Raw genomic sequence first — 57671 nt, forward strand, 5'->3', positions numbered from 1 at the left:
GGGCTCGATGATATTGGCCTTACGCTGCGTCATGCTGACGCGATCGCCGATTTCGAGAGTCAGCGTCCAGCATGGAAACCAAAAACCCTTCCGGCGCGCGCGGAAAATTAATTCCCGCAATAGGGACTAATTTCTGCGAACTCCGCACACGAGATTTGCCGTGGCACATAGACTCTTGAGGAACACGGGTAAACCGTGAGACTTTGGCCGGTCCGAATGGGGCCACATTGTGCGGAGGCTATCCATGAACAAAGCGGATCTCGTCGATGCCCTCACCCAAAAACTGGGGACAGATCGGCGCAGTGCATCGCAGGCAGTTGAGACGTTCGTCGACTTGATCGTGCGAGCAGTACATGCGGGAAAAAGCGTGACAATCACCGGATTTGGTGTGTTCGAGCAGCGGAAGCGTGCCGCCCGTGTGGCACGAAATCCGCGCACCGGAGACACCGTCCGTGTTGAACCGACGAGTGTGCCGTCCTTCCGGCCGGGCGCTCAGTTCAAGGCGCTGGTGTCCGGCACCGCTGAACTGCCGGCCGAGGGGCCGGCAGTGAAGCGGGGAGCAGGTGCGTCGGCGGACGAGGAAAAGGCGCCGCTGCCGCGGGCCGCCCGGAGCACCGTCGCGAAAGCGCCCCGCCGTGCGGCATCGGCAAAGGCGGTGAGCGCCAAGGCCGACTCATCGGGTGCAGCGGCGAAGGCTCCCGCAAAGAAGGCCGCCGCCAAGAAGAGCACCGCTGCGAAGTCGACCCCCGCTAAGAAGTCGACAGCGGCGAAGTCCACGGCAGCGAAGTCGACCGCGGCGAAGTCCACGGCTACGAAGTCGACCGCGGCTAAGTCAACGGCGGCGAAGAAGACTACGCCTGCGAAGTCGACGGCTACGAAGTCAACGGCGGCGAAGTCGACAGCGGCGAAGAAGACTACGCCTGCGAAGTCGACGGCTACGAAGTCGACCGCGGCTAAGTCGACGGCAGCGAAGAAGACTACGCCTGCGAAGTCGGCGGCTACGAAGTCGACGGCAGCGAAGAAGACTACGCCTGCGAAGTCGACGGCTACGAAGTCAACGGCGGCGAAGTCACCCGCAGCAAAGAAAACCACGGCGGCGAAGAAGACCACCGCTAAGAAGACGACCGCGGCCAAGAAAACGACTACGGCCAAGAAGACGACGCGCGCCCGCAAGAGCGCAGCACCGAGCGAGGGCAGCGGGTCAGAGACGTAGTCGCTGACTCGGTTTGCTGGACCAGGCGAGAGTCGAAGCACGGGTTACGGGCAATCGCGCCACTCATCGTGACGCATCTCCCCGCGGCCCGTGCTTTTGCGTGTCGTGTGCAGCGGTTGACGACTCGCCTCGGAGACTTCAGTCCCCGAGTGGAGAGTCCAGGTAGTCGGCGCTCAGCAACCGTCCGTCGAGCATGGTGAGCGCCCAGAGGCTCCCTTTGCGGTTCTTCGCGGGCGGCAGGGTTATCGAACTCCGCTCCGCGAGCCAATCGAGTAGCCCGGGGATGACACCACCCTGACTGCACACCGCGTGTACGCCAGGGAGACGTGAGATCTCGAGCAGGCGCTCGTTGCTGGCCTTCGGTTTACGAACGTATTCCTCTTCTGACATGGTCGGCTCAATGATGACCGCGTTGCCTAGCTCATCCGCGGTGGGAGCCATCGTCTGGATGCAGCGCGTTCGGTCTGCCGAATGGACGTCAGTGACACCGTAGGCGAGAAGATGCGGCACCAGAGCTTCAGCTTGTGCTCGGCCAGCGGCGTCGAGGGGACGCAGGTTGTCATCCTCAGGGAAGTCGCCCCGGCGACCGGCCTTGCCGTGACGGATGACGATCAGGGTGGTGACGTCAGCGGACAACTCAGCGAACTTCTTGAGAACGCGCCGGTCAAGGTTGTACGTCACGGTTTTGGGAGCTTTCGCCAATGGCACCCAGAGGAGTTCGTCGACCTCACCGTTGGGAGTGAACTCACCCGAGAGCGCCTCAGCCGACCAATAGTCAACTTCCTTCCGGCGCGCATCCGTAAGTGGGTAAGACACTCTGATGAGGTGACGGCCAAGCCTCGGGGTGAAGCCTGTTTCTTCCGCGATTTCGCGCGCCGCGGCGACAACCGGCGTTTCACCGGCGTCGAGTTTTCCTTTCGGCAGCGACCAATCGTCGTACCTCGGTCGGTGGATCACCGCGATTTCTACGCCTCCGCGCACCGTGGGATTGCGCCGCCAGAGGACGGCACCAGCGGCGAGGACACTCGATTTGCTGCGCTTCGTGGACACTACGCTCATAGGGGCAAGCGACCTCACTGCGCCTTATGGCGACGAATGAGTTCGTCTTGATGGTCCCGGACTTGTTCACCGTCAGCAGGGGCCGCGATCCAGTTGCTGTCAGCCTGCAAAATCCAGCACCGTGTTGTGGGATCGAGAGCGGATTCGAACAGCTCATCAAGCTGCGTGGTGCTCTTGGGGTCGCGGACCCGCACGAGTACTTCAACCCGACGGTCAAGATTGCGGTGCATCATGTCCGCGCTGCCAATCCAGAACTCATCGCAGCCCTGAAAATGCATGATGCGCGAGTGCTCGAGGAAGCGCCCGATAATTGAACGCACATGAATGGTCTCGCTCAATCCAGGTACGCCAGGCTTGAGCGCACAGATGCCGCGGACGACGATTTCCACTGGCACGCCGGCCTGAGAAGCTTTGTAGAGGCCGTCGATGATTTGTTCATCGACGAGAGCGTTCGCTTTCAGCCGGATCCGCGCTGGACGCCCGGCGCGGTGGTGCGCGATCTCATCGTCGATCCGCTGAAGAATGCCAGACCGGACGCCTGTCGGCGCGACCAGCAAGTTGCGGTACTGCTCGACCCGGGAATACCCGGTCAGCGAGTTGAACAGATCGGTCAGGTCCGCACCGATGTCGGGCGCTGCCGTCAACAGGCCCACGTCCTCGTAGAGGCGAGCGGTCTTGGGGTTGTAGTTGCCGGTGCCAATGTGGCAGTAGCGGCGGATCGTCGAGCCTTCGCGACGAACCACGAGGCACGTCTTGCAGTGCGTCTTCAGGCCCACCAGCCCGTAGACGACGTGCACGCCTGCCTGCTCTAGTTTGCGTGCCCACTTGATGTTCGCTTGCTCGTCGAATCGCGCCTTGATCTCGACGAGCGCGACAACCTGTTTGCCCGCTTCCGCGGCATCGATGAGCGCGTTGATGATCGGGGAGTCGCCCGACGTGCGGTACAGCGTCTGCTTGATCGCGAGAACGTTGGGATCCGCAGCAGCCTGCTCGACAAAACGCTGAACGCTGGTAGAGAACGAGTCATACGGATGATGAACGAGCACGTCGCCCTCCCGAAGCGTGGAGAACACACTCTTCGGGGTTTCGCGCTCGCCGAACGCGGGGTGAGTGGCGGGCACGAACGGCTTGTCTTTCAGGTTTGCCCGGTCCACGCTGTACACTTGCCAGAGACTCGACAGGTCGAGTAGGCCCGGGACATGGACGACGTCTGCGGGATCCACGTCGAGTTCGCGGAGGAGGAGGTCCAGCATGTGCTCGGTCATATCGTCGGAGACCTCGAGCCGGACCGGTGACCCGAAACGGCGACGGGCAAGCTCGCGTTCGAGCGCCTGCAACAGGTCTTCGTCGCGGTCCTCTTCAACTTCGAAATCAGCGTTGCGGGTGATGCGGAACGCGTGATGCTCGACGACTTCCATGCCGTGGAACAACACGTCAAGGTGCGCCGCGATCAGTTCCTCGAGGGGGAGAAACGCGACACCTTCACGATCCTCGAGGCTCACCTTCACGAAACGGGCGACGTTATCGGGCACCTTCACGCGCGCGAAGTGCGTGCCAGCTGCGCTGTCACGCACCGTAACAGCCAGGTTCAGGCTGAGACCGCTGATGTAGGGGAAGGGATGTGCCGGGTCGACAGCGAGCGGGGTCAGTACCGGAAAGACATGCTCGTGGAAGTATTTCGACAGATCTACGCGGTCGCGTTCACTGAGGTCTGCCCAGGCGATGATGGAGATCCCGTTTTCGGCGAGCGCGGGCCGGACCTGATCGAGGAAAACACGGGCGTGCTTTTCTGCGAGCTCTTGGGTGCGTTTCGCGACGAGCGAGAGCTGCTCCCGCGGTGAAAGGCCGTCAGCTGACCGCACTGAAAGGCCTGTCTCGTCGCGCCGTTTCAGGCCCGCGACTCGAACCATGTAGAACTCGTCGAGGTTCGATGAGAAGATCGCGAGGAACTTCGCCCGCTCCAGCAGCGGAATGGAACTGTCCTCCGCGAGGCTGAGAACGCGTGAGTTGAAGTCGAGCCAGCTCAACTCACGGTTGAGGTACCTATCGGGTGGCAGCGCTTCGGCGGCCGCCTCATCGGACGTCGCAGCGGGCGGAGCTGACGGGATAACGTGGACGGGCTCGCCAGCACCTCCGGCCCCATTGCCCGCAACCTCAACAGCTTCTGAGGCGAACGAACCCGCGGACGCGGAATCGGGTTCCTGGGACGTATCTGTCACTGCCACGGAGCCGCTTTTCGGCTCGGTGGTTCGTTCGCTACGGTTCACTCTTCGATCATTTCAAATTGTGGCAGGACAGCAAGCCAGAGCGGCAACTCCGTCCTAAACTTTTCGTGTCTCGCAGGTAAAGGTTCCGGTGCACATCGCGCGTGTTACCGCCGCGCGTGTCCACTTTCCGGCACCAGCATCGAGTGCTGCTTCGAGGTCTTCTGGGGTGTCAACGTCGCAGCGCAGCCCGGCTAGTTCGCCGGCCGCGGCGGCGGCCCCCGCCTGCAGATGGCGTATCGCGGAGCTTTCTCCGAACTGTGGGGCGAACATCACACCCTGTGGCATAAAGAGTCCGGTGGTGCCGTAGCCGTGCCGATCCGCCACGAAGATCGGAGACGGCGAACGGCGCATGTCGCCGATGACTGCCGTGATGTCGTGAGCACCGAGCGCGGGCAGATCCGCGTGCAGCACGCCGATCGCGTAATTCGCTGCCTCCCTGCGGATTGTGTCGGCCGCGCCAGCGATGACCGCGTTGAGGCGGGAATCAGCGATGGTGCCGGTAGGGATCCGTTTCGTTGCGCTGCCGAGAAGTTCTGCGTCATCGAGCACTGAGACGCCGTATTCGCTGGCAATATCGGCAATCTCGGACCGGTGGCCGATGAGAGTCACTCCGTTGACGTCGGCGCACGACCTCACTGCGGACAGGGTGTCACGCAACATCGCCTCAGCGATGCGGCCGCGGTCTTCTGGGCCGAGGGCAGAGCTGAGACGCGACTTGGCATGGGCGAAGGGCTTCACCGGGATGAGGATCCATGTGGCGCTCACAGCACCACCATAGGCGTTAGCCGGCAGCGCCGGTGTCTTACTTACCCCGCGATGCGCGTTGCCGACTGGCAGAATGCGTGAGCAGAGGTGAAACAACCCCAGAGTGACATGCCGCGGGCAGCCACGAACATCGGAGGTAGATCACGTGACTAAAGCAGCAGTGATGGGTTCGGGCTCATGGGGGACCGCGTATGCGAAGGTGCTCGCTGATGCGGGTACCGATGTCATGATGTGGGCCCGTCGCGCGGAACTCGCCCAATGCATCGAGGAACGTAACGAGAATCGTGACTACCTCCGCGGGATCATCCTGCCGGAACGTCTGCACGCCACCGCTGATCCTGCTGCTGCTCTCGAAGGCGCCGACATCGTCGTGCTTGCGGTGCCGTCTCAGACGCTGCGCACCAACCTTGTGGCCTGGAAGGAAATGCTTCCGCCGGACGCGACGCTGATGAGCCTCGCGAAAGGTATCGAGATGGACACTCTGCTGCGGATGAGCCAGGTCATCACGCAGGTCACCAAAGCTGATCAGTCACGCGTCGCGGTGCTTTCCGGGCCCAACCTTGCGCGCGAGATTGCCGAAAGTCAGCCAGCCGCGACCGTGATCGCCTGTCCCGATTCGTCACGGGCAATTGCGCTGCAAAAGGCCTGCCACACAATGTATTTCCGTCCATACACCAACGCGGATGTCATCGGATGCGAAATTGGCGGGGCATGCAAGAACGTGATTGCGCTCGCATGCGGCATGGCAGCGGGTGTGGGCCTCGGCGTGAACACGGTCGCATCGATCATCACGCGGGGTCTCGCGGAGATAACACGGCTCGGTGTCGCGCTCGGCGCCAATCCGGCGACGCTGGCGGGCCTCGCGGGCGTCGGCGATCTCGTCGCCACCTGTACATCATCGCTTTCCCGCAACCGGAGTTTCGGGGAGGCGCTCGGCCGCGGAGGATCGATGGCAGAGGCGCAGGCTGCGACGCATGGACAGGTAGCTGAGGGCGTGAAATCGTGCACCTCGGTGCAGGCGCTCGCAAACAGCTATGGCGTCGAAATGCCCCTGACGAATGCGGTGCACCAGGTGTGCCATGAGGAACAAGAGGTGCTCGATGCGGTCCAGCAACTTCTTGGGCGCAGAATGAAGCCTGAGTAACACCTTGCAGGTGCCCGCGCGCCGTGGGGGCGGTCCCAGGTAGCGTCTCAAGAGTGACGAGTGAACGAATCCGTGTAGCCGTAGTGTTCGGTGGCCGCAGCAGTGAGCATTCCGTTTCCTGTGTTTCAGCGGGAAGTGTTTTGCGCCATATCGATCGGGATCGTTTCGATGTTGTTCCGATCGGAATCACTCCGGAGGGTGCCTGGGTGAACGGCGGCACCGACCCCGACACGCTCGTCATCACATCAGGCTCGCTTCCCGAGGTATCCGCGGGAGGCGGCGAACTTGCGTTGTCGGCGTCGCCGGCCCGGCGCGGAGCGGTGATCTCACTTGACGGAGACCAGGCTGGTGGTGAACTCGCTGCAGTTGACGTGGTTTTCCCGGTTCTGCACGGTCCTTATGGTGAGGACGGCACTATTCAGGGTTTGCTGGAGCTGGCGGGCGTTCCCTACGTGGGTGCGGGCGTTCTGGCGAGCGCGGGCGGGATGGACAAGGAATTCACCAAGAAGCTCCTTGCTGCCGAAGGCCTTCCCGTCGGGCGCCAGATTGTGCTGCGGCCGGGGGTCAAGACACTCACCGATGACCAGCGTGGCTACTTGGGCCTGCCAGCTTTCGTTAAGCCCGCGCGCGGGGGCTCGTCCATCGGCATCTCGCGAATCACGACGTGGGACGATCTCGACGCTGCCGTAGATGAGGCGCGCCGCTACGACCCCAAGGTGATCATTGAGGCGGGCGTCGTCGGACGAGAAGTCGAATGTGGAGTGCTCGAGTTCCCGGATGGCAGGGTAGAAGCAAGCGTCGTGGCGGAGATCAGACTGCCCGACACCCACGGTGGTGACGCTGCGGGCGGGGCGTTCTATGACTTCGAAACGAAGTACATCAACGACGTCACGGAATTCGACGTACCGGCGAATCTCGACGACGCGATGACCAGGGAGATCCAGCGCCTCAGCGTGGCTGCATTCACCGCTCTTGACTGTCAGGGCATTGCGCGTGTCGATTTCTTCATCACCGATGACGGTCCACTCATCAACGAAGTCAACACGATGCCCGGGTTTACGTCGATCTCGCTTTACCCGCGTGTCTGGGCAGCATCCGGTGTCGAGTACCAGGAGCTGATTTCAACCCTGATCGATACCGCGATTGCCCGGGGTATCGGTCTGCGATAGCAGTCAGCCGATCGGTGCGGGGTCGAGTTCCTGCTGGGAGAGATGCTCGCTGATGACCTCTGAAATGACCTGAACAGGCGTCGGGCCGGTGCCGGTCGGCAGCGTCAGAGCGATGTATTCGCCCCGGTCGACGGCGTACCAGGTGCTTGAATCGAGTCCCATTTCCGCGCCGGACACCTCGAACCACTGCACTTCATTCACGAGCTGGAGCGCCGCGGCCTGGTCGAACTCCAAGGGGCGCTCAAGGCCACATCGCAGGACGACAGGGTCGTCGAGCAGGCCTGGCTCTCGCCAGGCTGCCGTCGCCGCCGGTGCTGGGTCGACGATCTCGGCACGTTCCAGACTTCCGAGTTCATCTGGCAGCTGATCGAGCAGCGTGACGCACTCGTCCGAATCGGCACCCGGCGCGGGAAACTCAGCGAGGATTACCGGCTCTGCTTCAAGGTCGCGCTGCATCACAACCGCAGCGACGATGAGTCCGGTGATCAAAGCTAGCGGCAGGGCAATCGCGGTCGCGATAAGAGCAGGGGAACGGCGTTCCGGCTTGGTCTCGCTCACAACACCTCATCACGGGGTCAGCACGTCAGTTCGGCTGTCACCGTACTCTAGTCGGGTGATTGCTGAGTCGCGTGACGATCTCCCTGCTCCGTCAGACGGCGCTCGAGCCGAAGGCGCAACTGTCCGCGACGCCGGGGAGTTTGGTGTCATACGGCGCATCACCGCAGGCAGGGTACAGCCAGCGGCCACGCTTATCGGCCCCGGCGATGATGCCGCCGTGGTGTCTCTCACGCACGGCACTGTGGTCGCATCAGTGGACATGCTCGTTGAAGGGCGGCATTTCCGGACCGACTGGTCGTCGCCCCATGACATAGGACGCAAATCGATAGCGCAAAACGCCGCCGACATGGCCGCGATGGGTGCGCGTCCCCTGACGTTTCTCGTCGGTCTGGGTTGTCCCGCAGACACCCCGCTGGCAGTGACGGACGCGCTGAACGAAGGGCTGTGGGAGGAGGCGTCAGCGGTGGGTGCGGGAATCGGCGGGGGAGACCTCGTTCAATCGCCGCACATCACAGTATCCGTGACGGCCCTCGGCGATCTCGACGGCCGCAGGGCGGTTCTGCGCAGTGGCGCGCGCCCCGGTGATCTCATTGCGATGGCTGGCGAAACTGGTTATTCGGCTGCTGGCCTTGAACTCCTGACCCGCGGGATCGCACCCGGCGATGCGGCAACCCGCGAGTGCGTAGCGATCCACCGAACACCGCGGCCGCCCTACCGTGAGGGCGTAGCAGCCGCCGAGGCGGGTGCTCACGCAATGATCGACACCTCAGACGGCCTGCTGTCAGATCTGGGCCATATCGCGAGGGCTTCGGGTGTCCGGATCGATATTGACACTGCGGCGTTGGGATGTCCGGAACCGGTGCGTGCTGTCGCCGCAATCTGCGGAACTGACGCGATGGCTTGGGTACTGGATGGTGGCGAAGATCATGCTCTCGTCGCAGCCTTCGCACCGCAAAGTGCGATACCGGAGAATTGGCGCCTCATCGGGTCGGTATCCGAGGGTGAAGGTGTCACAGTGGACCACACCACGCGTTCAGCCGACGGTTGGACGAGTTGGTAGGGGTGTACCGCTCGATTCCGCCGACGTGTCCTACCCGGTGGTGCCCCGATGCGGGTAAAGTTACGAAGAGGGGCTAAGAGCGGTCGCTGACGGCTCTCCGCCCTCGCATCGCACTGGCGCTTTGCGGAAATTTTGATGCAGCTGCCAGGGCTGCGTTGCGAAGGGATGCAATGGCAATCAAGGACATCGCTGAGTACTCACATCTCAGCGAAGCGGATATTGAGTCGCTTGGACGCGAACTCGACACCATTCGTCGCGATATCGAGGACTCGCTCGGTTCGCGTGATGCGCGCTATATCCTCCGGACTATCGCTGCGCAGCGGATCCTTGATGCGGCGGGGCGATACATGATCTTCGCCAGCCGCGGCAAAGCTGGCTGGCTCGCGGGTACGGCGGCCCTCGCGGTGGCGAAAATCATTGAGAACATGGAGATCAGCCACAACGTGCTGCACGGACAGTGGGACTGGATGAACGATCCGGAAATCCACTCCACCACCTGGGAATGGGACATGCCAGGGCCGTCAGTCCAGTGGAAGTACGCGCACAACGTCGTTCACCACAAGTACACGAATATCGTCGGCATGGACGAGGACGTGGGATTCGGGATCATTCGGGTCACCCGCGATCAAGAGTGGAAGCCGATCCATCTCCTTCAGCCGCTTCAGAATCTCTTGCTGGCTGCGGGGTTCGAGTGGGGCATCGCCTTACACGATCTCCAGTTTGACGGGCGGAAGCCCTCTCCTGAAGACATTGCGACCTTCCGCCGCAAAATCGTGCGCCAGGTCGGTAAGGACTATGTGTTCTTCCCCGCACTGAGTGGCCGTCGCTGGAAGCAGACCCTCGCAGCCAACGGGACCGCGAACCTCGCCCGCAATATCTGGGCGCACCTAGTGATCTCCTGCGGCCACTTCCCCGACGGAGCGGAAAAATTCGTCCTGTCGGACCTCGAGAACGAGACGCAAGCAGAGTGGTATCTCCGGCAGATGCTGGGGAGCGCCAATTTCGAAGCTGGCCCCGCGATGGCATTCATGAGCGGGAACCTCTGCTACCAGATCGAGCATCACCTTTTTCCAGATCTTCCCAGCAACAGGGCCGCGGAGATCGCAGAACGAGTGCGACAGCTGTGCGAAAAGTACGACCTGCCGTACACGACCGGCTCGTTGATGAAGCAGGCGATGCTGACGCAGCGCACCGTCTTCAAACTCGCGCTTCCAGACCGAATGCTGCGCGCCACGTCCGACGATGCGCCTGAAACTGCTTCGGAGTTGAGGTTCAAGGCATTACAGGCACTCGAATGGGTTGCTACGGACCCAGCGACAGGCCGCCGCCGGGGACTGAGCACTGCCCTTGCAGAGTTAAAGGTGCAGCGTAAACGCATGATGACCGAACTGAAAGCGCAGCGAAAGCGCATCAAGCGGGAACGGCGTCAGCGGAAAGCAGGAAGTCCAGTCACCGCCTGACCGATTACCAGTTGATGCACCTCTGATGTCCCTTCGTACGTGAGCACCGATTCGAGGTTGTTGGCGTGACGCAAGACCGGGTACTCGAGGGTGATTCCGTTCGCTCCGAGGAGGGTCCGGCACTCGCGGGCGATCGCGAGCGATTCGCGCACATTGTTCAGCTTCCCGAGGCTCACCTGCTCGGCACGGAGCTGCCCAGCATCCTTGAGTGTGCCCAGGTGCAGCGCCAGCAGCATGCCCTTACCGAGCTCGAGGGTCATATTGGCTAGCTTCAGCTGTGTCGCCTGATACCCGGCGAGCGGTTTGCCGAACACGTCGCGGTCCTTCGTGTAGGAAATCGCGGTTTCCAGACAGTCGCGGGCGGCGCCGAGCGCGCCGAACACGATGCCGTAGCGGGCTTCGTTCAGGCAGGACAGCGGGCCTGCGAGCCCCTTTGCTCCGGGCAGTATCGCCGATGCCGGGAGCCGCACATTATCGAGGACCAGTTCGCTTGTGACAGAAGCACGCAGGGAAAGCTTCCTCGTGATCTCTGGCGCCGAGAAACCCGGAGTCTCGGTGGGTACAATGAAGCCGCGGATCTTGTCGTCGGTCTGTGCCCACACGACCGCGACATCGGCAATCGAGCCATTCGTGATCCACATCTTCGTGCCGTTGAGGATCCAGTCGTCACCCTCGCGTTTTGCCCTGGTGCGCATGCCGCTGGGATCGGAACCGAAGTCAGGCTCGGTTAGTCCGAAGCAGCCGATCGCTTCACCTGCCGCCATCTGCGGCAGCCACTCCTGCTTTTGCTCCTCCGAGCCGTGCTTCCAGATCGCGAACATCGCGAGCGACCCCTGCACTGAGACGAGACTGCGCAGTCCGGAATCGGCTGCTTCGAGTTCCATACACGCCAGGCCGTACGCGGTCGCGCTGGTTCCTGAACAGCCATAGCCCTCGAGGTGCATACCGAGGACTCCGAGTTTGCCGAGTTCCTGGGCCACCTCACGTGCGGGCAATGCGCCAGCCTCGAACCACTCCTCGAGATGCGGGCGGATACGTTCATCGGTGAATGCACGCACGGTGTCGCGGATCGCGCGGTCTTCGTCGTTGATTATCGCGTCGGTACCGAACAAGCCGAGCGGTGTTTGCGGATTCATGAATGCTGGTCCTTTCAGAGGAAGGCACTCACGCCGGTGGCGGCGCGGCCGATGAGAAGTTTCTGGATCTGGCTGGTGCCCTCGTAGAGCGTCATGACGCGGGCGTCGCGCATGTACTTCTGGACGGGGTATTCGTCGACGTAGCCGTAGCCGCCAAGCACCTGGATGGCGAGGTTTGCGGCGCGGACCGCGGCTTCGCTCGCGAAGTACTTCGCTTTGGATGCGGCGACGCTGAACTCCTCGCCGCGCTCAATCAGGGAGGCAGCGCGGTATACGAGCAGGCGGGCGGCGTCGAGTTCGATTGAGATGTCGGCAATCATGTCCTGCACCAGCTGGAACGACGCCAGTGGGCGGCCGAACTGCTGGCGCTGTGTCGCATATCCGACGGCGGCGTCGAGGCAGCCCTGGATGATGCCGACACATCCGGCACCAACTGAAACGCGCCCTTTGTCAAGCGATTTCATCGCGATGCTGAACCCGGTACCTTCTTCACCCAGCCGGTTGGCGGCGGGCACGCGCACGTCCGTCAGATAAATCTCGGCGGTGGCCTGCCCGCGCAGTCCCAGCTTTCCTTTGATCTCGCGAGCTTCGAAGCCAGGCCTGTCAGTGGGGACGAGAAACGCGGAGACGCCCTTCGGTCCAGGGCCGCCAGTGCGCGCGAACACGAGGCACACGTCCGCCCAGGTCCCGTTAGTGATGAACATCTTCTGCCCGGTGAGCACGTATTCGTCGCCGTCCCGCACCGCCTTGGTTTTCAGGTTGCCCGCGTCCGAACCGGTGTCTGGTTCTGTCAGTCCGAAGCAGGCCAGGCTTTCACCCGTGGCGATCCGAGAGAGCCAGTCGAGCTTCTGCTCTTCGGTGCCGTATTCGAGGATCGACTTGCCGACGAGGCCCATCGACACGGACACGATGCCGCGGACGGCGGAGTCCGCGCGTCCGAGTTCTTCCATGCCGATGCAGTACGTGATGTAGTCGCCGCCGAGCCCCCCGTACTCTTCGGGGATGGTCAGCCCGAAGAATCCCATCTCGCCGAGCTTGGGGATGATGCTGGTGTCGACTGATTCCACGCGATCCCATTCGGCACGGTACGGCACGACGGCGCTATCGAGGAACTCTCTTGCATACTGCCGGAACTTCTTTTGATCGTCTGTCAGTGTGAGGTCCATCAGGATTCTCCTCGAAAATCGGGGCGGGGCTTCTTGGTACCGTCAGCGTCGTAGGCGTACCAGCCGATGCCGGATTTGCGTCCGAGTTCGCCCCGTTCCACCAGGGCAGTGACGCTGCCGCTCGGCGCATCTTTCAGATCGCCTGATTCGGTGTAGCGGGCTTGTTTGGTGTAGTAGCCGATGTCTATGCCCGTGAGGTCCATCAGCTCGAACGGACCCATCGGGTAGCCGAGCGCGGTGCGGCACGCAGTGTCGATCGCTCCGACCGACGCGATGTCATTTTCGAACAGGAAAATTGCTTCGTCGCGAACGGCATTGAGAATGCGGTTGGCGATGAACCCGGGGATCTCCTTGTCCAGGACGACCGGTGTCTTGCCGAGCCGTTCGGTGAGTGCCACCGTGGTCGCGATCGTGTCGTCTGACGTCTGCGGCCCGCGTACGACCTCCACGCACTTCATCACGAGTGCGGGGTTGAAGAAGTGCATGTTGCACACGCGGTCAGGCCGGGTTGTCGCATCAGCGAGTTGGGAGGGCACGAAGCCAGAAGAGTTCGTCGCAAGGATCGTGTGTGCAGGCGCGAGCTTGTCGATCGCCGCGAAAAGGTAGCGTTTGATGGGGAGCCTTTCGGTCGCTGCTTCGATGACAAAATCGGCTGAGGCAGCAGCGGTATCGAGATCAGTTGTGAACGACAGACGCGCGAGTGCGGAGTCACGGTCCGGCGCGTTCACGCTGCCATTGCTGACGCGCCGATCAAGGCGGTTTCGAAGGTCGCGGGTTGTCTCGCCGAACCGTGACGCGTCAACGTCATAGACGGCGGTTGTGTACCCCGCGAGCGCGCACACCATGCCGATCTGTGACCCCATCGCGCCAGCGCCGATCACGAGAATCGTGGAAATCACTTGCTTACCTCCCGCTGAATTCCGCTGGGCGGCGAGCGAGGAAAGCTTCCGCACCTTCGCGTTTGTCGTCTGTGGTGTAGAGCAGCGCCTGCGCGAGTTGTTCGACGACGAGTCCGGTGCGCTGGTCGGCGTCGAAGCCGGTACGGATGACGAGCTTCGCGAGCCGCACCGCGAGCGGGCCGCGGCGCAAAATAGTTCGCGCCACGTCGTAGGCGGTGTCGAGCAGTTTTTCGCTGGGTACGACGTCGGTGATAAGGCCTGCTTCGCGCGCTCCCTCTGCGTCGAGCATCCGGCCGGTGAGGATGAGTTCGATCGCGCGCCCAACCCCGACGAGCCGGGCCATCCGCTGTGTGCCGCCTGCTCCTGGCAAGACGGAGAGCATCGTTTCTGGCAGGCCGAACTTGGCGTTCGATGACCCGATCCGGATGTCGCACGCCATCGCGAGCTCGCATCCGCCACCGAGCGCGAAACCGTTGACGGCCGCGATCGTGGGCTTCTCGCAGGACTCGATGACGTCGTACAAGCGTTGCATCTCGGACGCGAGGCCGGTGTGCAGGGTGTAGTTCTTCAGTTGGGTGATGTCAGCCCCGGCCGCGAATGCGCGATCACCCACCCCCGTGAACACAATGGCGCCGACGGTGTCGTCGTCGCGCAAGCGTGCGAGTGCGTCGCGGATGTCTTCCTGCACCTGCTTGTTGATGGCGTTACGCACCTCAGGCCGGTTGATCGTGATCGTCGCGACGTGGCCGTCGATGCTGATGAGAAGTGTCTTGTAGTTCATAGTTTCCTCAGGCGGTCTCGAAGAGAACGGAAATTCCCTGTCCCACACCGATACACATCGTGGCTACTGCTCGGCTCACTCCGCGCTCACGCAGTTCCAGAGCGGCTGTCAGAGCGAGCCGTGCGCCGCTTGCACCGAGCGGGTGGCCGAGCGCGATTGCACCCCCGTTGGGGTTGACGTGTTCCGCGTCGTCGGGCAGGCCCACCTCGCGCAGCACGGCGAGGGACTGCGCAGCGAACGCTTCGTTCACTTCAAAGAGGCCGATGTCGTCGATGTTGAGACGGGTACGTTCCAGCAGCCGCTTCGTTGCTGGTGCGGGACCGATCCCCATCATGCGAGGCTCGACGCCAACGGTGGCCGCTGCGCTGATGCGGGCGAGGGGAGTGAGCTCGTAGCGTTCGACGGCACGCTCGGATGCGACGAGAACGGCGGCGGCCCCGTCGTTCACGCCGGATGCGTTGCCCGCGGTGATGGAGCCGCCAGGCACGATGGGCCGCAGCGCAGCGAGTGATCCCAGCGATGTTGCGCGCGGATGTTCATCGGTGTCGACGGCCTGCGGGTCACCCTTAGGCTGAGGAATCTCTACTGGAGCGATTTCCCTGGCGAAGCGGCCGTTCGCGATCGCCTTTGCGGCACGTTCCTGCGAGCGGAGCGCGAACGCGTCCTGCGCTTCACGGCTGATACCGTACAACTCGGCGATGTTCTGCGCCGTCTCCGGCATCGAGTCGGTGCCGTACAGCTCAGCCATGCGCGGGTTGACGAATCGCCACCCAATCGTCGTGTCGTACACCTCGTTCGAACGCGACCAAGCAGCCGCCGCCTTCGTCATGACGAACGGCGCGCGGGTCATGCTTTCCACCCCGCCAGCGATGATCAGATCGGCATCGCAAGCTTTGATGGTGCGCGCCGCGATCGCAACCGCGTCGAGTCCCGATCCGCACAGCCGGTTCACCGTTCCGCCCGGCACAGTGACGGGAAGTTCCGCGAGCAGCCCAGCCATGCGGGCGACGTTGCGGTTGTCCTCACCGGCCTGGTTGGCGCAGCCGAGGATGACGTCGTCCACGCGTGACCAGTCGACGGTGCGTTCGGCTGTGGTGAGGGCTTGGATAACGTGCGCAGCAAGATCATCGGTGCGGACACCCGCGAGGGCGCCGCCATACCGTCCGATCGGGGTGCGCACGCCGGAAACCAGGTACGCGGTACTAATACCATTCATGAAGCACCCTTCACCATCTCGCGCAGCTGAAACTTCTGGATCTTTCCGCTCGCGGTCCGCGGGAACTCGGAGAGGACCACCAGACGCTCCGGCCAGTACTGTTTGGCAACACCCTTGGCTGCGAGAAACTCCTTCATGTCGCTGAACGTGAACTCTTCCGCGTCTGGCTTGAGGACGACGCACGCGCAGGCGCGCTCCTGCAGCCGCGGATCCGGCGCGGCGACCACGGCGACGATATCGAGCTTCGGGTTCTCGTACAGCACGTTCTCGACGTACGCGACGGGGATGTTCTCGCCGCCGCGGATGATGACGTCCTTGGTTCGGCCAGCGATACTCAGATACCCGTCGGCGTCGATCTTCGCGAGGTCACCGGTGTCGAACCATTCACCGTTGAAGCAATCGCGCGTCATGTCGAGGCGTTCGGCGTAACCCACGAAGAGGAACGGGCCGGTCACCTGGAGCCGTCCTTCGTTGCCCGAGGGGAGTTCGTTCCCGTCAGTATCGACGACACGGATCCGCATGCCCGGCCACGGGTAGCCATCAGTGTCGATGATTTTCTCTTCCGGGTCACCCGGGATGCCGAGGGTGACGAGCGCGTCCTCGCTCTGGCCCCAACCACCGAGCACGATCATGCCGGGCAGCTTGTCCCGGGCTTCCCGGACGATCGCGCGGGGGATGGGTGCGCCCATGCAGCAGAACCGCTGCAATGAGGAGACGTCGTGCTTGTCGAGGTTGGGTGCGACGAGCAGGTCGTGCAGGAACGGTGTCGCCGCCGAGGTGTAGGTGATCCCGTGTTGCTCAACGAGTTCTACGAACCGCGCAGGATCCCACACGTCCTGCAGGACGGCGGTCGCACCGGACTGGACTGGCAGTCGTGCGCCGTACAGGAAACCGGTGAGGTGGGCGAGCGTCGATGCCATATGGATCACGCTGTTTTCCGTGATGCCGAGACGTACCGGGAGCGGATTGTTCGCGGCGATCGCGGTGTTGTGCGTGTGCATGACCCCCTTGGGTTCCCCGGTGGTTCCCGACGTGAAGATCAGCAGTGTGACGTCGTTGGGGTCGGGGCGCAGGGCGGCGAGTTCGGAGGGATCGCGGCGCTCTTCCCACGGCGTCGCGACGAAGTCTTCCCACGTGCCCGTTCCCTGACCGGGCTTGCCGTCGACAACGAGCACGTGCTCGACAGACGGCCACTGCGTGCGCAGTGTGTCGATCATGGCGGGATAGTCGAAGTTCCGGAATTCCGAGGGGACGACGATGACCTTCGACTTCGCGAGTCCCACCATGAATCCGACTTCTCGCGCCCGGTAAATCGGGATGAGTGGGTTGCTGATCGCGCCGATGCGCGACGCGGCGTAATGCAGCACGATCCATTCGATCCAGTTGGGCAGCTGGAACGAAACCACATCACCGGGCTGCACACCGAGTTCGAGCAGGCCGAGCGCGCACCTGTCGACGTTCTGCTTCAGGTCGCGGTAGCTGACCTGCCCGCGCGCGTCGACAAAGGCAGTCTTTTCGGGGGTGCGGGCAGCGGCATCGTCGAGATAGTCCGTGATCGTTTTCCCGACCCAATAGCCCTGCTCGGTGTACTTGTCGATCTGCTCATCAGTAAGGATCGTTTCGAAGTCCATCGGGGTTCTTCTCTCAGCTCATGGTGAGGCCGCCGCTGACGCTGACGGTCTGGCCGGTGACGTAGCTGGATTCGTCGGACGCGAAGAACGCGACGACGTTGGCAAGATCGCTGGGCTGCGCGAGACGGCGGAACGGAATCGCCTTGGTGAGCGCGTCGCGCAGCTTCGGATTGTCGCCGCCGAGGGAGGCGAACAGCGCGGTATCGGTGGGGCCGGGGCAGACAGCGTTGGCGCTGACCTGGTGGCGCGCCATCTCGCGGGCGATCGCTTTGGTGAACGCGATGACGCCGCCCTTTGCGCCCGAGTACACGGCTTCGCCGGACGATCCCACACGTCCGGCATCGGACGCTACGTTGACGATCGAGCCAAAGCCCTGCTCCGCCATCGCTGGCAGCACTGCCTTGCACGTGTTGAGGACGCCGTACAGATTGATCCGGATGACCTTGTCCCAGTCCGCCGGGTCAGAGTCTACGAACGGGCTGGCCTTGTCCCAGCCGGCATTGTTGACGAGCACGTCGAGGCGCCCGAACTGGCCGAGTACCTGCTGGACCATGTCGTTCACTGACTCGAGTGAGGTGACGTCAGCTCGGACACCGATGGCTCCGCCGCCGATTGCACCTGCGGTTTCCTTGGCTGATGTTTCGTCGATGTCGGTGATGACGACGGTGGCACCCTCGCCGGCGAGCTTCTCGGCGATGCCGCGGCCGATTCCTTGGCCGGCGCCTGTGACGATGGCAATCTTATTGTCGAGCTTTCCCATGTCTGAGGGTCCTGTTCTGTCAGTGTTACGACTAGGGCGCGTATGCGCGGCCGAGCATGTTGCGGGAGATGATGAGCTTGGAAACCTGAGCTGTGCCGTCACCGATCTCGAGTCCGATGACGTCGCGAAGGCGCTGTCCGAGCGGGCTTTCGGTCGAGTAGGCGAGGTGACCAAACGTCAGAAGGCACTGGTGGATCACCTCCGCGGATAGCTTCGGCGCCCAGAATTTCGCCATCGCAGCTTCACTGCTGTGTTCAAGGTCACTGTCCTTCTTCCATAGCGCCTCGTAGCAGACGTGGCGAGCGCCGCGCACGTATGTGGCGTACTCAGCGAGAGGGAAGGAGACGCCCTGGAAGGCGCCGATCGGCCGGCCGAACGATTCGCGATCGCGGCACCACTGCGTCGCTTCATCGAGTGACGTTTGCGCCGCTCCGAGGCAGGAAAGTCCGATGATCGCGCGCGAGTAGTCAAACCCCTGCATGACGGAGACGAAGCCGTCGCCTTCCTCGCCGACGAGTTGATCGGGTCTGACGGGCAGTTCGTTGAAGTGCAGCGATGCGCGCCCGATGGAGCGGCTGCCAAGATCGTCGAATGGTGTGCGTGTGACGTAGCGCTCGTCGAGGTCAACGTAGAATGCGCTCACTCCGCGTGCGCCCTTAGCGCCGGTTCGTGCGAGTATGAGGCCGGTGTGCGCGTCCATACCGAGCGTGATCGAAGTCTTCTCGCCGGTGAGCTTCCAGCCGTCGCCGTCCGGTACGGCACGCAGTTCGAGCTGGGCCGCGTCGGTGCCGTGTCCGGGTTCGGTGACGCACAGCGCTGGGATGACGTCTCCGGTTGCGATCGGAGGGAGCCACTGTGCTTTCTGTTCGTCCGTGGCATGACGGACGAGCACATCGCTGATGAGCGCGGAGACGATGATGAGGTAGGTTGCATTGAAGTCGCCGCGACCCACTTCCTCGGCAGCCATGCCCGCAATGACGGCGCTTGCTTCCTGCCCGCCGTAGGCCTCGGGGATTCGCAGGCCGGTGAGTCCCATGTTTGCCATGTCCCTGACGAGTTCCGGCCGCAGCTTCGCAGCCTTATCGTCAGACTGATAGTGGGGTGCAAGCACTTTCGTTGCAAACCGCCGTAGCTCTTGGCGGTAGGCTTCTTCGTCCTCGGTGAACTGGTAGTCCATAAGTGATGCCTTCTGCTGTTACTGGTTAATGCCAGTTGGCGTAAGAGTTGAAGTCAGGCTTGCGTTTCTCAGCGAACGCCGCAGCCCCTTCGAGGCCTTCTGGAGAGGCGGTGAAGAGGTCGAGCGCGGACATAGCAAGGTTGCTCAGACCTGCTTGGTGATCGGTGTCTGCGTTGAATGATTGTTTGAGGAAGCGGATGGCAGTAGGGCTCTTCTCGGCTACCTCGCGGGCCCACGTTTTCGCTTCGTCAAGCAGGTTTTCGGACGGAACGACCTTGTTCACTAAGCCCATGCGCTCCGCTTCCTGTGCGTCGTACATGCGGCACCAGAACCAGATCTCGCGCGCCTTTTTCTCACCGACGACTCGGGCGAGGTAGGCGGTCCCGAACCCGGCGTCGAACGACCCGACCTTCGGGCCAGCCTGGCCGAATCGCGCCGTCTCGCTTGCAATCGAGACGTCACAAAGAACCTGGAGCACATGGCCACCACCGACCGCGACACCGTTGACGGCAGCGATGACGGGCTTGGGGATGTCGCGAATCAACTTGTGGAGGTACCCGATTTCGAACATCCCGCTCTCGGTCGGGCCATAGTCGCCAGTCTCGGCGCGCTGCTTGACGTCACCGCCAGTGCAGAAAGCCTTCTCACCTGTAGCGGTGAGGATGACGGCTTGCACTTTCGGGTCAGCCCAGGCGGCCCGGAATGCCCACACCAACTCTTCGACGGTTCTTCCGCGGAACGCGTTGAAGCGTTCGGGGCGGTTGATAGTGATGATTGCTGCGGGCCCGTCGATCTCGTACTTGATGTCGTCGTATGAGGTGCTCTTTACCCTGGTCATTCCCTACTCCCTACTGTGAATGAATGTTCATTCAATGCAGCAACCGTAGCTCGTGGTGTGATCTGCGTCAAGGGGTAGGATGAACGGGTATTCAATGTTGTGTGGGGCGGCGCAGACCCAACTGCGGAGAGGGGTGGGCCCTGATGGCGGCACCAAAAACGGCGGTGTCTGATGCAAAGCAAGAGCGCGTCCGGCGCCGACGGAGGCAGGTACTGCAGGCGGCAACCCGGTTGATGCAGGTATCGGGGTTCCACTCGATGTCGATGCAAGCGGTCGCGGACGAAGCCAAGATGAGCGTCGGTCTGATCTACCAGTACTTCGGAAACAAAGAAGACGTACTGCGCGCCGTAATTGTCGACATCCTGGAGGACTTCCGTGACGAAGTGCCCGCTGCGCTCGACGCCGCCGGAGCGGATCCAGTAAAGCGGCTATCGAACGGTTTCCGGGTGTTCTGTCAGGTGGTCGATGCTAAGCGGGCGGCGACGGTGCTGACCTATCGGGAGAGTAAGACCCTGACGCCTGAAGGGCTCGAGCAGATCAAGCATCTCGAGCTTGAAACCACTGAGCCGATCCGGCAGGCGGTGCGAGATGGGGTCGAGGCGGGCGTCTTCGCTGATGTCGACGCTGAACTCGTCGTACACAACCTGTTGATGTGTGCCCATGGGTGGGCGCTCAAGCACTGGCATCTCAGCGAGTATCTGACCCTCGAGCAGTACATCGAGCGCGAGCTCGCAATGCTGCTGGCATCCATTCGTCCCGCGGGTTAGTTCACTCAATTTCACGCTGTGTGTTGACCATCACAGTCCGCTGTGTCTATGGTTTTGAATGAGCATTCATTCAAAACTGGAGGCCTCGTATGAAAACCACCACTAGGGCATCGGCACCACCGCCGAACGTCGCGACTGGCAGATCCCCCTCGAATCGGCCCATGCGGCGCGTCGCGGCGGCCAGCTTGATTGGGACCACGATCGAGTACTACGACTTCTTTATCTTCGGAACCGCGGCTGCGCTCGTCTTCGGCACGGTTTTCTTCCCTGCGCTAGGACCGGCGGCAGGGACGCTGGCCGCCCTCGCCACGTTCGGTGTCGCCTTCGTGGCCAGGCCATTTGGCTCGATCTTGTTCGGGCACTTCGGAGACCGCGTAGGTCGCAAAGCGACCCTCGTTACGACCCTCTTGCTGATGGGTGTGGCGACGCTGGCCATTGGGTTGCTGCCCACGGCCGCATCTATCGGTGTCGCCGCTCCGATCCTGCTCATCGTCTTGCGTTTATGTCAGGGCCTCGCGGTCGGAGGAGAGTGGGCCGGTGCTGTACTGCTGACCGCCGAGTATGCGCCAAAAGCTAAGCGGGGCATGTACGCTCTGTTTCCGCAGCTAGGTCCGTCGCTTGCTTTCGTGCTCGCGAGCGGCACCTTCCTGATTACCAGTCTCACCATGACGGATGAGCAGTTCATGGCTTACGGATGGCGGATACCCTTCATTGCCAGCGTTATTCTCGTGATGGTCGGGCTCTACATCCGGATGAACATCGAAGAAACTCCCGCGTTCAAGAACGTTACGTCGCAGAACGACGTGGCCAAAGTTCCGCTGTTCGAGGTTGCGAAGGGGCAGCCGCGTGAGGTACTTCTCGCTGCCGGATCGATCACCATGCTGTTCGCGTTCTTCTATATGGGTGTCACGTACCTGACAAACTACGGGACGACGGTGCTCGAACTGCCGCGGCAGACTGTCCTCTCCATCGGCATCCTGGCTGGATTCTGCTTCGCCGCGACGACGGTGTGGTCGGCGATCTACTCCGACAGGATCGGTCGTCGCAGGGTGACCGTCATCGCGAATGGACTCGCGGTTGTCTGGTCGCTGGCGCTCTTCCCGATTCTGAATATCGGCACGCCACTGGCTTTCGCGGTTGGTGTTTCCGTCACCCTCGGCATTGTCGGTGCCGCCTACGGCCCAGCGGGTGCGTTCCTTCCCGAACTGTTCCGCTCCCGCTACCGCTATACGGGCGCCGGTGTTGCGTACAACCTAGCGGGCGTGCTCGGCGGTGCGGTTCCGCCACTGTTCGCGGCGTGGCTCGTCGCCTCTTTCGGCAGCTACTCAATCGGTGTGTACCTCGCAGCGATGGCTCTTTTCAGCCTTGTTTGCACCTTCAAGTTGCGCGAGACCCGAAACAGTGACCTGACCTCCTGACTCTCATATCCATCTGCGGAGGTAAACGAGAACACGCAAAAACGCGAGTTTCGTTTTACCTCCGCAGATGGATTCGGGAACGGCGTCATCGCAGAAGTGACCGCGCCATGACGACTCGCTGAATCTGGTTGGTGCCCTCATAGATCTGCGTGATCTTGGCGTCGCGCATCATCCGCTCAACCGGGAAGTCGCGAGTGTAACCGGCACCTCCGAACAGTTGCACCGCGTCGGTTGTTACGTCCATCGCGACATCGGAGGCGAAGCATTTCGCCGCGCTCGCGATGAACGCAAGCCCCTTCTCGCCGCGTTCGGCACGTGCAGCCGAGTGGTACACCATCAAGCGCGCGGCCTCTATTTTCATGGCCATGTCGGCGAGCATGAACTGCACACCCTGGAACTGGCTGACCGATTTACCGAACTGCTTGCGATCTTTCACATACTCCATCGCGGCGTCGAGTGCTCCCTGCGCGATGCCCACAGCCTGCGCCCCGATGGTCGGACGGGTGTGGTCCAGCGTTTCCAGCGCGGTCTTGAATCCAGTGCCCGGCTCACCGATGATCCGGTCACCAGGGATGCGGCAGTTCTCGAAATACAGTTCGGCGGTTGGCGAGCCCTTGATGCCGAGCTTCTTCTCCTTCGGGCCGACCGTGAAGCCCTCGTCATCCTTGTGCACCATAAACGCGGAAATGCCGTTCGCACCCATATCCGCGTCGGTGACGGCCATGACCGTGTACCAGGTGGACTTGCCGCCGTTGGTGATCCAGCACTTCGAACCGTTCAGAATCCAGTCCTCACCATCAGCCTTGGCCCGCGTGCGCATCGATGCTGGGTCAGATCCAGCCTCGCGCTCGGACAGCGCGTACGACGCCATCGCTTCGCCGGACGCGATTGACGGAAGCACTTGCTGCTTCAGGTCCTCGCTTCCGTTGAGGATCAACCCCATTGTGCCCAGCTTGTTGACGCCAGGGATCAGCGATGACGACGCGCAAACGCGCGCCACTTCCTCGACGACAATGCACGTCGCGACCGAATCGGCTCCTTGGCCGTCGTATTCGTCCGGAACATGTACCGCGTTGAAGCCAGACGCTGTCAGCGCCGCTAAGGCTTCCTCGGGGTAGCGCTCGTGCTCATCGACCTCCGCCGCGTACGGAGCGATTTCCTTCTCGCAGAGGGACCGAATCGCGGCGCGGAGTTCATTGTGTTCGTCGGCAACCTGGAACAGGTCGAAGTCAGGGTTACTCGTCATTGTCGTTGTCTTTCTGGGTGAGGAAACGTTCGATGCGACTCCCGATGTCGTCGCTTCGCAGGAGGGGGTCAATGTGCCCGCCAGGAAAGACGGACAGTTGGGCGTGGGGAATCAGCCGTTGCATCGCTTTCGCGTTGACCAGCGGGATAATCGGGTCGTCGTCGCCCGCGAGGATGAGAACGGGCTGCCAGATGCCGGGCAGAAATGGCAGGCTCGCCCAGATTGACCCGGCGAGGAGCTGATAGACGTAGCCGCGACGGCTCGCGGCGGTTTCGACCTTGCCGAACACCGCTCTGACTCCCTCGAGGTCGGTCCGGGCCGCGCCGCCATAGATCAACGGAGCGACCTGAGCTGCGTACTCGGGGTCGCGGTAGCGCCGGGGAGTCGTCATATGCCACAACACATACGGCTTGGCTGGCACCATCATCACGCCCGTCGCCGTGCACATGAGGACCGCGCGGCGGCACCGGCGTGGGAACTGGAACGCCAGCTGCTGCGCTAGCGCGCCACCCCACGAGTAGCCGAGGACGTCGAAGCGGACATAACCCAATTGGGTGAGCATCCGTGCCACGGTGGCCGCGAGGACATGGAACGTGTACGGCAGGCGCGGCACCGGAGAGAGCCCGGAGCCTGGAACATCGAAGCTGATGACGGTGCGCTCCGGATCAAGCCCTTGGATGAGCGAATCGAAGACTTCGAGGCTCGCGCCGATTCCGTTGCACAACACCAGTGGGACGTCATGCTCGTCGCCCCGTCCTTCCCGAACGTGAACCCGGATCTCATAGCCACATACGCGAATCCATGTGCCGCGGATCGGAGTTAGCGACGCGCTCATGTTTCGAAGACGTACTGGCCGGGGGCACGGACGCCTGCTGGGTACTGCTCGGAACCGAGTGTGCGCGGTGCGGGCACAGTTCCCTCGTTGCGGTCCGCAAGCCACTTCGCGTAGTCCGGCCACCATGAGCCTTGAACCTTCTCACTGCCGTCGAGCCAATCCTCGGCGGTCGCCCGCATTTCGGGGTTAACACGGAAGGACGCTTTCGGGTTGCTCGGTGGGTTCACCATGCACGCGATGTGTCCGCTCGTCGACAACACGAAGCGGGTGTCACCACCGAGCAGTCTGGCGCTGCGGTACGACGCCTGCCACGGGCTGATGTGATCGGCCACCCCGGCGACAACATATGAATCGGCTTTCATCGCGGAGAGGTCCACGTCGGTCCCGAGCAGGGAAGCCGAGCCGGGTGTGGCGAGCTTGTTGTCCAGGAAAAGTTCAATGAAGTCGCGGTGCAGCGCGGCGGTCATTCGGGTCGTGTCTGCGTTCCAGAACAGCACGTCGAAGGCAGCGGGGTCTCTGCCCTGCAAATAGTTGTTCACCCAATAGCTCCACACCAGGTCATTCGGGCGCATCCACGCGAACATTTCCGCCAGGGCTCCGCCGTCGAGGTAGCCTTTCGACGCGGAATACTTGACGGCTGCCGTAGCGGATTTCTTCCCGGTCAGCGCTGCCTGCAGCCCGGCTCGCGACTGGTCAAGGACGTTGACGCCGAGGCTCATGCTCGCGATGCGCTCACCTTGTCCGGTCGCCGATAGATGCGCCACGACCATCGACAGCAGGGCACCACCGGAACACAGGCCCATTATGTGCGCTTTCTCGGTGTCGGCAATCTTCTGGACCGCGTCGAGCGCCTGGATCACCGCCGTGGCGTAGTGGTCGATACCCCAGTCACGCTGCTCTGCGGTGGGGTTGAACCACGAGAGGATGAAGACCTGCTGCCCCTGCGAGACAAGGTATTCGACGAGGCTGCGGCCTGGTGCAAGGTCGACGACGTAGTACTTGTTGATAAGCGGCGGCACGATCAGCAAGGGAACTTTGCCGACCTCCTCGGTGACCGGACGGTAGTGGATCAGCTCGAAGGTGGGTGTTTTCAGAACGACGGAGCCATCGGTGGCAGCGATATTGACGCCGACCGTGAAGCCGGATGTGTCGACCATCGCCGGGACGCGCGGTGCTTTTGCGAAGTCCCGCAGGAGGTTCCGAATTCCTCGGACGGCACTTATACCGCCCGTATCGATCAGCGCTTTCAGCGACACGGGATTGATTCCCGGAATGTTGCTGGGGGCGGCCGCGTCAAGGATGTTTTCCAGAGCGAACTCGATCCGTTCGCGATCACGCCAGTCCAATTCAAGTTCGCCGACAACACTGCGCGCGGTCTGGTCGATCGCTAAATAGCCCTGCAAGATGGCACGTAGCCACGGGTTCGAGAGCCATGCGGCGTCATTAAACCTGCGGTCGCGTTTGTTCGGAGTGATCTCTGACTTACCGGTGGCGACGTGAGCGAGTTCGCGGACCAGGCCGACTACTTCGTCTGCAACGACGCTGGGCTTATCCGCGATGGCTGCGCCGAGCTTCAAAGTGGAGGCGCCGGGAATGAAACGCCGCCACTGGCTGCGGGCAGCGTTCGTCAGCAGCATGTCGATGGGTGCTGAGGCTTCGGCGAGCGTTTCGTCAATTTTCTGGGTGTTGATGGTGACCATATGCGTGAATCCTTTGAGGTTTCAGTGTGCTTCAGCGGGTGTGGCGGGCGGCTGCACCTCGCGGCGCAGGATCTTGCCGGTCGGTCCCTTGGGGAGCTCATCGAGTACCCACACGTGGCGCGGGTACTTGTACGCTGCGAGGCGGGCTTTCACGAATTCGCTGATTGCCGCGGTCTCGACGGTCGTACCTGGCCGGACGGCGATTGCCGCACCGACTTCTTCGCCGAGCGTTGGATGCGGAATTCCGATTACCGCCGCTTCGACGATGTCCGGGTGCTCGTACAGCACCTCTTCGACCTCGCGCGGGTAGATGTTGTAGCCGCCGCGGATGATGAGGGACTTCTTACGGTCGACGATGTAGAAATAGCCATCGTCGTCGGTCTTGCCGATGTCCCCTGTGCGGAACCAGCCGTCGATGAATGCCTCCGCGGTTGCGGTGGGGCGGCCGAGGTAGCCCTTCATGACGTTTTCGCCGCGCACGCAGATCTCGCCGAGTTCGCCGGGCTGCAGCGTCTCACCGTCATCATTGATGACACGCATTTCCACACCGTCGAGTGGGAGACCGACGGAGCCGATTTTCCGATCACCCTCTGGCGGGTTGAAGCAGCACACCGGTGACGTCTCCGAGAGTCCGTACCCTTCGATGATCACCGTGTGGAATGTGTCCTCGAAGGACGTGAGCGTGTCGAGTGGGAGTGCCGCGCCACCTGAACAGCACAGACGCAGCGTCGACGCGTCGGCGTCCGCACTGCCGGGTGCCTCGGCCATCGCCGAGTACATCGTCGGAACGCCGGCGAAGATCGTGACCTTTTCCTTCTCGATCGCGTCGAGTGCGAGGTCACCGGTGAATTGGGGAAGCAGAACCAGTGTCGCACCGCTGAACAGCGTGCAGTTCATCGATACTGTCTGCCCGAACGTGTGGAACAGCGGCAGGCACCCCAGTACGACGTCGGCTGCGGAGAGTTTCAGCCAGTCGTGTGCGAAGCGGTCAGCGTTGCGACGCAAATTGAAGTGCGTGAGTTCGGCGCCTTTGGGATGCCCGGTGGTACCGGACGTGTAGAGGATAACGGCGGTGTCATCCTCATCCCGGTCGACGACGTCCGTGAGCGGCGCCGCCGAGATACTGCCCACGAACGACTCGTCGACTTCGACGACGCTGGTGTGGGCTTCGAGCGCGCCTGCCTGCGCTTCCAGTGCGACCGCGTGCCAGGCGAACACGAGCTTCGCGCCGGAATCACCAAGGTAGTACGCGACTTCCCGGTTCTTCAGCAGCGGGTTCATCGGGACGACAACCCCTCCAGCGAGGAGGATGCCGTAGTAGAGGGCAGGGAAAGCCACAATTTTGGGGACCATGATCGCGACGCTGTCGCCGGGCTTGATTCCTCGGTGAATCAGCAGACCCGCGACGCGCCTAGCCGCGTTTTCGAGTTCTGCGTACGTGAGTGCCTGGGCGCCAAGCCGGACTGCGGTAGCAGTGGGACTGGCGTTCGCCGTGCTGAGGAAGGACGTCACGAGATTGGTCATGGGGCAGGCCTCTCGGGTCGGGTGGTGTGACGTGGACATGAGTGTGCGGGAAATGGTGTGGTCAGCCGTAGGGGAGCGAGAACAGACTTGCTGTGAACAGGTCACAACGATGGTTGTTTGCCAGAGAGGCGGCCGGTGTTTATGTGCGAGGCTGCCGCGCGGGCCCGGCAGTGGCTTCAGTGGCTTCAGTGGCTTCAGTGGCTTCAGTGGCCAGCGCCCGGTCTTTGCGTAACAACGAGGTCCGCTCCACCAGGACGTGCAGGACGATGCCTGCCGCGATGCCCCAGGCCGCACCTTGGGTGGCCAGCACGACGCCGGTGACACCAGCGACCGCGTACTGCTCGGCATTACTCACTTGCTGCATGCCGACGACCATGCACAGGTAGCCGGTCACAAGGAGAGTGAGCGACAGCGCGATTGGCAGAACGGGCTGGAAAAGCGTGACCAGTGGCATCGCGAACAGCGCGAAGAATGCGATGAGGTAGAAGGTGCCCACCCCGCTGTACACGGATTCCATTGCGCGTCGACCGAACTCGTACCGGGTCGCGATGCCCGCTGTCAATGCGGTGAAGATAGGCCCGCCCTGGCCCGGTTGCGGAATGAACAGTGCGTGCAGGGCATTTCGGATTCCGGTGATGACGTGCAGGCGATCGTTGTCTACCTCGATGACCTCGTCCGGCCGGGCTTTGTCGGCTCGTGCGATGACAGAGTCGCCGACGACGATGTCTCCGTACGCGATGACGTAGGAGATGATCGCAACGGGAATCGCGGTCAGGAACATCTCGAGTGTGGGCCAGCCGATGGTGAAGGGCAGTAGCTGCCACAGTTCGTTGATTGCGAGAGACGTGACGCCCCATTCGATCTGTGGCAGCGGATACTCGCCCACGGCCCAGCCCACGCCAATCGCGATCAGAAGTCCGGGGACGAGGCCGTAATTCGCGATCATCACACCGAGTTTGCTGCGGTTACAGAACAGCCTGAACGACGCAGAGAACAGGACGAATGCGATGACGAGTGCGCCGATGCCGATCGAGAGCGGTGTCGCGAGGAATCGCCCGCCTTCGCCAATCTCGCCCATTAGCGCGGCGATCCCGGCGCCGAGCAGGATGCCGCCCTTCACGGAGACCGGGATGCTACTAATCAGCTTGCTCGCGAATTTCGTGACACCGAGAACGAGGAAGATCACAGCCACCGCGATGTGGAGGGCCACCATCGCTTTGATCGCTTCAGGGCCAGGCTCGTAGGCGCTGAGATATACCACGACCAGAGGCACAGCGGGCGTGATGAAGCCCGGAGCCAGCGGAGCGCCCAGCAACGCAGGCAGCAGAAGAGTCGCCATGAAGAGGATCGTGACTGTTAACGCGACCTCAAAGGACATGCCCAGGTAGGTCTGAAGCAGCGGGATCGTTGCCATGCCCACCACGAACATAATCGCGGCTTGCACGGCCTCCGCGAGTTCAAGCGGATAGTGGATGAAGGGCAGTCGGATCTTGAACATACCCAGGCGCCAGTAGGGCTGCTCCTGGCCATATTCTCGTTTCAAGAGGTAGCGCGATCGCATGCGAAGCCCTTTCTTGAGGCAGGGAGTGCGGGATTCAGGGAGCTGTGTGAACCCGCACCAGGGTGCTATGCGATCCGCGTCACTCTGTAGGGGTGAAGTACCAGTCGTGGTTGTGGTTCAGTAATAAGTTGAGGCAGTAGTTTGTGATCTGGGATATAGCAGGACCCGTCCAGTGAAGGGGATAAGTGAGTGCCGTCCCAAGGTGAGCTCTCCGGCGAGGAGGAACGGCGGCGACTCGCTGAATTGGTGGGCCGCGAACTGTCGCGGATTGCAAACGCGGCAACAGATCAGATTCTCAGCGAAGTGGCGGGTTACCACGAGAGCACCGCTCCCACACTGCGCAGTGAAGTATTGACACACTGCCTGGACGTTTTCGAAATTTTCGTCCGGGCTCTTGACGAGGATGACGAACCGCAGCCGGACCGGTTTCGTGTAACGGCCGACCAAGCGATGCGGCGCGTGACGCAGGGCATCTCGATGCCTGATTTTCTGCGGGCTTTCCGCGTTGCGCAGATCACTTTGTGGGAGTCGATCAGGCAACTTACCGCGGACAAGCCTGATCTCCGCTTCGCAGCGGCAGAGGCCGTGAGTGCAATGATGAAGGTAATCGAGGTTGGGACAACCGCAGCTGCTGAGGCATACCTCGAAGCTGAGCGGTTTCTGGTCGCGGATGCGACGAGCGCTGCCCGCGATCTCATCGATGACTTGCTCGCTGGCCAGCAGCCGGTGACCGGGCCTCGCCAGGCCGCCTTGCGCACCGCGGGACTCAGCGCGGGAAGTGTGATCGTGGTTGTCGCGGGCCGTGTCGTCAAGTTCAGCGGTGAGCGGAACACGCTGGTGCGGGTTCTCGGGAAGGCCGCCACTACCTACCCGCATGGGCTGTTTGCTATGCGACGCAACGAGATCGTCGGTGTCTTGCCTGCCCCGATACAGCGAGGCATAGGTGGTGTCCTTCGTGATCTTTCCCGTGTCACAGATAAAGCACGCGAAGGCGGCGTCGAACTTGCGCTGGGTGTCAGCACGCCGCTGACTGGCCTGGACGCAGCACCTCCCGGCTACCGTGAGGCAAAGTTCGCGCTCGGGGCACTGCACGGGAGGCCAGGGATTCAGGCGCTCGGCGAACTCACCACCTTCGACTATCTTGTCTCCCGCGATGACCCGATCGCACGGCAGCTTATTTCACCGCAGGTCCGGGAATTCGTCGAGAAGGATCTAGCCGGCGACCGCATGTACATCGATACGCTGCTGGCGTACGTCGAGGCGAACCTGAACGCGAAAGCCGCTGCGGACGCACTCTATGTTCACAGCAACACCGCCTACTACCGCCTCGAACGCATTGCGGAACGAACCGGCAAGGACTTGCGCGCCTTTAACGAGGTACTCGACCTTCTCGTCGCGATCAGACTCCTCGCCCCCGCTTAGTGAACCAGTCACAGCAAGAGTGTCACCGCTCCTCTAACACAAGCGAGCGTTCCGGGCGCACGGTAGTGGTGTCCAATCCGCCGATCCTGGAGAAGCCATGTACCTCACGACGCCCGCAGCCCTGAAGGACCACATCGGAACCAGCCTCGGCACAAGCAGTTGGACCACAGTCACCCAGGACCAGATTGATCAATTCGCGGAGGCTACCGGTGACACCCAGTGGATTCACACCGATCCTGAGCGAGCCAAGTCTGGTCCGTTCGGCACGACCATCGCGCATGGCTACCTGACGCTGTCGCTGATCCCCGGGGTTCTGTACGAGGTACTGGAATTCGGGGAGCTTGGTGCGGCCCTGAACTACGGGCTCAACCGGGTGCGTTTCCCGGCCCCTGTTCCGGTGGGCAGCGTAATCAGATCTGACGTCTCTGTCGTCGCAGTGAAAACTCGGGGAGAAATGATCGAGGCGGTACTTGAGATCATAATGAAACGGCAGGGGCACGACACCCCCGTCTGCGTCGCTGAAGCAGTGGTTCTGTATTCCTGAAAGGTAGGGGCCATGAGCGCCACCAGCCTTAGACACTTCCACGAAGTGCAGCGGTTTCCCCTGTGGATCATCTCGATTCCCCTGCTCACCGTGGCTGGTCTGGGAGCCTTGATCGTGGCGTTCGTGGCCGGAGGGGAGTTCGCGGGTGCGCTCTTCTGCGGCGTTCTGCTCGCGGCGGTATTTCTCCCGTTGGCGGTGCTGCATCTCCGGATGAGACTGGTTACCTCGGTTGATTCAACGGGGCTTCATTTGCGGATCCACCCCGTCCGGTTCAGCTTGCTCCCGCGTCGGATGACGTTCAAGGACGTTTCGCTCGATGAGATCTCCCGCTGGGAGGTGAGCGTCTACAACTCTCTCAAGAGTCGAGAGTTCTGGGGGTGGCATGTATGGGGACTGAGCGCAGCCAAGGGTGGGCGCTACCTTTACGTGATGCGGCCAGGCTTAGTGCGGGCACAAGGCGTGCGAGTCGAACTCACTCGCGGTGAAACCCTGTTTATCGGTTCCGCCAATCCCACGAAGCTGGCCGCTGCGATCGCCCGCGCGATTAAGAAGCGCGGGCCTGCTTGAGCGTTGCTACGCGTGACGGAGCGTAGTATCGGGACGCACTCAACTGCCGGAACGAGGAGTTTCACAGCCCAATGGCGCCACGACCGTTGCACGAAGTAGTGGAAGCAGGGTGGGCAGACGCGCTCGCCCCGGTCACGCAAAATATTGCCGACATGGGGGAGTTCTTACGCTCCGAGAACGCTGCCGGGCGCGGATATCTTCCGAATGGACAGAACGTGCTGCGCGCCTTCCAGCAGCCGTTCGCAGAGGTGAGGGTGCTGATCGTGGGGCAGGATCCATACCCGACCCCCGGTCATGCAATCGGGTTGAGCTTTTCTGTGGCACCGGAGGTGCGCCCGCTCCCGAAGAGCTTGACGAACATCTACAAGGAGTACTGCGACGACCTGGGTTACCCTCCACCCACGTCAGGTGATCTCACCCCATGGTCGAAAAGTGGCGTGCTGCTGTTGAACAGAGTGCTGACGGTCCGTCCGGGCGATCCCGCTTCACACCGGGGAAAAGGCTGGGAAGCGGTTACTGAGCAGGCGATCCGTGCACTCGTTGACCGCCATGAACCCATGGTGGCTATCTTGTGGGGCCGCGACGCGATGAGCCTGAAGCCGATGCTCGAGGACGTGCCCACTATTGAATCGGCGCACCCCTCGCCGCTGTCCGCTTCACGCGGGTTCTTCGGCTCGAAGCCCTTCAGCCGCGCGAACGAGGAACTTCTGGATCTAGGCGCGGAGCCAATCGACTGGCGTTTGCCGTAGCCACACCAGCAACGGGACATCCGCACCGGATGACCCCGTTGCTGGTGTCGCTAAAATTCTCCCGCGAAACGCAAAAATCCCCGAAACGTCCTGGGACATTCCGGGGATTTGTGGTCTAAAAGTGCGTATTAGGCGCGAACGACCTTGCCTGCCTTGATGCACGAGGTGCAGGCGTTGATCCGCTTCCGGTTGCCGGGGGCAACTTCGGCGCGAACGGTCTGGATGTTCGGGTCCCAGCGACGGCTGGTACGCACGTGCGAGTGTGAGACTGACTTACCGAAGCCAGGTCCCTTGCCACAGACATCGCAAACGGCAGCCATGGTCGTCGAACTCCTCGTTAGTGGTGACACGTGTCTTTTTGCCAAGCTGGCTGTGCACACAAATCAGCACCGCCCTGCGAAGGCAACCGTGCAAGCGTACCGGGTTTATCGCGTATTAACCAAACCGGCGCGAAACCGCATTACCTGCTGCGGACCCGTCGTCAGGATAGTCTCTCAGCAGGCGTGCCAACGAATCTGTGAAGGGGAGGGCGGGACGCGGTGGCAGATGATCTCAGCACACTCGATGCGCACGCGTTGCTGCGTTGGGCGGCGGCGTGTGTGAGTGGACTGGAACGTCGCCGAGATGAGATCAATGTGCTCAATGTCTTCCCGATCGCTGATTCCGATACTGGCACAAATCTGCATTTCACCATGGCCGCGGCGCTGCGCGCTGCGGAGCAGGCTAACGGGGGCACTGAGCCGACAGTCCAGGATCTCGCTACCGCTCTGGCGCGGGGCGCTGTGGCTGGCGCGCGCGGGAACTCGGGAGTGATCCTTTCGCAACTGCTGCGGGGGGTAGCTGAGGCGTCTTCGGAGCGCTCCATCGATGGCAACGTCTTGAAGGACGCATTGGAAGCAGCTCTCGATCTCGTGAGCAAGTCGCTGTCCAATGTGGTGGAGGGGACTGTCGTTACGGTGCTGCGCGGTGCCGCGCAAGCGGCGCGTGCGACTGACGAGTGTGCTCTCGCTGACGTCACGCGGGCGGCGGCGGATGGTGCGGCGTCCGCGCTCGAACAGACTCCCCGCCAGCTGTCAGTTCTCAGCCAGGCGGGGGTAGTTGATGCAGGGGGACTCGGCCTGGTGGTCATTCTCGATGCGCTCGTCGGAGTCGTTACAGGCGACGAACCACAGCGGCCTCGTTTCACTGTCCGGGCGACGGTCGGGGACACGACAACCTCCGCATCCGCGACTGCTCCGGCGGCTGACGCACGACCGGTCGAGCACATCCACGAGTACGCCACTGGAGACGCGGAGTACGAGGTCATGTACCTGCTCGATGGAAGTTCGGACCATGCTGCCGACGCGTTGCGTGAGAAATTGTCAGACCTAGGTGATTCAGTAGTCGTCGTGGGTGACGGGTCCGGTGTCTGGTCGGTGCATGTGCATAGCGCCGACCCGGGCGCAGCGATAGAGGTGGGGCTCGCTGCGGGAAAGCCGCGCGATATCCGGATCACTGCCTTTGCGCCCGATCAGCAAGTCTCGTTCGCTGCGACACCCACGCGGCCGCTAGTCCGCATGGTCCTGGCGCTGGTGACCGGAGGTGACGCCGCGGAACTCTTCGAAAGCGAGGGAGCCACGGTTCTGCGTACCGGAGGGATGGCATCGCCACAGGAACTGCTCGATGCGATCCTCGCTCTGCGTGCCGATGAGGTCTTTGTGCTGCCGAACGGTCTGATCAAGGCTGAGGAACTCGTGGCGGTAAGTACGCAGGCACGCCAGTTAGGCCACCCAGCAGTGCTGCTTCCAACCTCCAGCATGGTGCAGGGCCTCGCCGCGCTCGCGGTACACGACCCCTCACGGGTGGCTTCCGATGATTCTTATGCCATGGCTGCCGCCGCAGCAGCAACGCGGTGGGGCTCGGTGCGCAGAGCGGACTCTCGCGCGTTGACGATGGCCGGCGTCTGTGAGCCAGGTGATTGTCTCGGGCTCGTTGGTCGTGAAGTCCTGGTCATCGACGAGGATCTGGCCGTCGCGACCGCACAACTCGCAGATCTAATGCTTGCGGCGGGCGGCGAACTTGTCACCGTGCTTGCAGGCCAGGATGGGGCTGGTACGTACCTTGCAGATACGCTGGAGAAGCACATCAAGAAGATGCACCCCGGTATAGACCTCATGGTTTATCCCGGTGGCCAAGATGACGACATCCTGCAGATCGGTGTGGAGTAGCTGATCGTGGAGGCAGGAGTATCTCTCACGGACCGGCTGGACGGGCTGCTTGGACGCGGGGTATCGGCCAAACTCGAGAACGAGTTCGGGATCACTAGCGTCGTCCATCTCCTTCAGCACTATCCGCGCCGCTACGCACGAGGTGGCATGCCCCTCGGTGAAGACGAAGCACAAGCGGGTGACCACATCACGGTGGTCGCGACGATCGCTCGCGTGGACGAGATCCGCATGAAACCTCCCAAGAAGGGCAGTTTCTTGAAGGTGACGCTTCACGCTGACACACAGCGACTCGAAGCGACGTTCTTCAACCCGAAGGTTCTCAGGCACGTGATGAAGCCCGGGAAGAAGATGATGTTCTCCGGCACCGTCGGCTTCTTTCGCAAAAACATGCAGCTCACCCATCCGAGCTACCTCGAGCTGCGAGAGACCGCAGACGCCGAGAGCGTGCGCGGGAGCGGCCAGCTTGCTGAGCTGGCCCGGGCAGCGCAGAAAGCGGACAGCGACATCGAATCCGATCTGTTGCGGGACATAATCCCGATCTACCCCTCGACGAAGAACATTCAGAGCTGGGAGATCTGGAGCTGCGTCCGAATCGTGCTGGACCAGCTTGCGCCCCTTCCCGAAATGCTCCCCGAGGAGGTTGTCACTCAGAATCAGCTGCTTTCGTACGATCAGGCGATCCGGCTGATCCACCTCCCTGACTCGGAAGCGGACTTCCGAAATGCGCAGGACCGCCTGCGCTTCGACGAAGCATTGCTGATGCAGCTGATTCTGGCCCAGCAGCGGGTCACGGAATCCCGGCGATCCGCGCCTTCGATGCCCGCAAAAGCCGAGGGAATCGCCGCGCGTTTCGACACGAACCTCCCGTTCACGCTTACCGGAGGGCAGCGGGCGGCGGGTGAAACCATCGCAGAGAGGATCGCGCAGCCCGCACCGATGAACGTGCTGCTGCAAGGTGAGGTGGGTTCAGGTAAGACGATCGTCGCGTTGCGTGCGATGCTTCAGGCGATTGATGCTGGCTATCAGTGCGCGCTATTGGCGCCCACCGAAGTGCTTGCCACCCAGCATTATCGCTCGTTACGGTCGATGCTTGGCGCGCTTGGGCAGGGCGGGGAACTAGGCGCGGATGACTACGCGACGGGTGTCGTCCTGCTGACCGGGTCCATGACCGTTTCGCAGCGTAAGACCGCGCTGCTGAAGATCGTCACGGGCGACGCGGGCCTCGTCATCGGCACCCACGCTCTCATTCAGGACACTGTCGAGTTCTTCAACCTAGGGCTGGTCGTGATTGATGAACAGCACCGGTTCGGCGTGGAGCAGCGCGACCACCTGCGTGGGAAAGCCCAGGCCGGGAAGACGCCGCACATGCTGGTGATGACGGCAACGCCTATTCCGCGGACGATCGCGATGACAGTGTTCGGTGCACTGGAGGTCATCACGTTGCGCGAGCTTCCCCGCGGCCGCAGCCCGATCAGTACCAAGGTGCTGGCGCTGTCGATGTCACGCAAATGGCTCCCGCGTGTGTGGGAGCGAATTGTGGAAGAAGCCGCGCAAGGCAGGCAAGCCTATGTGGTGTGTTCCCGCATTGGTGACGACGAGAGTGGGCCTGCTGGAAACGGCAGCGAGGCCCCGTCGACCACCGCAGTTGTCGACATGTTCGGTTATCTGCGTTCGGGCCCGCTCGCGGAGTTGCGTGTCGGGCTTCTGCACGGGCGTCTGCCCGCCGACGAAAAGGACCGGGTGATGCGTGATTTCTCAGCAGGTGAGATCGACGTCCTAGTATGTACAACAGTAATTGAGGTGGGGGTGGATGTGCCGAACGCCACAGTCATGGCTATTGTGGACGCAGACCGGTTCGGCGTCAGCCAACTACACCAGCTGCGTGGCAGGGTAGGCCGTGGTGCGCACGCAGGATTGTGCATTCTGATGAGTGAGGCGGCGGAGGGATCCTCTGCTTTGCATCGATTGAGTGCCGTGGCGGCTACTACCGACGGCTTCCGGCTCGCCGAATTGGACCTTCAGCAGCGACGCGAAGGTGACGTTCTGGGGTCTGCTCAGTCCGGTACGCGGAGCAGCCTCAAACTGCTTTCTCTTCTCGACCACGGGGCTGTGATCGAGAAGGCTCGCGACATCGCAGACGCAATGGTCACGGAGGACCCCGAGCTTGCTCGAGCACCGCAGCTCGCCGCGATGGTCAACGCGATGGGCGACGGTGCTGGAATCGACTATCTCGACATGACCTGAGGCCCGGCGCCGTGCCCATCCTTGAAAATCAGACGGAATAGCGCCTTACGGTGGTGCGGTTGCGGCCTAGTATCGTGCCGGAGTCCACAATTGAAAAAGTGCAGTGAGTCAGCGGGCGCCAGAGTTACCTCCCGCAACGGAAAGAGGCGAAAGAATGTTTTCGAAAGTGCTCGTCGCTAACCGGGGCGAGATCGCGATCAGGGCCTTCAGGGCTTCGTATGAACTTGGCGCGGGCACCGTCGCGGTCTTTCCGTATGAGGACCGTAATTCGGTCCACCGGCTGAAGGCCGATGAAAGCTACCAGATCGGCGAGCCCGGCCACCCGGTTCGCGCATATCTTTCAGTCAAGGAGATCATTCAGGCTGCAAAGAACGCGGGTGCGGACGCAATCTATCCCGGTTACGGCTTTCTGTCAGAGAACCCTGACCTTGCGACTGCGTGCGCTGAAGAAGGCATCAAATTTGTCGGCCCGCCGGTTGAGGTGCTCGAACTTGCCGGGAACAAAGCGCGCGCGATCGCAGCTGCCCGAGCAGCTGGTCTGCCGGTCCTGGCCTCCTCGGAACCCGGAAGTGATATCGACACCCTGCTTGCCGCGGCAGACGACATGGAGTTCCCAATCTTCGTGAAAGCCGTGGCGGGCGGTGGCGGACGTGGCATGCGACGGGTTGACTCCCGGCCGCAGCTCAGGGAAGCCATCGAACAGGCACAGCGCGAAGCTGAGTCTGCTTTCGGTGACGCTACGGTCTTTCTTGAGCAGGCTGTAGTCAATCCCCGCCACATCGAGGTTCAGATCCTCGCGGACGAGGCCGGGAACGTCATCCACCTGTTCGAGCGTGACTGTTCGGTACAGCGCCGCCATCAAAAGGTCGTCGAGCTGGCCCCGGCACCGAACCTGCCTGCTGAACTTCGGGACCGGATCTGTGCTGACGCGGTGGCGTTCGCGAAGGAGATCGGCTACTCCTGTGCGGGCACTGTTGAGTTTTTGCTCGACGAGCGCGGCAAGCACGTTTTCATCGAGATGAACCCGCGAATCCAGGTCGAGCACACCGTTACTGAAGAAGTGACCGACGTCGATCTGGTGCAGTCGCAGTTGCGCATCGCGAGCGGCGAGACACTTGCGGACCTTGGCCTCTCCCAGGATTCGGTGGTGCTCCGCGGCGCGGCCATGCAATGCCGGATCACGACCGAGGATCCAGCGAATGGCTTCCGCCCCGATACTGGCCGCGTCACAGGCTACCGGACCCCGGGTGGTGCCGGTGTGCGCCTTGATGGGGGAACGATGCTTGGCGCCGAGGTGGGCGCCTACTTCGACTCGATGCTCGTCAAGCTAACCTGCCGCGGACGTGATTTTGGGACCGCTGTACGCCGCGCGCGACGTGCGCTAGCGGAGTTTCGTATCCGTGGTGTCGCGACGAACATCCCGTTTCTTCAGGGACTGCTCGATGACCCGGACTTCCGGGCGGGCAATGTAACCACCTCGTTCATCGAGGAACGCCCGCACCTGCTGACTCTGCACACACCCGCCGACCGCGGTACGCGAATGCTGCGCTATCTCGCCGACGTAACGGTGAACAAGCCGCACGGTGAACGCCCGGTCCGGCTTGATCCGCGCACCAAACTGCCGGAGCTCGACAGAGAATCCGCGATCCCGGATGGATCCCGGCAGCGGCTTCTGCACCTCGGTCCAGAGGGTTTCGCGACCGCGCTGCGCGAGCAGAAAGCACTCGCGGTCACCGAGACAACATTCCGCGACGCACATCAGTCGTTGCTCGCCACCCGTATCCGGACGCGTGACCTGCTTGGGGTCGCTGACCACGTTGCGCGGCTGACACCTGAGCTGTTCAGCATCGAGGCGTGGGGCGGAGCCACATACGACGTCGCGCTGCGCTTCCTGCACGAAGATCCGTGGGAACGGCTGGCGAAGCTGCGAGAAGCGATTCCGAACATCTGCATCCAGATGCTGCTTCGTGGGCGCAACACGGTCGGTTACACGCCGTATCCCGAGTCAGTGACACGCTCTTTCGTCGACGAGGCGACGCGAACTGGTATCGACATCTTCCGGATCTTCGACGCGCTCAACAACGTTGACCAGATGCGTCCCGCGATCGACGCGGTGCGTGAAACAGGCACGGCGATCGCAGAGGTCGCGCTCAGCTACACCGGGGACCTTGCCGACCCGGGCGAGAACCTTTACACGCTCGACTACTACCTGCGTCTCGCGGAGGAGGTGGTAGAAGCAGGTGCCCACATCATCGCGATCAAAGACATGGCGGGTCTGCTCCGAGCCCCTGCTGCGGCGAAGCTCGTTTCGGCATTGCGGTCAAACTTCGATCTGCCCGTTCACGTTCACACCCATGACACGCCCGGCGGCCAGCTCGCCACATATCTGGCTGCGTGGGAGGCCGGTGCGGACGCTGTCGACGGGGCCGCTGCGTCCCTCGCGGGCACCACGAGCCAGCCGGCTTTGTCAGCGATCGTCGCGGCGGCACGGAACACCGAGCGTGACACGGGAATCGACCTGGATGCTGTATGCGATCTCGAACCGTACTGGGAGGCCGTCCGCAAGGTCTACAAGCCCTTCGAGTCTGGCCTCCCGTCCCCAACGGGCCGGGTCTACAAGCACGAGATCCCCGGCGGTCAGCTTTCGAACTTGCGGCAGCAGGCAATAGCACTCGGCCTCGGTGACCGGTTCGAACAGATCGAGGAGGCATACGCTGCGGCTGACCGGCTCCTCGGCCGGCTCGTCAAGGTGACTCCGTCGTCGAAAGTTGTCGGAGACCTGGCGCTGCACCTCGTGGGGGCGGACGTCTCGATCGAACAGTTCAAGAATGACCCAGGCTCCTTCGACATCCCTGACTCCGTTATCGGGTTCCTGAGGGGTGAGCTTGGCGACCCGCCCGGCGGATGGCCAGAACCGTTCCGTACAAAGGCGCTGGAAGGGCGCTCTCCCGCGAAGCCCGCGCCGGATCTCTCGGCCGAAGACGAAGCGCTGCTGCATGGCGATGACGGCAAGGCTCGCCGCGCAACTCTGAACCGGCTGCTCTTCCCGGTGCCGGCACGCGAGTTCCGTGAGCATCGCGACGAATACGGCGACACCTCACTGCTGTCGAGTGGACAGTTCTTCTACGGCCTTCGGCACGGCGAAGAAAACCAGGTCAGACTTGAGCCTGGTGTCACACTGCTTTTCGGGCTCGAAGCGATCTCCGAGCCCGACGAGCGCGGCATGCGCACAGTGATGTGCACCATCAACGGCCAGTTACGGCCGGTCAAGGTGCGCGACCAATCGGTGGCGAGTGAAGTGCCGTCGTCGGAGAAAGCTGACAAGAACAACCCTGATCACCTTCCCGCCCCGTTCGCCGGTGTCGTCACTGTGTCGGTATCTGAAGGGGAGTCGGTTAAGGCGGGCCACACGATCGCGACCATCGAGGCGATGAAGATGGAAGCATCGATTACCGCGCAGAAGTCGGGCACCGTCAAGCGAGTGGCGATTAGCGCTGTGCAGCAAGTGGAAGGTGGAGATCTGATCGCGGTCATCGAGTCCGCAGAGTCAGAGTGACACGAATCATTGCGGGCGGAGCCGGGGGAATCCGGCTCCGCGTGCCGCCGAAAGGTACACGGCCCACGACGGACCGGGTGCGCGAGGCGCTCTTCAGTGTCCTTTCTTCACGCATCGATTTTGATGGCCTCCGCGTCCTTGACCTCTATGCGGGATCAGGCGCGCTCGGTCTCGAATCACTGTCCCGCGGTGCTGCCCTTGCGGTATTCGTGGAATCCGGTGCGCGCGCCGTGGCCGTGATCAAAGACAACATTCAGACGGTACGGCTGCCCGGTGCTGAGGTGATCAAGGGGGCCGTCACGGCGACCCTGGGCCGAGAGCCAGCGCAGCAGTTCTCCCTGGTATTCGCCGATCCGCCATACACTGTCGGCGACGGCTCAATCGAGGAAATGCTGGCACTTCTGGTGCGGCATCAGTGGCTTGCCCCGGAGGCTCTGGTCGTCATAGAACGGTCATCACGCTCGCCGCTGACGACGTGGCCCGATGGCTTTGAGGCAATCACGTCCCGAAAGTACGGCGAAACCCGCATCGACATCGCGCAGTCGCGATAGGCCGGCCATTCCGGGCGAGCATCAGATCCGGGCGCCTGTTAACGTCAGTCACCATGAGCGGAGCGATCTGCCCGGGCTCGTTCGACCCGGTCACCAATGGTCACCTTGACGTGATTGAGCGCGCCTCAGCCCACTTCGACCGGGTTGTCGTCGCAGTTCTCGTCAATCCCAACAAGCGGGGGATGTTCACGGTGGAGGAGCGGCTGGAACTGCTCCGAGAGGTGACGTCTCACCTGCCCAACGTCACAGTGGACTCGTGGCAGGGTCTCTTGGTCGATTACGCGAAGAACAACGGCCTGAACTCGATCGTCAAGGGTCTGCGGGCTGTCAGTGACTTCGAGTACGAGCTGCAGATGGCCCAAATGAACAAAGAGCTCTCCGGTGTGGACACCTTCTTCACGGCGACCAATCCGCTCTACAGCTTCTTGTCGAGTTCGCTGGCGAAGGAAGTCGCGACCTACGGTGGTGACGTCTCCCATCTGCTGCCTCCGGTCGTATATCGGCGACTGACGCAGCGGATTGAAGAACGGAAACGGGAGAGCGAAAACCCCTGACTCTCATGTCTGGCAAGGATGTGTCTCCAGGCATGCTATGGGGCGAGTCGCGCGGCGACACACCGCGCGAGTAGATGCGGTAGACGGGATAGCCAGGCAAACTGGCTGCGGAACACATTTTGAGGATATGGGGTAGCGGTGTATCGGGTATTCGGCGCTCTTGATGAGCTAGTAGCGATCGTCGAAGAGGCGCGCGGCGTGCCGATGACCGCTGGTTGTATTGTGCCGCGTGGTGACGTTCTCGACCTCCTGGACGACATCCGTGAGGCGATACCGAGTGAACTCGATGACGCTCAGGATGTGCTGGACCACCGCGACAAGCTGATTAACGACGCGCGGGACAGCGCGGAGCACACTGTCGGTGCCGCTTCCTCCGAGGCGGAAACCACCATCACCAATGCACGCGAAGACGCTGACCGCATGCTTCGCGATGCGAAGGCGCAAGCCGACAGGATGGTCGCGGAAGCCAAAGCGCACGCCGAACAGGTGGTCACGGAGGCACAAGCAGAGGCAGATCGTACGATCACCGGCGGTCAGCGGGAGTTCGAGGCGATGACGGCGCGTGCTCGCACCGAAGCCAACCGGTTGATCGAGTCCGGGAATGCCGCGTACGAGCGCGCAGTCAGTGAGGGCGTGGCCGAGCAGCAGCGTCTTGTGTCGGAGTCTGAGGTCGTGCATGCATCGCAGGCTGAAGCGAATCGGGTGGTTGATGCCGCACACGCAGAGTCGGAACGGCTTCGCGGCGAATGCGACCAGTACGTCGACGCGAAACTAGCTGAGTTCGAGGAGTTCCTCAACGGGACTATCCGCTCCGTTCACCGCGGGCGCCAGCGTCTGCGCGATGCTGGTCCGCCGCCGCAGTTCGCCCCTGAGGAGCGCCCCGCGAGGCGTCGCTGAGCTTTGCTCGCTGCAGGCCGGCCTTCGGCAGGCATGGTGATTGGCACTCCACAATGGCGGTAGACTGATAGGTCGTTTAACCCGCAGCATCAATCGGAGTGTGATCACGTGAAGACTTCCCGGCATGGTTCGGCGCGCCCAATGCGGGATTCGCCGTTTGTGCTGGATGTCCGGACGCTCGGCCGGAGTCCTGGCACGATGCGTGAGGAACACCGCAGCGTCGCATTGAAGACGCGCGTGGGGCTCGAGATGATCGGCATCCCTGCAGGTGAGCTCCTTGAGATGGATCTTCGTCTTGAGGCCGTCTCGGAAGGCGTGCTCGTTTCCGGGACCATCGAGGGGACTGCTACGGGCGAGTGTGTGCGGTGCCTTGAAGATTTCGAAGAACCGGTCGAGGTTTCGATAACGGAACTGTTCGCTTACCCGGGCAGCGCCACCTCGGAGACCACGGATGAGGATGAGATCTACCGGATCGAAGACGAACTCATCGACCTTGAACCCGTCGTCACGGATACGATCGGATTGTCGCTTCCGTTGCAGCCGGTGTGCGACGAAGACTGCCCCGGGCTGTGCTCGGAATGCGGCGTTCCCCTCGCGATTGCGGATTCTGGGCACAGTCATGCGATACTAGATCCTCGCTGGGCTGCTTTAGCGGACAAGTTTCCTGCCGCCGAGCGTCCAGAAGCATAGTTCCACCAGGCAACTGGGGAGCACTACTGCTTCTACCAGCATGTATGCAGCTACCGATCGATTGCCAAGGAGAGTTTGTCGTGGCCGTTCCCAAGCGCCGGATGTCGCGATCCAACACGAGGTCGCGCCGCAGCCAGTGGAAAGCCACTGCGCCTGCGCTCATCACCTGCCCGAACCGCGCGTGCGGGCAGAAGACACTGCCGCACACCGCATGCCCATCGTGCGGCACGTACCGGGGACGTCAGGTTACGGCTGCTTCGGTTTGATCGTGGCTGACGGTGCCGCACTGACTAGCGAGCAGAGCCGCGAGTCTCTGCTCGCTGCGCTCGGTGTCAGACTGGGCGAGGATTTGCTTACGCTCGCTCTTACTCACCGGTCATACGCCTACGAGAATGGTGGCCTGCCCACCAACGAGCGGCTCGAGTTCCTCGGGGATTCTGTCCTCGGTCTCACGATCACGGAACACCTGTACCGGACTCACCCCGATAAGCCGGAGGGTGAGCTCGCGAAGATTCGTTCTAGCGTGGTGAATATGCATGCCCTCGCTGAGGTCGCGCGTGGCTTAGGGCACGGTGGGCTCGGCGAGTATTTCTTGCTTGGTAAGGGCGAGGAAATGACCGGCGGCCGGGATAAAGCGAGCATCCTCGCCGACGGTATGGAGTCGCTGCTCGGGGCTGTGTATCTCGAGCACGGACTCGATGTCGCGCGCGGCGTTGTGCTCACTTTGTTCAAAGGTCTCCTCGAACGTGGTCCCCGTCTGGGCGCCGGGCTGGACTGGAAGACGAGCCTGCAGGAACTCACGGCCGAGCGTGGCCTGGGTGTCCCCGCGTACGAGGTTGCCGCCAAGGGCCCGGATCATGACAAAGAGTTCACGGCGACTGTGATAGTCGCGGGTGAGGACCTGGGCTCCGGCACTGGGCGCACCAAAAAGGAAGCGGAACAGAAGGCTGCGGGCGCGGCCTGGCGTCACCTTTCCTCTGACTCTTGATCGCGGACGCTGACTCCGATGCCTGAACTCCCCGAAGTCGAGGTTGTCCGCCGCGGACTGGAATCGCACGCACTCAGGCAGCAGATCGAATCTGTTGAGGTGCGCCATCCACGGGCGGTCCGCCGTCACGCTGCGGGGCCTGCGGATTTAGCGGGCCGCTTGGCAGGACGCGCCTTCAGTGGAGCGTTCCGGCGCGGCAAGTATCTGTGGCTCACGCTCGCGGAAAAAAATCCGGACGAAGCTGCTGATTCGGTACTGGTGCACCTCGGTATGAGTGGGCAGATGCTGGTACAGGCTGCAGACACGCCGATGGAGCCGCACGCGCGAATTGTCGTCACTCTTGATGGCGGAACCCATCTGCGCTTCGTCGACCAGCGAACATTCGGGGGGTGGCTGGTCGCTCCTCTCGTGCCGGCAGTACCTGATTCCGGCGAAGAATTGCTGCCTGAACCGATCGTGCACATCGCGCGGGATCCGCTGGACCCGCTGTTCGATGAGCGGGCGGTAATAGAGGTGATCCGGCGTAAGCCAAGTGAAATCAAGCGGATTCTGCTCGACCAGTCGGTGATTTCCGGGGTGGGCAATATTTACGCTGATGAGGCCCTCTGGCGTGCGGGTGTCCACGGCAACCGGCCAGCTCGTTTGCTCTCACGCGCGAAAATCAGAACGATTCTGTCCGCCGCGCGAGAGGTCATGATCGAGGCGCTGGAACAGGGCGGGACGTCGTTCGACGCGTTGTACGTCAACGTCAATGGTCAGTCGGGATTTTTTGACCGGAGTCTGAGAGTCTATGGGCTTGAGGGCCATCCGTGTGAGCGCTGCGGTAGCCCAATCGTGCGGGAAAGGTTCATGAACCGCTCTAGTCACTTTTGCCCGGGCTGCCAGCGAAAGCGGTAGTTGAGTGCCCACAGGCGACGCAGCCGTAAAGCCTGGCCATTCCTTGGCGATGTGGAGCTTTCTTCGACCGCTGCACGTCAATCTGGACGCGCCGAGGATGGGCACGGGGCGCTTCTCGCAGACGCCTGGAGGCAGCTGCCCCGCGGGTTCTCCGGCCTGAGACAGTCCCGGTCGAGCGAGAGTACGTACCGGTAGTCTTCCTGCAGCCGCGTTGCTCTGTGTGGAACTCAGCTCGTTGACAGACTGACGTGATCTCAGCGCGCGCGCTTGCTCGAGCGGTCTCCGGCTGTCCGCTGTCGCGACCGAGGGCGATGGTCGATCGGTGAGTTGGCGCATTTCTCGGATGCTCCCTGGCAGACTTCGATTATTGTCACCGCAACGATAGGGCGCACGCGCTGAGGGGGTAGGCATGGCACGGCAGAAGGCCAACGCTCAGGCAACGACGCTGTACAGGCTGCGACACACGCTCGAACTTGAGGATGCAGTCAAGAAGAAGTATCGGGAAGACTCCGCCTTCACACAGGAGTCGTGCACCGTCAAGGACCGAGACGCGCTCCTGATCGTCGGATCAGTTGGCGGTCAGGGGGCGGTGAAGTGGGCTGCCCGCGTGAAGCAGTTGACCGGCACGGTTGTGGATGCATCCAACGAGACCGCGGCTTGCGTGCTACTGCTGCGCCTGGACGATCAGACGAGCGCTGCCACTTGGGCGCTCTGTTGGGGGATGGGCTGGTTGCTCTTGGATCAGGGGTTGGTGGACGGAGCGTTCGGTCAGAGACTTGCCCTGAGGTCCGCCGATCCAGACCTCCTGAGTTCGCTGACTCGGACTGTGCTCGACGAGCGCGCCAAGGTAGACCGGTCCTCTATACCCGCCGGTTCGGGGCTTACCGGCTTCGGCATCGGCGGCTTCGGCGAATTGGTGACTCGGGTTGTTGGCAAGGCCGAGATCAAGGGCCTCACGATTGGGAAAGAGTTCCGCGTGAGAGGAGCCGATTCTGTGTCTGTGCCTCTCGGGCTCACGCTGACAGCGCTGCTGGCCGATCTCAAAGTACTTGACGACCTTCTGGCTCAGAATCCCCGTTCCGAATTGCAGGTTCTGGAACAGCTCGTCCCGGTCAAGAAGGGAACAGATCTAAGCCAGGGCTTGGAGACGTACCTTCTGTCCGAACTTCAGGAGGCCTCCGGTACTTCCAAGGTCGCAGTGACTTGGCCGCATGAGCATCTGAATGAGAACAAGCCAGCGGAAACTTTCAGGGTCAAGCGCGGTGGGAACACGCAGCCAAGGCCCGACCTGCCGACAGTTGAGGTCATCCTGGAGTTGATGAAGGGTCGGAACATCGGAGCGTTGGACACGATCAAGATCCAACTGTTCGGTGACGCCGAAGGCGAAGATGCGGTCAGCAGCGACATCCCGCTCCGCAAGTGGGTGGCGCTTGAGACAGAGGAGGGCGGGCGGAGGTACTTCCTGCATAACGGGCAGTGGTTCGCAATGGATCTCGATTACGCAGAGCAGCTCGATCAACGTGTGAAGCGCATCTTCGCGAAGCCTTCAGGAGTGACGATGCCCGAGTGGCGTGCGCCCGACGATGAGGAGGCTTACAACAAAAAGGCCGCCGAAGTCCTGGGCGCTGTTCGGACGGACCGGAAGCTGGTGCAGACTTCCCAGAACAAGCGGGGCTTCGAGCCGAGCGACCTCATCACCGAGAAAGATGTGTATATCCACGTCAAATCGGCGACCTCGTCGGCACCGCTGAGTCATCTGTTCGCGCAGGGAGGCAATTCCGCCCACGCGCTGCAGCACGACAAGGAGGCCCGAGCAAAACTGCGCGAACGGGTCGAGCAACGCGATGGGGACCCCGAACTTATCGGTACCAAGCCTCGCAAGGTGATCTACGCCATCCGCTCGAAGGAGGTTGGCAGGACAGTGAGCCCGGACGACCTCTTCAGCTTCAGCAAGGTTTCGCTGGTTCGTGTATTCGATGAGTTGGAGGGCCGGGGTATCGAGGTACGAGTGTCGAGCATTGAGTACCTGCCCGAGTGATCAGCCAGTCGGAAGCCGAGAGCCCGCGGTGACGCTCTACAGGTCGCCGGCTCGACTGTGCCTGATGAGTTTCTGAGACCGTGCGTCGTAGACGTAGCCGACGATGTCGCCGGAGATGATCAGGTCGATCGCCTGGTCGATGACGTTGAGCGGGACGACGAACCACTCCGAAGGGTCGTAGTCACGGTCTTTGCGGTCGATTTGGGTGATGTCGAGCCGCACCTCGGCGAAGACACGGTGCAGGAGATTCTCAAGGGCCGAGGCCTCAGGTTGTAGGCGCGGTAGTTGGCTACCACGTCGACCGGTGCCATCAGGTACGTCGGCGACTTTTCGGCGTTCTTGATCCGCTTATCGACAGGGCCCCGTGAGAAGCCGATCTTGTGCAGGTCTTTGACAGCTGCGATCTCAGGGTCATCGCTTAGCGATCGGAGCACGTAGATGTAGCCGCTGACCTCGTCATCGGTGAGGATCTCAGGCATCTCGGTTTGTGCAAGGACATGGCCATCCTCGTCGCTGCGCCGGATCGCGAGGGACTGACGGTACATCGAGGACTCGGTGCCGTTCTCAAAGATGCACCGGAGTCGTTCGCGCTTGTTCTCGCGGACGGTCGACTTCTTGTACTCGGTCTCACCGAGCTCGGCGATGAACAGCATCACGCCGTTGAGGACGAAGAACGCTCCGGGGACGATGTGGGTCATGCCAAGGTAGGGCAGGAGTTTGGACGTGCCCGCCCGGAGTTCGGCGTGCTTCTGCTTGAAAAGCGGCTCGAACTGCTCGAAGTCATCAGCCTTGCGGCGGCGTGCGGCATCCGTGTCGTACACCTGGCGACGTAGCGGTAGATCGGACACATCCAGCAGTCCCGAATCGTCGCCGAGGAGGTTGAAGTCGTCGCTTTCCATCAGGTCGTCGATCGAGGTTGGAGGTTCTGGCGTGTCCAGCATCCCGAACTCGTCGAGTGGCTTGAGCGCGGCGATCTTCTCTTCGTTGGCGAGGATCCCGTCCAGACGGGCACCGAGCTTGCGCTCGGCGATCTCTCGCGTCGTCGAGCTGGGGACTCGGCCGTGGGCGCTCCGGAACTCGACGATCTCGAGGAAGGCGCGTCCCAGCCGGTCGGCCGAGGTGACCTTCGTCGGCTTTTCCTGAGCGTCCAGGAGGCCGTCGACGTCGGAGTCGATCAGTACATGAATGTCGATGGCCGGGTAGGAGACATCCACCCGTCCGATGCCCTCACTGTTGGTCATGCTTCCTCGATTGTCTGCGTGGCCTGTTGCTCTGCGAGGTGCTGCTGCTTGCGTCTCTGCAAGTACAGCAGAGCCTCGGCGTAGCGCTTCTCGGTGGGATCCTCCGAGCGCGCGTCGGGTTTTCGGGCGTTGACCTTGGCCCAGTGCTGGATCTTGGGGAACAGGGCGAAGGCCTCTTCGTCGGTGAATTCGATCCGGGTGGCGGTGATCGCGTCGGAGATAATGCGCAGCACGGAGGGGGTGACGGACTTCGACATGACCTCGAAGGCACGCTGGAATGGGTTGACGGAGTCGATGAGGTTGATCTTGATGTCTATGTTGACGAACTTCTCCGACATCTTGATGAACCGCTTGTCGCCGACCTCGCGGACCTCGCCGTTCTTGATCACTGAGTCCACGACGACCTGCTGGCGCAGCTCCTCCACCTGAGACTCGTCCAGGTCAGGGTAGGCCCTCACGGATGATCTTCGGGATCAGGACCTTGTTCGTCGTCTCCGGATCCACCGATCCGGCGGCGGCCTTCGCGAAGGTGTCGTCCTGCAGGATCGTCGCCTTGAGGTCGTTCAGATCGGTCTCCACGATCTGCTTGACCCGCTCGGTGGACGGCTCCTTGAAGCCCTTGATCGTGATGACGCCCGGCGGGGGAGCCTCTATATGGGACCTGACTTCGAAGCGCTCACAGCCCTACGTTCGTTCGCCGTTCCCCGTCAGCTTCGGAACCCGCACCCGGCCGTCGCGGCGTTTCAGGGCAAGTAGGCATTGGTCTCCAAAGGCCAGATGGGTCGGGCGGCCCGCTTCCTGCAAGCACTGGTGCATGCCGCGACCGAGGTTGGTTGGAAGGTCCGTGCGAAGGTGCCGAACATGACACGGGGCCGAGGCGACAGCGGTCCAGATCTCGCGCTCCAGCTCCCCTCGAGAGCTCGTTGTCGTCATCCGGGAACTCGATCAGTGGGGTCGCCGCTCGCAGCCATACGTCAGCGAGATGGACTATTACACGCGCTCGGAGCGAATCATCGCGAACAAGCACTTCCAAGGCTCGGGCAACTTGGAAGTCACGATCACCAAGGCGTGGGAGGACCAGACGGTGCTCCCCTTGCGAGACACCGGCGGTGCAACCCTCGAAGAGCAGCTGCCGGTGCTGATCCACAAGCTAGAGATCGCCGAGGCGGAGGCAGACTGGTCGCGCCGTCAGGAGTCCCGGCGCTCAGAGATCCGCAAGGTTCGGTGGGGAGAGGTCAAGCAAGAAGCGTCACGAAGCTCACCTACGAGCGCAACGCCGAACAACTCCGCAACCAGCTGGAGCGGCGGCAAGCCGCCGCTGCGATGTGCTCGTACGCAGACGAGGTCACAGCATGCTCTGAACTGCGCGAGGGCACCGAGAGCGAAGACGCTCTCAGGTGGGCTGAATGGATTCGCCCTCACGCCGATCAAACCGATCCCATCAACGGGCCCCTACGTCTACTGCGTGCCACATCCGCTACCGACGACGAGCTCGCACCCCACATGAACAACTGGAGCACCCACGGTCCCTACCGGCGCTAGCCGCCATGTGGTGCGCCCGACAAGGCGACCCCACGGCATCGGACGCGAGCATGCCTGAGTCGCGTAGCCGTTGTGTGTCGAGCAGTACTCCCATCATTCCGACAGGTCCTCAGTCTCGTACTGCTGGCCTGCGCCGGGCGTCACGGATTTCAGACGATGTGCCGGCTCCAGAAGGCGTCGTCCGCCCAGTTCTCGGGCACACCCATCCCGGCCAGGTTCATCGGCGGACGAGTGCTGATCAAGTCGTGGAGCCGTCGTGCCCAGCTGCTGCGCGGCGACACTGAGCCGAGCACTGACTGCAGCGACACGAGCACGGGGTAGAGGCGTTTCCTCGACCGGTCGGGCAGGAGGTCGCCTGCCAGCCACGAGACCGCGGGGGAGTTTGGAATCGCCGGATAGACGCCGAGGCCAACGTTCCACAGCCGTCCGTGGTGTGCGCAGACGTTCCTCACCCGCACGTAAGTCTGTAGCCAGGATTCCAGGATCGTCGCAGTAAGGCCAACGCTCTTGGCAACCGCGGTTCGGTCGGCGCGTCGACGCAGGTTCCGGTACGCGCTGGCCAGCTGCCCGATCGTCAAGGTCTCGACCATGAGCCAGGACGGCGGCAGCTCCGGCGAGGAGTAGGTCGTCAGGTAGTGCTCAAGGGCAGAGCGATGGACCAATGAGTCCTCCCCGGCATCCGGCGTCCCGCGCAGCCGCTCGTCACACGTGTCCCGCACGATCCTCAAGAGCCCGGAGTGCTTGCCGCGGTCGCCAAAGTGCCCCGCGTCCATGTACCAGTGCGGGTCCTCGTAAGTCGTCGACATGTGATCGGTGAGTGCAGCGCGGACGGCGACCTCGACGCGCTCGAGGGCGTCCATGACCAGCAGCCGCAGAGCGCGGTCGAAGACGTAGAGATCGAGGACGTCGTCGAACCTTGTGTCCGAGCGGAAGGCGTGGTCGGGTTGCCCCTGCTGGAAGGGGATCGTGTAGGGCGAGAGACGGTAGTAGCCGATATGGCGCAGGTACCGCGCGGCCCGCTCGGGCTCAGGGATGACCAGGCCGCGAGCGGAGAGGCGGTCGACAAGCTCGGCGAGGCTCAGCGGCGGCTTGTCGTAGGACAGCGAGCCGCGCGGACGCGGTGGTCGAGGCGTGCGTGGTGGTCGGACCATGCGTGCTCCTCCCGGCCACCGGCAAAGAAAATCCCCCAAGTGCGCATCGTGGAGAGGCGTGGGGGATGTGGTGCGTCCAGCTTAACACGTGCCGGGCTTGGCCGACCGGTCATGGGGGAGCGTCGTGTCGGCCGGTCCTGCTCTATTCTGCGAGTTCCGTTGCCGAATCAGCTGCCATCAGCGGATCGGAGCCTTCGACGACCAGGGCTGCGACCGTCACTAGCACGATTTCGGCGACGATCGCCGTGCCGAGCACTCTCACCCGGAGCGTCTGACGTGGGACGCACTCAAGAGGTTCCGGTGTGCTTCCCATGCCGATGGTGCTACCCAACACGCGCTGCCCGTCCCCACGGCCTCGAGGGTTTGTCACGAGAAGAGGGTGGTCGGCGCAGTAGGTGTCGCCTCGCTCGGCTCTCACCCGGTCCAGGACTCGCCGTAGCAGCGTCCCGGTGATGAGGGCAGCGGGGATGAGCACCGCGCTCGCGCTCAACGCGACCGTCTCTACTGAGTTCGAGAACGCTGCGGTGGCCGCTTCGAGAAGTTCTGCCGCTTGGCTCGTGGCATCTGGGTTGCCACCGCTTCGGTGGCCCGATGGACTCCGTGGCGGCTGCGGACATGGCGGGCCGCCACTGGCATCGGTCACTCGGCTGCTTCGCGACCCTCGATAGAGCGCCGAGCCAGCTGCAGAAGGGCTGGCGCTCTTCGCCGAGATCAGAGCCCGTTGATTCGGGCGGACGATCCCAGAGCGTGGGGCGTCCGGGCCGAGAGCGACACGCTACTGCAAGCTACTGAAGTATCTATGCGCGAATAATGTGCCATACTGAAGTTAATGTCCTGGCCGCGTCCGCGGCTCCGGACGCGGACGCAGGAGGTCCATGATGGTTCCAGATTCGCCTGCCGAGGCTCTCGGCTCCCACGCACCCAGCGTCCGTGACACGCTCATCGAGGTTGTGCGGTCCGTGCACGGTCGTTTCGCTGAGGCGCACTCGGTGTCGAGGTCTCGGTACGGAATGGGCTTCGGCAGTCAATGGCGCGATTTGCTGGACGACGCCGACGACGAGCTGACGAAGCACGGTTTCCAGTCGCACACGCTGACCCCCGGTGGGCACGAGATCCCGGTCGTGAACGACTGCCTGGTCTATGTCTGGCGGGTCCCGGACGACCCGGATGCCGTGAGTAAATTCGCGGCGAGCCCGACGCGTCAGTCAGGCTTCGCCGCCTTGCCGCCTCCGGCGATGCTGTTCGAGCCCGCCTTCGCCGACGATGTCGAGTCGACCGAGGACGATGCTGACACAGCCGAGACCGAGACCATGCTCGAGGCGGTTCACGACACGATGCCCCTGGTGCTCGTCATGGTCTGGTCGACACCTCGACTGCTGCAGTCGATCGAGTGGGCCGTCGCCGACCTCGACGACGCAGGCAAGGTCAAGTTGCGTGGTCAGGAGTGCATCTGGGAGCCGGAGCTCGTCGCGGCCGATGTCGCGTCGGACGGCGAGTCGTTCGACAGCGGCACCCCGGTCCAGCCCACTGTCGAGCCGCGGAAGCAGGAGGGCACGGATCCGGATGCGCGATGACACCCCGAGCCTGTTCGACTTCCCCGGCTCCGGGCAGACCAATGGCCGCTTCGAACCGGCGCGGCTGACCCAGGCCCGGGTCCGCCGCTCGGTGACCAAGACGGACCTGGCCGCCGAGGTCGGCGTGTCTCCCGCTGCGATCGGCCAGTACGAGGCAGGCGTCAACTCGCCCCGCGCGGACGTGCTCGAGCGTTTGGCGAAGGCGCTGGACGTCCGGCCTGGCTTCTTCGGTGTCGGTCGCCCACTGGCGCGCGTAGACACCGTGAACGCCCACTTCCGCAGCCTGAGGTCGGCCCGTGTGAGCGACCGTCAGAAGGCGTTGGCCACGGCGACACTGGTGTGGGAGCTGACGTTCGTGCTCGAGCGGCACGTCAAGCTCCCCGAGGTGGACCTCCCAGAGGTCGCGCCCGGCAGCTCGCCCGCCGAGGCCGCTGCTCTCCTGCGTCGGCATTGGGGCCTGCCCGACGGCCCGGTCAAGCACCTGGTCGCCACGGCGGAGTCCCGCGGCATTGTCGTGGCCGTGCGCCCGCTCGCGGAGATCGACGCCGTCGACGCCTTCTCTGTCGTCATCGTCGACCGTCCGATCATCGTCACAACCCCGCGCCGGACCGAGAACGTGTTCAGACACAGGTTCTCGATCGCCCACGAGATCGGACACCTGCTCCTGCACGCCGACTCCGGCGAGCACAGCGCAGCCATCGAGAAAGAGGCCGACGAGTTCGCCGCGGCGTTCCTCACCCCTGCTGCGTCCATGGACGCAGCCCTCCCTCAGCGGCTCGAGCCCGCCGCCCTCGACCGACTGGGCAGGACGTGGGGCGTCTCGGCGACCTCCCTGGTCCGCCGGATGGTCGAGCGGGGCCGCACCACAGAATCTTCGGCGCGCCGGGCCTACCAGCGCCTGTCGACGATCTACGACGCCAAGGTCGACCCGACCAGCGCCTACCCAGGCGAGGTGCCGACGCTGTTGAGGAAGGCCGCTGAGCTCGCTGGCGACCATGGCGCACCCTTGCCCGTGCTCGCCGAAGCGCTGAAGATCAGCCCCGCGCAGGTGCGCGACCTGCTGGGCGAGGCCGACGAGCGCCCAGTGCTGCGTCTCGTCGGCAGCGACTGACTACCTCCTTGCCTACCACCGCCGACTGACAGGCACAGTCCTGGCCGTGGCGCTCACCATCGACAACCAAGAAGGAGCCTGACCAGTGGCGTATCCCACGCTCGCGCTCCACCCGCTCATCTCTGCACCCGGGGACGTACCTATCAAGGACATGGCCGTCATCCGCAAGACGATCAGCCAGTGGAACCTCAACCTCGGCCGCGTCGTTGGGCTCACGGTGCTGCCTGTGTCTTGGACCGAGCACGCCGTCGCCGAGTTCGGCGAGCGGCCGCAGGCGATCCTCAACCATCAAATCGTCGCGGAGGCCGACCTCGCTGTCGCGCTCTTCCACGATCGCCTGGGGACGCCGACGGGCGAGGCCGAGTCGGGCACGGCCGAGGAGATCAAGGTCCTCGTCGAGGCTGGAAAGTCCGTGGCCGTCCTGGTGAACTCGGCTCCGCGTCCGCCCGTGAATGGCACAGCGTTGGAGGAGAGGCAGCGGCAGGGGGTGACTTCGAGGCCGTGAGAAATCTTGACGATGACATTAAGAGTGGGATTGCGGCTTCGTCGTTCCAGCCCGCTGATGTTAGGTGCGGTTGAGGCCGGCGTGGTGGGCGAAGGCTTCCTGGGATGACCAACCGAGTTCGTGGCGCAATTCGTGGAGGCGCTCGCCGAAGGCGATGCGATGCGCCGGAATGGTCATGCATCAACGATTTCGATACGCTGACGGTGCGTCCACGGACTATGAGTCACATCAGAGCGTGCGGGTCACGGCACCGATCGAGTCCTTCTTTGGATGCTCAGGACATCCGGAGGTGACCCGATGCCCGACGACGAGTGGCTCGACGTCGCAACCGCGGCGGAACGCCACCGCTGCAGCACCCAGACCATCCGGCGACGCATCAGGCAGGGCGTCCTCCCAGCGCGCACAGAGAAGGTGAGGCGCCGTGACGGACGCCCGGTCATCAAGACTTTGATTCGAGTCTCTGACCTGAACGATGCGTTCGGATGGACTGCTCAGGCGGAGCATGTCCGTAAGATCCGTGCGACGGCGCGGCCGCTAACGGACGAGCAGAAGGTCGCGATCCGCAACGTCTTCCTCGAACACCTCCTGGAACGTGAAGCGAAGCGGAGGAGTGCCAGGACAGATGGCACAAAGGCCTAGAGTGGCCAGCACGTGTCCCTTCGGGGTGGTTGTCTCAAGGACGTTCAGCGACGCTTACGTTCAGGGTCTGTAGCCTGGTCTGTACCACGTCTGGCCCAGACAGACTCCGAGTGCGAGTCGAATCCCCATTAAGTCGCCAGTCGACTGCGAATTCGACTGGCATCCATGAACGTCACAAGCGTGCGGAGTCGGGTATTTCAGCCGTTCGCCTTCCCTGCCGTATACGGCAGGGAAGGCGAACCGTGTTTGAGGTGCGGCGCACCGATTCGCCGTGAGTCGTTCATGAACAGGTCGTCCTACTCGTGTCCGCGGTGTCAGCCGCGTCCACGGGCGAGTCGCGCGGTACGGGCGTTTCCGCCGCCCACACCTCTAATCAAGTGAGACACTGTGTCTCGGATGCGCAGCGCTGCGCGAACGTGACACAGGAGGATCAGCATGTCGGACCCCGAAGAGTTTCGGGTGGTAGTGGTCGGTGCGGGGCTCGCCGGGGTCGCCGCGGCGATCAAGCTAGAAAGAGCTGGAATCGATGACGTTGTCGTTCTCGAGAAAGCCGAGCGGGTCGGTGGAACGTGGCGTGACAACACGTATCCCGGCTGTGGGTGTGACATCCCATCGAACGTGTACTCCTTCACGTTCAATCCGAACCCGCGCTGGACTTCAACATTTGCGCTGCAACCCGACATTCTGGATTACATCGAAGACACAGCGGAGAAGTTCGGTGTCTACCGCAAGATCGGTTCAGTACGGAAATGAAGGAAGCTGTGTGGCATGCGGACCGGCGGCGCTGGGTGTTCGAAACATCGAACGGGCAGTTCGTATCCCAGTTCGCGGTCTTCGCGGCAGGGCCGATCACCGAGCCGAAGCTTCCGACAGTGGCCGGTTTATCCGACTTCGCTGGCGAGGTGTTTCACTCTGCACGCTGGAACCACGACCTCGATCTCACCGGTAAGCGAGTTGCCGTCATTGGGACAGGTGCCTCGGCAGTCCAGTTCGTGCCAGAAATACAGCCAGACGTAGCCCAGCTGTACCTCTTTCAGCGCACGGCATCGTGGGTGGTTCCACGTCTCGACATGCCAGTGCCTGCCCCAATGAAGACTCTCTTCGGCAAGGTCCCGAAAACGCAGCAGGGACTTCGGACAGGCTTGGACGGCATTCTCCGGCTGCTCACGCTCGCGATGCGGCACGAGTCAGCCGCGCGGCGGCTGAACGTTATCGGGAAAGCGATGCTCCGCGCACAAGTGAAGGACCCGGAGCTGCGTCAAATACTCACCCCTGATTTCACGCTGGGATGTAAGCGACTCCTGCTTTCGAACGATTTCTATCCCGCACTTGAAAAGCCAAATGTTGAAGTCATCCCGCACGCCCTCAGCGAGGTGGGGCCGAGTACGGTGACCGGCGCGGACGGGACGACGCGTGAAGTTGACGTCATCATTTTCGGGACCGGTTTCGATGTCAGCCACCCTCCGATCGCGCGGCACGTACGCGGTTCCGATGGCCACTTGCTGTCCGAATTCTGGAACACGAGCCCCGAAGCGTATCTCGGCACGACGACGCGAAACGTACCAAACGGATTCGTGCTGCTTGGCCCGAACTTGCTGGTGTACAACTCATTCCTGGGTATCGCCGAAGATCAGATGAACTACGTCGTCGACGCGATCAAGAAAGCGGACAGCAATGGAGTCGAGGTGCTGAGCCTCAAGGAGTCGACATTGCGGCAGTTCAACGACGAGATCCAGGAAGCGCTGCAGCGTACGGTCTTCAATCACGGCGGGTGCGCGAGCTATTACCTCGACGAAAATGGCAAGAACTTCGCCGCGTGGCCATGGTCGACAACTCTGATGCGTAAACGTCTCAGCCGGTTCGACATGGAGAACTACGACACCATCCCTTACGCGAACTAGGAATACACCGGCCGTCGGTGGGATTATTACGGCTATGACCTTCGAGCAGACGGCTCACACCTTTGACGAGGCAGCCCTTCACGAGACAGAGAAGACGAACCCGAACCCTGGTGACACGCGTCTGTGGGTGGAACGCACCGGCGTACGGCGCTACACCGGCCGCAGTTCCCGTGGAGCGGAAGTGCTGGTCGGCTCCGTTTCTGACGAGGGAGCCTTTACTCCCGGGGAGTTGCTGAAGATCGCGCTTGCCGCGTGTTCGGGCCTCGCGTCAGACCAGCCGCTGTCACGCCGTCTTGGCGAGACCTACGATGCGAAGATCTACGTGTCTGGGGCACCGGATCGGGAAAGCGAGGTGTATCCAGTTCTCGACGAGGTACTCGAGCTCGACCTGAGTGAACTCGACGCGGATGCGCAGGAGCGGCTCATCCTTGTCGTGGAGCGTGCGATCGATCGCACCTGCACCGTGGGCCGTACGCTGAAAGCTGGAACACAGGTGCGGCTTGCGATCGAGGGGGAGTCGTGACGGGGGCAGGCAAGCTCGGTGGAGGTGCTCCGCGGCGGTCCCGGAAACCCAGCTCCCGTCGGACGGACGCCTTCCGTCCCCGCGAGCTGCGCACGGCAATCGGAGCTTTCGGTAACCGGAGTGCAGCGCGGATTCGCGCAGCGGGACGACAGGCCGCAAGCCAGCCTGCCGTCACCAAGCGCGTGACGACCAAACGGGTGACGGCGAGACAGTTCACGACCCCTGAGGTT

The 57671-nt window shown here is 62.5% G+C and carries 51 protein-coding genes and 4 pseudogenes (2 of these 55 running past the window's edge); 32 read left to right on the forward strand and 23 right to left on the reverse strand.

Features of this window, described 5'->3' with window-relative positions:
* Window positions 1–111, forward strand: the final stretch of a protein-coding gene (gene leuD / locus FHU29_RS03340; protein WP_064440158.1) for a 3-isopropylmalate dehydratase small subunit. It extends 495 nt beyond the left edge of the window; only the last 111 of its 606 coding nucleotides appear in the window; its start codon lies beyond the left edge, outside the window; the stop codon is at window positions 109–111.
* 133 nt (window positions 112–244) lie between these two features.
* Window positions 245–937: pseudogene (locus FHU29_RS03345) on the forward strand (HU family DNA-binding protein); the annotation flags it as partial.
* Window positions 938–1351: 414 nt separating this feature from the next.
* On the opposite strand, the gene FHU29_RS03350 reads toward FHU29_RS03345, so the two are convergent.
* The 3 genes from FHU29_RS03350 to cofC form a co-directional block, all read right to left on the reverse strand.
* Entirely contained in the window at window positions 1352–2272 is a 921-nt protein-coding gene (locus FHU29_RS03350; RefSeq protein ID WP_064440160.1) for an NUDIX hydrolase, read from the reverse strand.
* Window positions 2273–2286: 14 nt separating this feature from the next.
* A complete protein-coding gene (locus tag FHU29_RS03355) occupies window positions 2287–4380 on the reverse strand; it encodes an RNA degradosome polyphosphate kinase (RefSeq protein ID WP_064440344.1) in 2094 nt (697 codons plus the stop codon).
* A 213-nt stretch (window positions 4381–4593) separates the two neighbouring features.
* Complete coding sequence (gene cofC / locus FHU29_RS03360) at window positions 4594–5304, reverse strand: 2-phospho-L-lactate guanylyltransferase (protein ID WP_064440161.1); 711 nt, start codon at window positions 5302–5304, stop codon at window positions 4594–4596.
* Window positions 5305–5449: 145 nt separating this feature from the next.
* On the opposite strand from cofC, the gene FHU29_RS03365 reads away from it, so the two are divergent.
* Together FHU29_RS03365 and FHU29_RS03370 are read left to right on the forward strand one after the other, a co-directional pair.
* A complete protein-coding gene (locus FHU29_RS03365; protein ID WP_064440162.1) occupies window positions 5450–6448 on the forward strand; it encodes an NAD(P)H-dependent glycerol-3-phosphate dehydrogenase in 999 nt (332 codons plus the stop codon).
* Between the two features lie 53 nt (window positions 6449–6501).
* Window positions 6502–7617 carry a D-alanine--D-alanine ligase family protein gene (locus FHU29_RS03370; protein ID WP_064440163.1) on the forward strand — a complete coding sequence of 372 codons (1116 nt, stop codon included), beginning with the start codon at window positions 6502–6504 and terminating at the stop codon, window positions 7615–7617.
* A gap of 3 nt (window positions 7618–7620) precedes the next feature.
* Here the strand turns inward: FHU29_RS03370 and FHU29_RS03375 are convergent, their stop codons facing one another.
* Window positions 7621–8175: a DUF3515 domain-containing protein gene (locus tag FHU29_RS03375; protein ID WP_064440164.1), complete on the reverse strand. Its 555-nt coding sequence runs from the start codon at window positions 8173–8175 to the stop codon at window positions 7621–7623.
* 55 nt (window positions 8176–8230) lie between these two features.
* Here FHU29_RS03375 and FHU29_RS03380 point away from each other — a divergent pair, with 55 nt between their 5' ends.
* Window positions 8231–9235, forward strand: coding sequence for a thiamine-phosphate kinase (locus FHU29_RS03380; RefSeq protein WP_083962291.1), 1005 nt, complete (start codon window positions 8231–8233; stop codon window positions 9233–9235).
* A 170-nt stretch (window positions 9236–9405) separates the two neighbouring features.
* The gene (locus tag FHU29_RS03385; protein WP_064440165.1) at window positions 9406–10695 is read left to right on the forward strand and encodes a fatty acid desaturase family protein; all 1290 of its coding nucleotides are present in this window, start codon (window positions 9406–9408) and stop codon (window positions 10693–10695) included.
* Here the strand turns inward: FHU29_RS03385 and FHU29_RS03390 are convergent.
* The 9 genes from FHU29_RS03390 to FHU29_RS03430 are packed head-to-tail and all read right to left on the reverse strand — an operon-like array spanning window position 10662 to window position 20299.
* Window positions 10662–11831, reverse strand: coding sequence for an acyl-CoA dehydrogenase family protein (locus FHU29_RS03390; protein ID WP_064440166.1), 1170 nt, complete (start codon window positions 11829–11831; stop codon window positions 10662–10664). The two genes, FHU29_RS03385 and FHU29_RS03390, sit on opposite strands and share 34 nt — an antisense overlap.
* A 14-nt stretch (window positions 11832–11845) precedes the next feature.
* Entirely contained in the window at window positions 11846–12997 is a 1152-nt protein-coding gene (locus FHU29_RS03395) for an acyl-CoA dehydrogenase family protein (protein ID WP_064440167.1), read from the reverse strand.
* Window positions 12997–13896: a 3-hydroxyacyl-CoA dehydrogenase family protein gene (locus FHU29_RS03400; protein ID WP_232322952.1), complete on the reverse strand. Its 900-nt coding sequence runs from the start codon at window positions 13894–13896 to the stop codon at window positions 12997–12999. The genes FHU29_RS03395 and FHU29_RS03400 overlap by 1 nt, the downstream gene beginning before the upstream one ends.
* Before the next feature lie 4 nt (window positions 13897–13900).
* Complete coding sequence (locus tag FHU29_RS03405; protein ID WP_064440168.1) at window positions 13901–14677, reverse strand: enoyl-CoA hydratase/isomerase family protein; 777 nt, start codon at window positions 14675–14677, stop codon at window positions 13901–13903.
* 7 nt (window positions 14678–14684) lie between these two features.
* Entirely contained in the window at window positions 14685–15884 is a 1200-nt protein-coding gene (gene pcaF / locus FHU29_RS03410) for a 3-oxoadipyl-CoA thiolase (protein WP_064440346.1), read from the reverse strand.
* Between the two features lie 5 nt (window positions 15885–15889).
* The gene (locus tag FHU29_RS03415) at window positions 15890–17524 is read right to left on the reverse strand and encodes an AMP-binding protein (RefSeq protein ID WP_064440169.1); all 1635 of its coding nucleotides are present in this window, start codon (window positions 17522–17524) and stop codon (window positions 15890–15892) included.
* 13 nt (window positions 17525–17537) lie between these two features.
* On the reverse strand, window positions 17538–18284 hold the full coding sequence (locus FHU29_RS03420; protein ID WP_064440170.1) for an SDR family NAD(P)-dependent oxidoreductase: 747 nt from the start codon (window positions 18282–18284) through the stop codon (window positions 17538–17540).
* 31 nt (window positions 18285–18315) lie between these two features.
* Window positions 18316–19461: an acyl-CoA dehydrogenase family protein gene (locus FHU29_RS03425; RefSeq protein WP_064440171.1), complete on the reverse strand. Its 1146-nt coding sequence runs from the start codon at window positions 19459–19461 to the stop codon at window positions 18316–18318.
* A 25-nt stretch (window positions 19462–19486) separates the two neighbouring features.
* Window positions 19487–20299, reverse strand: coding sequence for an enoyl-CoA hydratase-related protein (locus FHU29_RS03430; RefSeq protein ID WP_064440172.1), 813 nt, complete (start codon window positions 20297–20299; stop codon window positions 19487–19489).
* 143 nt (window positions 20300–20442) lie between these two features.
* Here FHU29_RS03430 and FHU29_RS03435 point away from each other — a divergent pair, with 143 nt between their 5' ends.
* Both FHU29_RS03435 and FHU29_RS03440 read left to right on the forward strand, forming a co-directional pair.
* The gene (locus tag FHU29_RS03435) at window positions 20443–21066 is read left to right on the forward strand and encodes a TetR/AcrR family transcriptional regulator (protein ID WP_064440173.1); all 624 of its coding nucleotides are present in this window, start codon (window positions 20443–20445) and stop codon (window positions 21064–21066) included.
* A gap of 89 nt (window positions 21067–21155) precedes the next feature.
* Complete coding sequence (locus tag FHU29_RS03440) at window positions 21156–22484, forward strand: MFS transporter (RefSeq protein WP_064440174.1); 1329 nt, start codon at window positions 21156–21158, stop codon at window positions 22482–22484.
* 85 nt (window positions 22485–22569) lie between these two features.
* Here the strand turns inward: FHU29_RS03440 and FHU29_RS03445 are convergent, their stop codons facing one another.
* The 5 genes from FHU29_RS03445 to FHU29_RS03465 all read right to left on the reverse strand — a co-directional run bounded on the left by FHU29_RS03445 (window position 22570) and on the right by FHU29_RS03465 (window position 29350).
* Window positions 22570–23730, reverse strand: a complete 1161-nt coding sequence (locus FHU29_RS03445; protein ID WP_064440175.1) for an acyl-CoA dehydrogenase — start codon at window positions 23728–23730, stop codon at window positions 22570–22572.
* Complete coding sequence (gene phaZ, locus FHU29_RS03450; protein WP_064440176.1) at window positions 23720–24565, reverse strand: poly(3-hydroxyalkanoate) depolymerase; 846 nt, start codon at window positions 24563–24565, stop codon at window positions 23720–23722. Before phaZ ends, FHU29_RS03445 begins: the two co-directional genes overlap by 11 nt.
* Window positions 24562–26265: a PHA/PHB synthase family protein gene (locus tag FHU29_RS03455; protein ID WP_064440177.1), complete on the reverse strand. Its 1704-nt coding sequence runs from the start codon at window positions 26263–26265 to the stop codon at window positions 24562–24564. The genes phaZ and FHU29_RS03455 overlap by 4 nt, the downstream gene beginning before the upstream one ends.
* Window positions 26266–26286: 21 nt before the next feature.
* Window positions 26287–27789, reverse strand: a complete 1503-nt coding sequence (locus FHU29_RS03460; protein WP_064440178.1) for a long-chain-fatty-acid--CoA ligase — start codon at window positions 27787–27789, stop codon at window positions 26287–26289.
* 139 nt (window positions 27790–27928) lie between these two features.
* Window positions 27929–29350: a solute carrier family 23 protein gene (locus FHU29_RS03465; RefSeq protein ID WP_064440179.1), complete on the reverse strand. Its 1422-nt coding sequence runs from the start codon at window positions 29348–29350 to the stop codon at window positions 27929–27931.
* Window positions 29351–29539: 189 nt separating this feature from the next.
* Here FHU29_RS03465 and FHU29_RS03470 point away from each other — a divergent pair, with 189 nt between their 5' ends.
* From FHU29_RS03470 to FHU29_RS03485, 4 genes are all read left to right on the forward strand, one after another.
* A complete protein-coding gene (locus FHU29_RS03470; protein ID WP_064440180.1) occupies window positions 29540–30772 on the forward strand; it encodes a PucR family transcriptional regulator in 1233 nt (410 codons plus the stop codon).
* A gap of 97 nt (window positions 30773–30869) precedes the next feature.
* Entirely contained in the window at window positions 30870–31316 is a 447-nt protein-coding gene (locus FHU29_RS03475) for a MaoC family dehydratase (RefSeq protein ID WP_064440181.1), read from the forward strand.
* A gap of 12 nt (window positions 31317–31328) precedes the next feature.
* Window positions 31329–31883: a hypothetical protein gene (locus FHU29_RS03480; RefSeq protein WP_064440182.1), complete on the forward strand. Its 555-nt coding sequence runs from the start codon at window positions 31329–31331 to the stop codon at window positions 31881–31883.
* Between the two features lie 71 nt (window positions 31884–31954).
* Window positions 31955–32632, forward strand: coding sequence for a uracil-DNA glycosylase (locus tag FHU29_RS03485; RefSeq protein WP_064440183.1), 678 nt, complete (start codon window positions 31955–31957; stop codon window positions 32630–32632).
* A gap of 128 nt (window positions 32633–32760) precedes the next feature.
* On the opposite strand, the gene rpmB is transcribed toward FHU29_RS03485, so the two are convergent.
* The gene (gene rpmB / locus FHU29_RS03490; protein WP_013807959.1) at window positions 32761–32952 is read right to left on the reverse strand and encodes a 50S ribosomal protein L28; all 192 of its coding nucleotides are present in this window, start codon (window positions 32950–32952) and stop codon (window positions 32761–32763) included.
* A 219-nt stretch (window positions 32953–33171) separates the two neighbouring features.
* Between rpmB and FHU29_RS03495 the strand changes: the two genes are divergently transcribed.
* The 11 genes from FHU29_RS03495 to FHU29_RS03545 all read left to right on the forward strand — a co-directional run bounded on the left by FHU29_RS03495 (window position 33172) and on the right by FHU29_RS03545 (window position 47254).
* A complete protein-coding gene (locus FHU29_RS03495; protein WP_064440184.1) occupies window positions 33172–34839 on the forward strand; it encodes a DAK2 domain-containing protein in 1668 nt (555 codons plus the stop codon).
* Window positions 34840–34845: 6 nt separating this feature from the next.
* Window positions 34846–37083 carry an ATP-dependent DNA helicase RecG gene (recG, locus tag FHU29_RS03500; RefSeq protein WP_064440185.1) on the forward strand — a complete coding sequence of 746 codons (2238 nt, stop codon included), beginning with the start codon at window positions 34846–34848 and terminating at the stop codon, window positions 37081–37083.
* A 154-nt stretch (window positions 37084–37237) separates the two neighbouring features.
* On the forward strand, window positions 37238–40639 hold the full coding sequence (locus FHU29_RS03505; protein WP_064440186.1) for a pyruvate carboxylase: 3402 nt from the start codon (window positions 37238–37240) through the stop codon (window positions 40637–40639).
* Window positions 40636–41190 carry a 16S rRNA (guanine(966)-N(2))-methyltransferase RsmD gene (gene rsmD, locus FHU29_RS03510; RefSeq protein WP_064440187.1) on the forward strand — a complete coding sequence of 185 codons (555 nt, stop codon included), beginning with the start codon at window positions 40636–40638 and terminating at the stop codon, window positions 41188–41190. Before FHU29_RS03505 ends, rsmD begins: the two co-directional genes overlap by 4 nt.
* Window positions 41191–41243: 53 nt before the next feature.
* Window positions 41244–41744 (forward strand): pantetheine-phosphate adenylyltransferase, encoded by a 501-nt coding sequence (coaD, locus tag FHU29_RS03515; RefSeq protein ID WP_064440188.1) that lies wholly within the window; start codon window positions 41244–41246, stop codon window positions 41742–41744.
* Window positions 41745–41882: 138 nt separating this feature from the next.
* Window positions 41883–42641, forward strand: a complete 759-nt coding sequence (locus FHU29_RS03520) for a DivIVA domain-containing protein (protein ID WP_013807953.1) — start codon at window positions 41883–41885, stop codon at window positions 42639–42641.
* Window positions 42642–42749: 108 nt separating this feature from the next.
* Window positions 42750–43331 (forward strand): YceD family protein, encoded by a 582-nt coding sequence (locus FHU29_RS03525; RefSeq protein WP_157095064.1) that lies wholly within the window; start codon window positions 42750–42752, stop codon window positions 43329–43331.
* An 80-nt stretch (window positions 43332–43411) separates the two neighbouring features.
* Window positions 43412–43597, forward strand: coding sequence for a 50S ribosomal protein L32 (rpmF, locus tag FHU29_RS03530; RefSeq protein WP_074390847.1), 186 nt, complete (start codon window positions 43412–43414; stop codon window positions 43595–43597).
* A complete protein-coding gene (gene rnc, locus FHU29_RS03535; protein ID WP_083962293.1) occupies window positions 43543–44319 on the forward strand; it encodes a ribonuclease III in 777 nt (258 codons plus the stop codon). Before rpmF ends, rnc begins: the two co-directional genes overlap by 55 nt.
* A gap of 18 nt (window positions 44320–44337) precedes the next feature.
* Entirely contained in the window at window positions 44338–45216 is an 879-nt protein-coding gene (gene mutM, locus FHU29_RS03540; protein WP_064440190.1) for a bifunctional DNA-formamidopyrimidine glycosylase/DNA-(apurinic or apyrimidinic site) lyase, read from the forward strand.
* Window positions 45217–45625: 409 nt separating this feature from the next.
* A complete protein-coding gene (locus FHU29_RS03545) occupies window positions 45626–47254 on the forward strand; it encodes a DUF6119 family protein (protein ID WP_064440191.1) in 1629 nt (542 codons plus the stop codon).
* A gap of 36 nt (window positions 47255–47290) precedes the next feature.
* Here FHU29_RS03545 and FHU29_RS23605 read toward each other — a convergent pair whose 3' ends face one another.
* Window positions 47291–47476, reverse strand: coding sequence for a hypothetical protein (locus FHU29_RS23605; RefSeq protein WP_341478959.1), 186 nt, complete (start codon window positions 47474–47476; stop codon window positions 47291–47293).
* Window positions 47477–48491: 1015 nt separating this feature from the next.
* Window positions 48492–49137: pseudogene (locus FHU29_RS03555) on the reverse strand (DEAD/DEAH box helicase); the annotation flags it as partial.
* A gap of 340 nt (window positions 49138–49477) precedes the next feature.
* Between FHU29_RS03555 and FHU29_RS03560 the strand changes: the two are divergent.
* Window positions 49478–50002 (forward strand): hypothetical protein, encoded by a 525-nt coding sequence (locus FHU29_RS03560; protein WP_064440193.1) that lies wholly within the window; start codon window positions 49478–49480, stop codon window positions 50000–50002.
* A gap of 184 nt (window positions 50003–50186) precedes the next feature.
* Here the strand turns inward: FHU29_RS03560 and FHU29_RS03565 are convergent, their stop codons facing one another.
* Both FHU29_RS03565 and FHU29_RS03570 read right to left on the reverse strand, forming a co-directional pair.
* On the reverse strand, window positions 50187–51188 hold the full coding sequence (locus FHU29_RS03565; RefSeq protein WP_064440194.1) for an Abi family protein: 1002 nt from the start codon (window positions 51186–51188) through the stop codon (window positions 50187–50189).
* A gap of 142 nt (window positions 51189–51330) precedes the next feature.
* Entirely contained in the window at window positions 51331–51831 is a 501-nt protein-coding gene (locus FHU29_RS03570) for a hypothetical protein (protein WP_064440195.1), read from the reverse strand.
* A 232-nt stretch (window positions 51832–52063) separates the two neighbouring features.
* On the opposite strand from FHU29_RS03570, the gene FHU29_RS03575 reads away from it, so the two are divergent.
* The 8 genes and pseudogenes from FHU29_RS03575 to FHU29_RS03610 form a co-directional block, all read left to right on the forward strand.
* On the forward strand, window positions 52064–52762 hold the full coding sequence (locus FHU29_RS03575; protein WP_232322953.1) for a hypothetical protein: 699 nt from the start codon (window positions 52064–52066) through the stop codon (window positions 52760–52762).
* Entirely contained in the window at window positions 52752–53873 is a 1122-nt protein-coding gene (locus FHU29_RS03580) for an XRE family transcriptional regulator (RefSeq protein ID WP_064440197.1), read from the forward strand. The genes FHU29_RS03575 and FHU29_RS03580 overlap by 11 nt, the downstream gene beginning before the upstream one ends.
* An 85-nt stretch (window positions 53874–53958) precedes the next feature.
* Entirely contained in the window at window positions 53959–54378 is a 420-nt protein-coding gene (locus FHU29_RS03585) for a hypothetical protein (RefSeq protein ID WP_064440198.1), read from the forward strand.
* A gap of 297 nt (window positions 54379–54675) precedes the next feature.
* A complete protein-coding gene (locus FHU29_RS03590; RefSeq protein ID WP_064440199.1) occupies window positions 54676–55017 on the forward strand; it encodes a hypothetical protein in 342 nt (113 codons plus the stop codon).
* Between the two features lie 222 nt (window positions 55018–55239).
* Window positions 55240–55398: pseudogene (locus FHU29_RS03595) on the forward strand (zinc finger domain-containing protein); the annotation flags it as partial.
* 54 nt (window positions 55399–55452) lie between these two features.
* A pseudogene (locus tag FHU29_RS03600) lies at window positions 55453–56918 on the forward strand (flavin-containing monooxygenase).
* Window positions 56919–56952: 34 nt separating this feature from the next.
* Window positions 56953–57441: an OsmC family protein gene (locus tag FHU29_RS03605; protein ID WP_064440200.1), complete on the forward strand. Its 489-nt coding sequence runs from the start codon at window positions 56953–56955 to the stop codon at window positions 57439–57441.
* Window positions 57438–57671, forward strand: partial view of a hypothetical protein gene (locus FHU29_RS03610; RefSeq protein WP_064440201.1) — the beginning only. 291 nt of this gene lie beyond the right edge of the window; 234 of the gene's 525 nt are visible here — the first part of the coding sequence; the start codon lies at window positions 57438–57440; the stop codon falls past the right edge of the window. Before FHU29_RS03605 ends, FHU29_RS03610 begins: the two co-directional genes overlap by 4 nt.

The organism is Hoyosella altamirensis (genome assembly GCF_014191505.1).
Taxonomy (GTDB): domain Bacteria; phylum Actinomycetota; class Actinomycetes; order Mycobacteriales; family Mycobacteriaceae; genus Hoyosella; species Hoyosella altamirensis.

Coding starts and splice junctions, on each gene's coding strand:
- FHU29_RS03350 (WP_064440160.1), bottom strand. CDS start 2,272: ATGAGCGTAGTGTCCACGAAGCGCAGCAAATCGAGTGTCCTCGCCGCT.
- FHU29_RS03385 (WP_064440165.1), top strand. CDS start 9,406: ATGGCAATCAAGGACATCGCTGAGTACTCACATCTCAGCGAAGCGGAT.
- FHU29_RS03390 (WP_064440166.1), bottom strand. CDS start 11,831: ATGAATCCGCAAACACCGCTCGGCTTGTTCGGTACCGACGCGATAATC.
- FHU29_RS03395 (WP_064440167.1), bottom strand. CDS start 12,997: ATGGACCTCACACTGACAGACGATCAAAAGAAGTTCCGGCAGTATGCA.
- FHU29_RS03405 (WP_064440168.1), bottom strand. CDS start 14,677: ATGAACTACAAGACACTTCTCATCAGCATCGACGGCCACGTCGCGACG.
- FHU29_RS03415 (WP_064440169.1), bottom strand. CDS start 17,524: ATGGACTTCGAAACGATCCTTACTGATGAGCAGATCGACAAGTACACC.
- FHU29_RS03420 (WP_064440170.1), bottom strand. CDS start 18,284: ATGGGAAAGCTCGACAATAAGATTGCCATCGTCACAGGCGCCGGCCAA.
- FHU29_RS03425 (WP_064440171.1), bottom strand. CDS start 19,461: ATGGACTACCAGTTCACCGAGGACGAAGAAGCCTACCGCCAAGAGCTA.
- FHU29_RS03430 (WP_064440172.1), bottom strand. CDS start 20,299: ATGACCAGGGTAAAGAGCACCTCATACGACGACATCAAGTACGAGATC.
- FHU29_RS03435 (WP_064440173.1), top strand. CDS start 20,443: ATGGCGGCACCAAAAACGGCGGTGTCTGATGCAAAGCAAGAGCGCGTC.
- FHU29_RS03440 (WP_064440174.1), top strand. CDS start 21,156: ATGAAAACCACCACTAGGGCATCGGCACCACCGCCGAACGTCGCGACT.
- FHU29_RS03445 (WP_064440175.1), bottom strand. CDS start 23,730: ATGACGAGTAACCCTGACTTCGACCTGTTCCAGGTTGCCGACGAACAC.
- phaZ (WP_064440176.1), bottom strand. CDS start 24,565: ATGAGCGCGTCGCTAACTCCGATCCGCGGCACATGGATTCGCGTATGT.
- FHU29_RS03455 (WP_064440177.1), bottom strand. CDS start 26,265: ATGGTCACCATCAACACCCAGAAAATTGACGAAACGCTCGCCGAAGCC.
- FHU29_RS03460 (WP_064440178.1), bottom strand. CDS start 27,789: ATGACCAATCTCGTGACGTCCTTCCTCAGCACGGCGAACGCCAGTCCC.
- FHU29_RS03465 (WP_064440179.1), bottom strand. CDS start 29,350: ATGCGATCGCGCTACCTCTTGAAACGAGAATATGGCCAGGAGCAGCCC.
- FHU29_RS03475 (WP_064440181.1), top strand. CDS start 30,870: ATGTACCTCACGACGCCCGCAGCCCTGAAGGACCACATCGGAACCAGC.
- FHU29_RS03480 (WP_064440182.1), top strand. CDS start 31,329: ATGAGCGCCACCAGCCTTAGACACTTCCACGAAGTGCAGCGGTTTCCC.
- FHU29_RS03485 (WP_064440183.1), top strand. CDS start 31,955: ATGGCGCCACGACCGTTGCACGAAGTAGTGGAAGCAGGGTGGGCAGAC.
- rpmB (WP_013807959.1), bottom strand. CDS start 32,952: ATGGCTGCCGTTTGCGATGTCTGTGGCAAGGGACCTGGCTTCGGTAAG.
- FHU29_RS03505 (WP_064440186.1), top strand. CDS start 37,238: ATGTTTTCGAAAGTGCTCGTCGCTAACCGGGGCGAGATCGCGATCAGG.
- coaD (WP_064440188.1), top strand. CDS start 41,244: ATGAGCGGAGCGATCTGCCCGGGCTCGTTCGACCCGGTCACCAATGGT.
- rnc (WP_083962293.1), top strand. CDS start 43,543: ATGCCCATCGTGCGGCACGTACCGGGGACGTCAGGTTACGGCTGCTTC.
- mutM (WP_064440190.1), top strand. CDS start 44,338: ATGCCTGAACTCCCCGAAGTCGAGGTTGTCCGCCGCGGACTGGAATCG.
- FHU29_RS03545 (WP_064440191.1), top strand. CDS start 45,626: ATGGCACGGCAGAAGGCCAACGCTCAGGCAACGACGCTGTACAGGCTG.
- FHU29_RS03560 (WP_064440193.1), top strand. CDS start 49,478: ATGGACTATTACACGCGCTCGGAGCGAATCATCGCGAACAAGCACTTC.
- FHU29_RS03565 (WP_064440194.1), bottom strand. CDS start 51,188: ATGGTCCGACCACCACGCACGCCTCGACCACCGCGTCCGCGCGGCTCG.
- FHU29_RS03575 (WP_232322953.1), top strand. CDS start 52,064: ATGATGGTTCCAGATTCGCCTGCCGAGGCTCTCGGCTCCCACGCACCC.
- FHU29_RS03580 (WP_064440197.1), top strand. CDS start 52,752: ATGCGCGATGACACCCCGAGCCTGTTCGACTTCCCCGGCTCCGGGCAG.
- FHU29_RS03590 (WP_064440199.1), top strand. CDS start 54,676: ATGCCCGACGACGAGTGGCTCGACGTCGCAACCGCGGCGGAACGCCAC.
- FHU29_RS03605 (WP_064440200.1), top strand. CDS start 56,953: ATGACCTTCGAGCAGACGGCTCACACCTTTGACGAGGCAGCCCTTCAC.